This is a genomic window from Actinoplanes sp. CA-015351, from assembly GCF_050955685.1.
In the GTDB taxonomy this organism is placed as follows: domain Bacteria; phylum Actinomycetota; class Actinomycetes; order Mycobacteriales; family Micromonosporaceae; genus Actinoplanes.
On sequence record NZ_CP192102.1, the window covers coordinates 115,344 to 162,500 of the forward strand.

45 protein-coding genes, 3 tRNA genes and 1 pseudogene (1 of these 49 cut by a window edge) are annotated in these 47,157 nt (G+C 68.2%); 29 read left to right on the forward strand and 20 right to left on the reverse strand.

The annotated features are described in order from the left end of the window. Nucleotides 1–83: 83 nt before the first annotated feature. Complete coding sequence (locus tag ACQP2E_RS00515) at nucleotides 84–608, forward strand: hypothetical protein (RefSeq protein ID WP_433827932.1); 525 nt, start codon at nucleotides 84–86, stop codon at nucleotides 606–608. An 8-nt stretch (nucleotides 609–616) separates the two neighbouring features. On the opposite strand, the gene ACQP2E_RS00520 is transcribed toward ACQP2E_RS00515, so the two are convergent. Both ACQP2E_RS00520 and ACQP2E_RS00525 read right to left on the reverse strand, forming a co-directional pair. Continuing rightward, entirely contained in the window at nucleotides 617–919 is a 303-nt protein-coding gene (locus tag ACQP2E_RS00520) for a hypothetical protein (RefSeq protein ID WP_433827933.1), read from the reverse strand. Between the two features lie 28 nt (nucleotides 920–947). Beyond that, on the reverse strand, nucleotides 948–2,135 hold the full coding sequence (locus ACQP2E_RS00525; RefSeq protein WP_433827934.1) for a hypothetical protein: 1,188 nt from the start codon (nucleotides 2,133–2,135) through the stop codon (nucleotides 948–950). Nucleotides 2,136–2,211: 76 nt separating this feature from the next. On the opposite strand from ACQP2E_RS00525, the gene ACQP2E_RS00530 reads away from it, so the two are divergent. Both ACQP2E_RS00530 and ACQP2E_RS00535 read left to right on the forward strand, forming a co-directional pair. Continuing rightward, a complete protein-coding gene (locus ACQP2E_RS00530; RefSeq protein WP_433827935.1) occupies nucleotides 2,212–3,204 on the forward strand; it encodes an ADP-ribosylglycohydrolase family protein in 993 nt (330 codons plus the stop codon). 47 nt (nucleotides 3,205–3,251) lie between these two features. Then, nucleotides 3,252–3,674 carry a DUF3151 domain-containing protein gene (locus tag ACQP2E_RS00535; protein WP_433827936.1) on the forward strand — a complete coding sequence of 141 codons (423 nt, stop codon included), beginning with the start codon at nucleotides 3,252–3,254 and terminating at the stop codon, nucleotides 3,672–3,674. A gap of 739 nt (nucleotides 3,675–4,413) precedes the next feature. Here ACQP2E_RS00535 and ACQP2E_RS00540 read toward each other — a convergent pair. The 3 genes and pseudogenes from ACQP2E_RS00540 to ACQP2E_RS00550 all read right to left on the reverse strand — a co-directional run. Continuing rightward, nucleotides 4,414–5,598: pseudogene (locus tag ACQP2E_RS00540) on the reverse strand (MinD/ParA family ATP-binding protein); the annotation flags it as partial. 125 nt (nucleotides 5,599–5,723) lie between these two features. After that, a complete protein-coding gene (locus ACQP2E_RS00545) occupies nucleotides 5,724–6,689 on the reverse strand; it encodes a hypothetical protein (protein ID WP_433827937.1) in 966 nt (321 codons plus the stop codon). A 1-nt stretch (nucleotide 6,690) separates the two neighbouring features. Then, on the reverse strand, nucleotides 6,691–7,980 hold the full coding sequence (locus ACQP2E_RS00550) for an adenylosuccinate synthase (RefSeq protein ID WP_433827938.1): 1,290 nt from the start codon (nucleotides 7,978–7,980) through the stop codon (nucleotides 6,691–6,693). 104 nt (nucleotides 7,981–8,084) lie between these two features. Between ACQP2E_RS00550 and purD the strand changes: the two genes are divergently transcribed. Then, nucleotides 8,085–9,320 carry a phosphoribosylamine--glycine ligase gene (purD, locus tag ACQP2E_RS00555; protein ID WP_433827939.1) on the forward strand — a complete coding sequence of 412 codons (1,236 nt, stop codon included), beginning with the start codon at nucleotides 8,085–8,087 and terminating at the stop codon, nucleotides 9,318–9,320. A 64-nt stretch (nucleotides 9,321–9,384) separates the two neighbouring features. Here purD and ACQP2E_RS00560 read toward each other — a convergent pair whose 3' ends face one another. Continuing rightward, nucleotides 9,385–9,837 (reverse strand): SCP2 sterol-binding domain-containing protein, encoded by a 453-nt coding sequence (locus tag ACQP2E_RS00560; RefSeq protein WP_433827940.1) that lies wholly within the window; start codon nucleotides 9,835–9,837, stop codon nucleotides 9,385–9,387. Between the two features lie 167 nt (nucleotides 9,838–10,004). Between ACQP2E_RS00560 and purB the strand changes: the two genes are divergently transcribed. Further along, on the forward strand, nucleotides 10,005–11,426 hold the full coding sequence (gene purB / locus ACQP2E_RS00565) for an adenylosuccinate lyase (protein WP_433827941.1): 1,422 nt from the start codon (nucleotides 10,005–10,007) through the stop codon (nucleotides 11,424–11,426). Between the two features lie 59 nt (nucleotides 11,427–11,485). Here the strand turns inward: purB and ACQP2E_RS00570 are convergent, their stop codons facing one another. Next, entirely contained in the window at nucleotides 11,486–12,160 is a 675-nt protein-coding gene (locus ACQP2E_RS00570) for a S1 family peptidase (RefSeq protein ID WP_433827942.1), read from the reverse strand. A 257-nt stretch (nucleotides 12,161–12,417) separates the two neighbouring features. Between ACQP2E_RS00570 and purS the strand changes: the two genes are divergently transcribed. The 3 genes from purS to purL are packed head-to-tail and all read left to right on the forward strand — an operon-like array spanning nucleotide 12,418 to nucleotide 15,874. After that, on the forward strand, nucleotides 12,418–12,675 hold the full coding sequence (gene purS / locus ACQP2E_RS00575; RefSeq protein WP_111650855.1) for a phosphoribosylformylglycinamidine synthase subunit PurS: 258 nt from the start codon (nucleotides 12,418–12,420) through the stop codon (nucleotides 12,673–12,675). Next, entirely contained in the window at nucleotides 12,672–13,385 is a 714-nt protein-coding gene (purQ, locus tag ACQP2E_RS00580) for a phosphoribosylformylglycinamidine synthase subunit PurQ (RefSeq protein WP_433834278.1), read from the forward strand. Before purS ends, purQ begins: the two co-directional genes overlap by 4 nt. Continuing rightward, nucleotides 13,382–15,874, forward strand: coding sequence for a phosphoribosylformylglycinamidine synthase subunit PurL (gene purL, locus ACQP2E_RS00585; protein WP_433827943.1), 2,493 nt, complete (start codon nucleotides 13,382–13,384; stop codon nucleotides 15,872–15,874). Before purQ ends, purL begins: the two co-directional genes overlap by 4 nt. Nucleotides 15,875–15,970: 96 nt before the next feature. Here the strand turns inward: purL and ACQP2E_RS00590 are convergent, their stop codons facing one another. Next, nucleotides 15,971–17,785: a carboxypeptidase regulatory-like domain-containing protein gene (locus ACQP2E_RS00590; protein ID WP_433827944.1), complete on the reverse strand. Its 1,815-nt coding sequence runs from the start codon at nucleotides 17,783–17,785 to the stop codon at nucleotides 15,971–15,973. A 152-nt stretch (nucleotides 17,786–17,937) separates the two neighbouring features. Between ACQP2E_RS00590 and ACQP2E_RS00595 the strand changes: the two genes are divergently transcribed. From ACQP2E_RS00595 to amcA, 5 genes are all read left to right on the forward strand, one after another. Further along, the gene (locus ACQP2E_RS00595; protein ID WP_433827945.1) at nucleotides 17,938–18,300 is read left to right on the forward strand and encodes a sterol carrier family protein; all 363 of its coding nucleotides are present in this window, start codon (nucleotides 17,938–17,940) and stop codon (nucleotides 18,298–18,300) included. 115 nt (nucleotides 18,301–18,415) lie between these two features. Continuing rightward, nucleotides 18,416–20,026, forward strand: a complete 1,611-nt coding sequence (gene purF, locus ACQP2E_RS00600) for an amidophosphoribosyltransferase (protein ID WP_433827946.1) — start codon at nucleotides 18,416–18,418, stop codon at nucleotides 20,024–20,026. Between the two features lie 37 nt (nucleotides 20,027–20,063). Beyond that, entirely contained in the window at nucleotides 20,064–21,215 is a 1,152-nt protein-coding gene (gene purM, locus ACQP2E_RS00605) for a phosphoribosylformylglycinamidine cyclo-ligase (RefSeq protein ID WP_433827947.1), read from the forward strand. A 140-nt stretch (nucleotides 21,216–21,355) separates the two neighbouring features. Further along, nucleotides 21,356–22,459 carry a cyclophane-forming radical SAM peptide maturase AmcB gene (amcB, locus tag ACQP2E_RS00610; RefSeq protein WP_433834280.1) on the forward strand — a complete coding sequence of 368 codons (1,104 nt, stop codon included), beginning with the start codon at nucleotides 21,356–21,358 and terminating at the stop codon, nucleotides 22,457–22,459. Beyond that, nucleotides 22,428–22,652 carry a multiple cyclophane-containing RiPP AmcA gene (amcA, locus tag ACQP2E_RS00615; RefSeq protein ID WP_433827948.1) on the forward strand — a complete coding sequence of 75 codons (225 nt, stop codon included), beginning with the start codon at nucleotides 22,428–22,430 and terminating at the stop codon, nucleotides 22,650–22,652. The genes amcB and amcA overlap by 32 nt, the downstream gene beginning before the upstream one ends. A 121-nt stretch (nucleotides 22,653–22,773) precedes the next feature. Here amcA and ACQP2E_RS00620 read toward each other — a convergent pair whose 3' ends face one another. Continuing rightward, nucleotides 22,774–22,995: a DUF3073 domain-containing protein gene (locus tag ACQP2E_RS00620; protein ID WP_111650849.1), complete on the reverse strand. Its 222-nt coding sequence runs from the start codon at nucleotides 22,993–22,995 to the stop codon at nucleotides 22,774–22,776. A 181-nt stretch (nucleotides 22,996–23,176) separates the two neighbouring features. Then, the gene (locus ACQP2E_RS00625; protein ID WP_433827949.1) at nucleotides 23,177–24,241 is read right to left on the reverse strand and encodes a Glu/Leu/Phe/Val family dehydrogenase; all 1,065 of its coding nucleotides are present in this window, start codon (nucleotides 24,239–24,241) and stop codon (nucleotides 23,177–23,179) included. Nucleotides 24,242–24,390: 149 nt separating this feature from the next. Here ACQP2E_RS00625 and ACQP2E_RS00630 point away from each other — a divergent pair, with 149 nt between their 5' ends. Together ACQP2E_RS00630 and ACQP2E_RS00635 are read left to right on the forward strand one after the other, a co-directional pair. Beyond that, nucleotides 24,391–25,230 (forward strand): hypothetical protein, encoded by an 840-nt coding sequence (locus tag ACQP2E_RS00630; RefSeq protein ID WP_111650847.1) that lies wholly within the window; start codon nucleotides 24,391–24,393, stop codon nucleotides 25,228–25,230. 282 nt (nucleotides 25,231–25,512) lie between these two features. Further along, entirely contained in the window at nucleotides 25,513–25,722 is a 210-nt protein-coding gene (locus tag ACQP2E_RS00635; protein WP_014687221.1) for a BldC family transcriptional regulator, read from the forward strand. A gap of 178 nt (nucleotides 25,723–25,900) precedes the next feature. Here the strand turns inward: ACQP2E_RS00635 and ACQP2E_RS00640 are convergent, their stop codons facing one another. After that, nucleotides 25,901–26,272 (reverse strand): PPOX class F420-dependent oxidoreductase, encoded by a 372-nt coding sequence (locus ACQP2E_RS00640; RefSeq protein ID WP_433827950.1) that lies wholly within the window; start codon nucleotides 26,270–26,272, stop codon nucleotides 25,901–25,903. Between the two features lie 19 nt (nucleotides 26,273–26,291). On the opposite strand from ACQP2E_RS00640, the gene ACQP2E_RS00645 reads away from it, so the two are divergent. The 4 genes from ACQP2E_RS00645 (at nucleotide 26,292) to ACQP2E_RS00660 (ending at nucleotide 29,554) form a co-directional block, all read left to right on the forward strand. After that, nucleotides 26,292–27,077: a class I SAM-dependent methyltransferase gene (locus ACQP2E_RS00645; protein ID WP_433827951.1), complete on the forward strand. Its 786-nt coding sequence runs from the start codon at nucleotides 26,292–26,294 to the stop codon at nucleotides 27,075–27,077. After that, the gene (locus ACQP2E_RS00650) at nucleotides 27,074–27,640 is read left to right on the forward strand and encodes an RNA 2'-phosphotransferase (RefSeq protein ID WP_433827952.1); all 567 of its coding nucleotides are present in this window, start codon (nucleotides 27,074–27,076) and stop codon (nucleotides 27,638–27,640) included. Before ACQP2E_RS00645 ends, ACQP2E_RS00650 begins: the two co-directional genes overlap by 4 nt. A gap of 82 nt (nucleotides 27,641–27,722) precedes the next feature. Then, nucleotides 27,723–28,298 carry a hypothetical protein gene (locus tag ACQP2E_RS00655; protein ID WP_433827953.1) on the forward strand — a complete coding sequence of 192 codons (576 nt, stop codon included), beginning with the start codon at nucleotides 27,723–27,725 and terminating at the stop codon, nucleotides 28,296–28,298. Next, the gene (locus ACQP2E_RS00660) at nucleotides 28,298–29,554 is read left to right on the forward strand and encodes a PrsW family intramembrane metalloprotease (protein ID WP_433827954.1); all 1,257 of its coding nucleotides are present in this window, start codon (nucleotides 28,298–28,300) and stop codon (nucleotides 29,552–29,554) included. The genes ACQP2E_RS00655 and ACQP2E_RS00660 overlap by 1 nt, the downstream gene beginning before the upstream one ends. Nucleotides 29,555–29,558: 4 nt before the next feature. Here the strand turns inward: ACQP2E_RS00660 and ACQP2E_RS00665 are convergent, their stop codons facing one another. Next, nucleotides 29,559–29,807, reverse strand: coding sequence for a hypothetical protein (locus tag ACQP2E_RS00665; protein WP_111650841.1), 249 nt, complete (start codon nucleotides 29,805–29,807; stop codon nucleotides 29,559–29,561). Nucleotides 29,808–29,986: 179 nt separating this feature from the next. Between ACQP2E_RS00665 and ACQP2E_RS00670 the strand changes: the two genes are divergently transcribed. The 3 genes from ACQP2E_RS00670 to ACQP2E_RS00680 all read left to right on the forward strand — a co-directional run bounded on the left by ACQP2E_RS00670 (nucleotide 29,987) and on the right by ACQP2E_RS00680 (nucleotide 31,501). Continuing rightward, nucleotides 29,987–30,337 (forward strand): hotdog fold thioesterase, encoded by a 351-nt coding sequence (locus ACQP2E_RS00670; protein ID WP_111651061.1) that lies wholly within the window; start codon nucleotides 29,987–29,989, stop codon nucleotides 30,335–30,337. Between the two features lie 79 nt (nucleotides 30,338–30,416). Further along, nucleotides 30,417–30,809, forward strand: a complete 393-nt coding sequence (locus tag ACQP2E_RS00675; protein WP_111650840.1) for a hypothetical protein — start codon at nucleotides 30,417–30,419, stop codon at nucleotides 30,807–30,809. Between the two features lie 17 nt (nucleotides 30,810–30,826). Then, nucleotides 30,827–31,501: a DUF2786 domain-containing protein gene (locus tag ACQP2E_RS00680; protein WP_433827955.1), complete on the forward strand. Its 675-nt coding sequence runs from the start codon at nucleotides 30,827–30,829 to the stop codon at nucleotides 31,499–31,501. Here the strand turns inward: ACQP2E_RS00680 and ACQP2E_RS00685 are convergent. Continuing rightward, nucleotides 31,488–31,796, reverse strand: a complete 309-nt coding sequence (locus ACQP2E_RS00685) for a hypothetical protein (RefSeq protein ID WP_433827956.1) — start codon at nucleotides 31,794–31,796, stop codon at nucleotides 31,488–31,490. The two genes, ACQP2E_RS00680 and ACQP2E_RS00685, sit on opposite strands and share 14 nt — an antisense overlap. A gap of 160 nt (nucleotides 31,797–31,956) precedes the next feature. Here ACQP2E_RS00685 and ACQP2E_RS00690 point away from each other — a divergent pair, with 160 nt between their 5' ends. From ACQP2E_RS00690 to ACQP2E_RS00710, 5 genes are all read left to right on the forward strand, one after another. After that, complete coding sequence (locus ACQP2E_RS00690) at nucleotides 31,957–34,077, forward strand: hypothetical protein (RefSeq protein WP_433827957.1); 2,121 nt, start codon at nucleotides 31,957–31,959, stop codon at nucleotides 34,075–34,077. Between the two features lie 144 nt (nucleotides 34,078–34,221). Beyond that, the gene (locus tag ACQP2E_RS00695; protein ID WP_433827958.1) at nucleotides 34,222–35,463 is read left to right on the forward strand and encodes a calcium-binding protein; all 1,242 of its coding nucleotides are present in this window, start codon (nucleotides 34,222–34,224) and stop codon (nucleotides 35,461–35,463) included. Between the two features lie 198 nt (nucleotides 35,464–35,661). After that, complete coding sequence (locus tag ACQP2E_RS00700; RefSeq protein ID WP_433827959.1) at nucleotides 35,662–37,032, forward strand: calcium-binding protein; 1,371 nt, start codon at nucleotides 35,662–35,664, stop codon at nucleotides 37,030–37,032. A gap of 170 nt (nucleotides 37,033–37,202) precedes the next feature. Further along, nucleotides 37,203–39,221 (forward strand): calcium-binding protein, encoded by a 2,019-nt coding sequence (locus ACQP2E_RS00705; protein ID WP_433827960.1) that lies wholly within the window; start codon nucleotides 37,203–37,205, stop codon nucleotides 39,219–39,221. Between the two features lie 64 nt (nucleotides 39,222–39,285). Then, nucleotides 39,286–39,438: a hypothetical protein gene (locus ACQP2E_RS00710; protein WP_433827961.1), complete on the forward strand. Its 153-nt coding sequence runs from the start codon at nucleotides 39,286–39,288 to the stop codon at nucleotides 39,436–39,438. Between the two features lie 1,540 nt (nucleotides 39,439–40,978). Here the strand turns inward: ACQP2E_RS00710 and ACQP2E_RS00715 are convergent. The 7 genes from ACQP2E_RS00715 to ACQP2E_RS00745 form a co-directional block, all read right to left on the reverse strand. After that, nucleotides 40,979–41,055, reverse strand: a tRNA-Phe gene (locus ACQP2E_RS00715). Between the two features lie 13 nt (nucleotides 41,056–41,068). After that, a tRNA-Asp gene (locus ACQP2E_RS00720) sits at nucleotides 41,069–41,142 on the reverse strand. 52 nt (nucleotides 41,143–41,194) lie between these two features. Then, a tRNA-Glu gene (locus ACQP2E_RS00725) sits at nucleotides 41,195–41,267 on the reverse strand. Between the two features lie 173 nt (nucleotides 41,268–41,440). Further along, nucleotides 41,441–42,355 carry a MerR family transcriptional regulator gene (locus ACQP2E_RS00730; protein WP_433827962.1) on the reverse strand — a complete coding sequence of 305 codons (915 nt, stop codon included), beginning with the start codon at nucleotides 42,353–42,355 and terminating at the stop codon, nucleotides 41,441–41,443. Beyond that, nucleotides 42,345–42,956, reverse strand: a complete 612-nt coding sequence (gene idi / locus ACQP2E_RS00735; protein ID WP_433827963.1) for an isopentenyl-diphosphate Delta-isomerase — start codon at nucleotides 42,954–42,956, stop codon at nucleotides 42,345–42,347. Before idi ends, ACQP2E_RS00730 begins: the two co-directional genes overlap by 11 nt. Then, nucleotides 42,953–44,434: a phytoene desaturase family protein gene (gene crtI / locus ACQP2E_RS00740; RefSeq protein WP_433827964.1), complete on the reverse strand. Its 1,482-nt coding sequence runs from the start codon at nucleotides 44,432–44,434 to the stop codon at nucleotides 42,953–42,955. Before crtI ends, idi begins: the two co-directional genes overlap by 4 nt. Nucleotides 44,435–44,465: 31 nt before the next feature. Next, on the reverse strand, nucleotides 44,466–45,533 hold the full coding sequence (locus ACQP2E_RS00745; protein WP_433827965.1) for a polyprenyl synthetase family protein: 1,068 nt from the start codon (nucleotides 45,531–45,533) through the stop codon (nucleotides 44,466–44,468). A gap of 67 nt (nucleotides 45,534–45,600) precedes the next feature. Here ACQP2E_RS00745 and ACQP2E_RS00750 point away from each other — a divergent pair, with 67 nt between their 5' ends. Together ACQP2E_RS00750 and ACQP2E_RS00755 are read left to right on the forward strand one after the other, a co-directional pair. Further along, on the forward strand, nucleotides 45,601–46,488 hold the full coding sequence (locus ACQP2E_RS00750) for a phytoene/squalene synthase family protein (protein ID WP_433827966.1): 888 nt from the start codon (nucleotides 45,601–45,603) through the stop codon (nucleotides 46,486–46,488). Next, nucleotides 46,488–47,157, forward strand: partial view of a cryptochrome/photolyase family protein gene (locus ACQP2E_RS00755; RefSeq protein ID WP_433827967.1) — the 5' portion only. 656 nt of this gene lie beyond the right edge of the window; 670 of the gene's 1,326 nt are visible here — the first part of the coding sequence; its start codon is at nucleotides 46,488–46,490; its stop codon lies off the right edge, out of view. Before ACQP2E_RS00750 ends, ACQP2E_RS00755 begins: the two co-directional genes overlap by 1 nt.

Sequence of the window (47,157 nt, forward strand, 5' to 3'; positions counted from 1 at the left end):
CCCGTACGCGGGTACCGGCCGTTGTTGTCTTGCGGGGTTACGGAGAGGCAGGGGTACGATCGAACGTCAAGATCGGCGAGGCGGTGATCGTGCTCGGTATCGAAGGCTGGAAACCCGAGTGGCATCACGATGCCGAGGCACTCGCAGCGACACATAGACATATGTTTGTGCGGCTCATCGGCCGGAAATTGCGATCAAGCTGGCTGATGTGGGATGTCGCGCAGCGGGGCTGGTTCGCCGACGGCCCGGTCATTCTCGACTTTGGTTTGAGTCATGTCGAGATTACTCATCGTAAGTTCGACGAGTGCGCGATCACCTGGGACCAGATCGACATGGCCCGGCCGATCGACTGGTACGAGCACTTCGACTGGCGTGCCGACCCGAACGCCGCTCTGCGCAGGGCACGGGGCCGCCAGTTGAGGGCCGTCAACATCATCGAGCACACCACATCGGCGGACTGGCGGCCGCGCGTGCTGCACGCCGTCGAATTCCTCTTCGACGGCGCGCGCCTCGCGATCTACAACGCGATGGACGAGAACGGGATCACCGACGTGCCGGAGACCGACCTGCCTCCAACGATCCACTGGCGACGCGTCCACATCGCCTGACCATCGCGTCAGTCGCCGCCACCGCCACCGCCACCGCCACCGCCGCTGTCGCCGCCGCCGCCGGAATCTGACGAACCCCAGCCGCCGCCGGAGTCCGAGGAACTCCAGCCGGCGTCGGACGAACTGCTGGAGTCCGACGACCCGCTGTGTGCCCACGACGACGATTTGCGCCCACCCCGGGATCGCGCGTGCCGTGCCGGCACCTCGCCACCCTTGCGGGCGGCCTTGAACACGAGCACCGCCGCAGTGGCCGAGACCACGAAGAACACCAACACCACCAAAGCGATGAAGACAACCACGAAGCTCGTCATGAATGCAGTGTGCGACATGCCCGCCACGTCACGTGAGCAGCGCCGCTGTCGCCTCGTCCAGCGAGTCGGTGACCACGATCAGATCGGACTGGTCGCCGTGCGGTGAGCGGGCCAGTAATGGCCGCAACAGCTCGGCCACCGGCAGCGCGGTCCAGTGCTCGACCCCGAGGAACACATACGCCCCGGACGGCCCGTCGGTCGCGTAGAACGTCTTCGTCGCGGCCTGGAAGATCTCCTGGACCGTTCCGGCCCAGCCGGGCGCGAAGACGATGCCACCACGGGCCAGACGAAGGATCGAGTCCTCGCGTACCGCGTTCGAGAAGTACTTGCCGATCTGCCCGGCGAACAGGTTCGCCGGCTCGTGCCCGTAGAGCCAGGTCGGCAGGGCCAGCCCGCCGTGTTGTAGCCGGCCGGCAAGGTCCAGCTCGGGCAAGGGGAACGTTGCGCGTACCGAAAGGGCCGCCGCGGTGTAGGGCTCGTGGTCGAGGAAGTGCGGCGCCTCCGCAAGCGCGTCGATCGCCGAGGAAAGATCTTCTTCGGTACGCGACGCGAAGTACGCACCGAGGTTCGCCGCTTCCATCACACCGGGACCGCCACCGGTGACGATGAGCCGCCCCTGAGCGGCCAGACGCTGAGCCAGCAAAGCGGCCATCCGGTACGCCGACGATCCACGCGGGGCCGCATGCCCGCCCATGATCCCGACCGCGCCCTGCTGCCCGTGCGTCTTCGCCCACGCGGCGAGCGCCTTGCCGAGCGCGTTGTCGATGCCGGCGTCGTGCAGCCGCTGCGCGAGGGCCTCCCGGATGTCCGGCACCGCGCCGCCGTGCGCCACGAAGTGGTCGTAGACGGCGGTGTCGTACATCCCAGCGAACCCAGCCTCGCCGAACCCCGCAGCGAGGTCCTCAGGGGCGTAGAGGACGGCCGGGTGGGTGGCGTACGGCAGACCGTCCAGCGGCGGAACCACGTGCGCACCGCGCCGGATCAGGTCGGTCTCGACGTCCGGACCACTGAACTCGCAACCGACGAAGAGCGTGTCGTGCACGTCCACACCGGACAAATCCGGCGGGTCACGGTCCAGGCGAAGGCCGAGAACGACCAGGCCGGCGAGGGTGTGCTTGGCGAGGAGCGCGTCCAGCTCGGCGCGGGACTCGACCTCGAACTCGGTCGCGTCGAACGGCTCGTCGCCACCGAGGACAGGCTGTAACGGATCGGGCATGTGGTCCATCTTGCGCGTGGCGCGCGAGACACGTTCGGGAACCCCACCTTGTTGACGGGCTACCTAGAGTTGTCACATGCGTGCTGCGTCAGGATCGCTCTTCGGGTTGGCCTACGGGGACTCACTGGGCAAACCCACCGAATTCCAGGAGTACGCGCAGATCGTCGCCCATTACGGCCCGGACGGCCCACGCCGGCTGGAAGGCGAACCGGCCCTGGTCACCGACGACACCCAGATGGCACTGGCGGTCGGCGAAGCCCTGCTCGAACTGCGCGGCACGATCACACCGGAGACGTTCGAGCCGGTGCTGCGACGCCGGTTCCTGGAGTGGGCGGCCAGCCCGGAGAACGACCGCGCACCCGGCATGACCTGCCTGCGAGCTTGCGCCGCGCTCGCCGACGGCCGGCCGTGGACCCAGGCCACCCAGGCCGGCTCGAAAGGCTGCGGGGCGAACATGCGGGTCACCCCGCTCGGACTGATCCCCGGCCTCGCCGACGATCAGCGTTCCGGTGCGGCTCAGCTTCAGGCGGCACTCACACACGGTCATCCAACTGGGTTGGCGGCTAGTGAGCTCACGGCGTACGCATGCTTGTGGCTGAAAGACGGCCTCGCGCCGAACCTCCTGCTTGAGGCGCTCAGGGAGCGCTGCCTTGGGCAGCGCGAGGTCTATCACGGCGAGTGGCTTGGCGATCTGTGGCAGCAACCCACCGTGACCTCACCGGAAGAGTTCATCGCACGCGGATGGGACGAGTGCGCGGCCGCGCTGGACCGGGTCAGCGAAGCGCTCGCGGCCGGCAAGCACGACGGCGACCCGTGCCTCGCGACCGGCGCCGGATGGATCGCCGAAGAGGCGCTCGCGACCGCGCTCTACGTTTATCTGATCTCGCCCGAAGACCCGGTCGCGGTCGTCGGCCGCGGCGCGGCCTCCTCCGGCGACTCCGACTCCATCGCCTGCCTTGCAGGCGCATTCGCAGGCGCATCGCTCGGCCTGAGTGCATGGCCGACCGAGTGGCAGACCCAGATCGAGTACGCCGACCGGCTCTTCCGCCTCGGAAAAGCCTGGGACTGATCTGCGCGTTGCGGAATTAACCCCACGGGTACGGGTTGAATGAGGTCATGCAGAACCTCCTTCCCGAGCCTCCGGCCACCCGCCTGCCCGCCGATGCGGAGGCCGACCAGGCACTCGCCGACGCCGCTGCGACCGGCAACGTCGAGGCCTTCAAGGCGGTCGCCGCCAAGTTCCCCGCTTACAGCGCCGCCTGGGCGCCACTCGCGTCCGGCGCGCTGGCCGAGGGCGAGACGGTCACCGCTTACGCCTATGCGCGTACCGGATATCACCGCGGTTTGGACTCGCTCCGCCGCAACGGCTGGAAGGGCCACGGCCCGGTGCCGTGGTCGCACGAGGCCAACCAGGGCTTTTTGCGGTGCTTGTACGCGTTGTCGCTGGCCGCGGCAGCGATCGGCGAGGCGGACGAGGCGGCTCGGTGCGCCCAGTTCCTCAGGGACAGCGACCCGGCAGCAGCCGACGCTTTGAGCTGAGCCGCCGCTTTGAGCTGAGCCGACGCTTTGAGCTGAGCCGACGCTTTGAGCTGAGCGGACGCTTTGAGCTGAGCGGACGCTTTGAGCTGAGCCGCCGGGGAGCTGAGCCGACGCTTTGAGCTGAGCCGCCGGGGAGCTGAGCCGCCGGGGAGGCCGCCCGCCCACAGCCGCGATCTTGGCGAGTTCGGTCTGCCATGGGGCAACTTGCCTGGATCGCGGCTTTCGTCGGTCGCAGGGTGGCGGCTGTAGCGGACGACGAGGCCAGCCGTGAGCACCAGGTGGCCGCCGGCTGTACATGGCGGTTGCTGGCTGTACGGGGTGGTCGCCGTGGTGTGCAGCTGGCGGCCGTGGGTGACAGCTGGCGGCTGGCTGTACATGGCGGTTGCTGGCTGTACGGGGTGGTCGCCGTGGTGTGCAGCTGGCGGCCGTGGGTGACAGCTGGCGGCTGGCTGTACATGGCGGTTGCTGGCTGTACGGGGTGGTCGCCGTGGTGTGCAGCTGGCGGCCGTGGGTGACAGCTGGCGGCTGGCTGTACATGGCGGTTGCTGGCTGTACGGGGTGGTCGCCGTGGTGTGCAGCTGGCAGCCGTGGGTGACAGCTGATGCGGAGTCGGTCAGCGGTCATGGGCGCGCGCGGCCCGGAAACGCGACCGCACGCGCGCGCTCGCCCCGCGCCGGCCCTGCCCTCGCCCCGCGCCGGCCATGCCCTCGCCCCGCGCTGGGCTTGTGAGGTGGTGTGGTTACAGGCCTTGGGCTACTGCTGCGGCGATCTTGAGCCAGGCGTCTCGGGTGTTTGTTGATAGGGCGCTGTAGCGCAGTGGCTCGCCTGAGTCGATCAGCTTTTCGTAGGGCGCCAGCAGCACCGACCTCGTTCGGGCGGCGAAGTGGTGCTGGATTGCGGGTAGGTCGATGTCTTTGCGGGTCGGGGGCATCGTCACCACTGTGACCGCTTCGCGGACCAGGCGTTTGCGGCCGCTCTGTTCCAGGTGGTCCAGCATCCGGGCGGCCGTCTCTGCCGAGTCGTTGCGGGCTGACATGGTGATCACCAGCTGGTCGGTGGCGTCCATCGCGGCCTGCCAGTTCTCGGCGCGGACGTTGTTGCCGGTGTCTACGAAGATCAGTTTGTAGAAGCGGCTCACCACGTCACGGATCTCGGCGAACGCCCCGGCGGTCAGCATTTCGCCGGCCGTCGCGGACTCGTCGGAGGCGAGCACGTCGAACATGCCCTCGCCCTGTGAGCGGACGTACTGCGACAGGTCGCCGACCCGGCCCTGCGCGCCCTGGAACAGGTGCAGGTCGCGCATCATGTCCCGGACCGTGCGGGAGTGGAAGTCCTGCTGGGCGCGCATCCCGAGGGTGCCCTGGGTTTCGTTGTTGTCCCAGGCAAGGACGTAACCGCCGCGCTTTTGTCCGAAAGTCATCGCCAGCAGCAGTACCGCGACAGTCTTCCCGGCGCCGCCTTTCGGGTTCACGATCGTGACCTGCCGCAGGCCGCCGAAGTTGCGCCGGACCGTTTCGACGTCCTGTTTGTACTCGACTTCGCGCTTGCCCGGGGCGATCTTCACGAGGCCCAGCGTGCTTCGCTGCAGCAGCGCCCGGGCTCCCATTGTCGCGGTCTGCTGCGCGGGTTTTGCCAATCTGCGGCGGGCGAACTCCTCGGCGGTCGGAGAATCGCCCTCACCCAGCTCCGGGAAAGGATCTTCCTCCGAAGGGGACACCGAGGACGGATCCACCTCGGGCGCGGGCCGCTGCAAAGGCTGTGACCAGGGCGATGCCGCCGAGGGCGGCCGCTGAGCCGGAACACCCGGCGCGGAAACTCCCGGCCGGTACACCCCAGGTTGAACCTGCACGGCAGAAGAAACCGAAGAACCCGGCGGAACCGAAGAAACCGGCGGAACCGAAGAACCCGGAGAAGCCGGGGGATCCGGCTCCCCGGACCAGAACGGTTCGACGTCCCGGGGAGCAGGATCGAGCTTGTCCGCCACGGATGCGACCTCCCGTACGACAGTTCGGATTGCGGCCGAATAGTCCGTTCAGAGTCGCACAGCGATCAGCCCGCGTACACCGCCCAGGCACCCGGCTCGGTCCACCAGGATCGCTTGCGACTCGTCGATCCCGCCACCCCGTCGTCGAGGAACTGCAGGTCACCCTCGCGTGGCAGCACCGAGACCGCACGACCGCGGGCTCGACGAACCTCGATGCGTACCTTCGTGCCTCTGAATCTTTGTTTCACCATGACCGGAACCGCCACCGCGACCTCGACCCGGCCGTCGGTCGGGTCGCCGTCGGCCAGCAGCCGGAAGCCGTCGAACTCGGCATAACCGCCGGCGTTGCCGACCGCGCACGCCAGCACCGGCTCCTCACCATCGGTGAGTAGGGCGTCGTCGACCTCGACGCGGCCGCGCCACGGCACCGCGCGACCGTTGTCGTCGGAGCCGCCGAGCAGCGCGCCGTCGAGAGTGACCGAGCCACCGTCGTTGCGCAGCAGGTCGAGCCGGCGCACCGAACCGCTCAGCACGGCTTCGGCCACCTCTTCCGGCGTCCGGGGCAGGCCGAGCTGCGCCGCCAGGTCCTCCGTGTTGCCCGGGTCGAGCGGGAGGATGGCGAGCGGCGGCAGGTCCGGCACGGTCCGAGTGGCGTGCAGATCATCCGGGCGCTTGCTGGGCGGTGGGGCGTACCGACGGACGAGCCTGCGCACGACGGCGCGCAACTGGCTGTCGGTTGCGCTCGCCACCACTAGGCGCAGCTTGCTGTCCGAATCTGGCCAGGTCAGGCCGTCCGGCCTGGCCGGACCGTCGAAGCGCGCGAGAACCGCGTCGATCTCCTGATCAGAAGCGGCCATGACGGTCTCAACCTGAGCGCCTGCCTTGCGCAGGGCGTCGGCACAGGCCAACACCGGGGTACGCGGGGCGCAGACGGCTGCCGCGGCCGCACCGCAGCCGCCGCATCCGCCGCCCGAGCCGCAGGCGTCGCCGGACGACCCCTCGGCCAGGCTGAGGAGCACCACGTCGTACACGTCAGGACCCGAGGACCGAGTGGCGCTCGATGACGGCTTCGCGGCCGGGGCCGACGCCGACGATCGAGATGCGCGCGCCGATCCGCTGCTCGACGAACTCGACGAAGCCTTGCGCTTCCTTGGGCAGCTCGTCGAAGGTGCGGCAGCCGGAGATGTCCTGCTTCCAGCCGGGCAGCGTTTCAAGGATCGGCTTCGCGTGATGGAAATCGGTCTGGTTGACGGGCATCTCGTCGTGCCGGACACCGTTGACCTCGTAGGCCACGCAGACCGGGATCTCGTCGATCCCGTCGTAGTTGTCCAGCTTGGTCAGTGCGAAGTCGGTGACACCGTTGATCCGCTGTGCGTAACGGCCGATCACCAGGTCGAGCCAGCCGATCCGGCGGGGGCGGCCGGTGGTCGTGCCGTACTCATGGCCGACCTTGCGCAGGTAGTCGCCGATCTCGTTGTGCAGCTCGGTCGGGAACGGGCCCTCGCCGACGCGGGTGGTGAACGCTTTCATCACGGCGACCACCCGGTCGATCCGGGTCGGCGGGATGCCGGAGCCGGTGCAGGCGCCGCCGGCGGTGGCGTTCGAGCTGGTGACGAACGGGTACGTGCCGTGGTCGACGTCGAGCAGGGTGGCCTGGCCGGCCTCGCAGAGCACGACCTTGCCGACGTCGATGCCCTGGGACAGCTCGAGGGCGGTGTCGGCGACGTACGGCCGGAGGCGGTCAACGTACGACAGCAGCTCCTGGACGACCTCTTCGGCCTTGACCGCGCTGCGGTTGTAGATCTTGGAGAGGACCTGGTTCTTGAAGAGCAGCGCCGCGGACACTTTCTGCCGCAGGATCGACTCGTCGAAGAGGTCCTGGACCCGGATGCCGACCCGGTTCATCTTGTCGGCGTAGGTCGGGCCGATGCCGCGACCGGTCGTGCCGATCCGCCGCGCGCCGAGGAACCGCTCGCTGACCTTGTCGAGCGACCGGTTGTACGACGCGATGACGTGCGCGTTCGCGCTGATCCGCAGGCGGGAGGTGTCGATGCCACGGGCCTCGAGGCCGTCGATCTCCTGGAACAGCACGTTGAGGTCGACGACGACGCCGTTGCCGATCACCGGGACGACGCCGGGGGAGAGGATTCCGCTCGGCAGGAGGTGGAGTGCGTACTTCTCGCCGTCGATGACGACGGTGTGGCCAGCGTTGTTGCCACCGTTGAACTTGACCACGTAGTCCAGCCGGTCTCCCAGCAGGTCCGTGGCTTTGCCCTTGCCCTCGTCGCCCCACTGGGCGCCGACCAACACGATCACCGGCACTGGAGTGTTGCCCTTCAGAACGGTACTGCCTCAAGGTCGTACCTCGGAGGAGCCCGGGTACTGCCGAAGTTTACGCGACGAGCGCGCAGGTAGGATGGGCCGTCGTGCGCGTACTTCTGATCGGCTCCGGTGGGCGCGAGCACGCGCTTGCCGTCGGACTAGCCGCCGACCCGTCCGTCGACTTCCTGGCCGCCGCGCCCGGCAACCCGGGCATTGCCCAGGTCGCCGAGCTGCACGACGTCAAAGTCACCGATTCCGCAGCGGTCGCCGCGCTCGCTGTCGAGCTGAGCGCCGACCTGGTGGTGATCGGCCCGGAAGCGCCGCTTGTCGGCGGGGTCGCCGATGCTGTGCGGGCCAAGGGCATCGCCTGCTTCGGCCCGAGTGGCGCTGCCGCGGCGCTGGAGGGCTCGAAGGCGTTCGCCAACGAGGTCATGGCCGCCGCCGGGGTGCCGACCGCCCGCTCGTTCGCCTGCACCGACATGGTCGCGGTGCGCGCCGCGCTCACCGAGCTGGGCGCGCCCTACGTGGTGAAGAACGACGGCCTGGCCGCCGGCAAGGGCGTGGTCGTCACCGACGATCTCGACGAAGCCCTGATCCACGCCGAGGCGTGCGGCAAAGTCGTCATCGAGGAGTTCCTGCCCGGCCCCGAGGTCTCCCTCTTCGTGGTGACCGACGGCACCGCTGTCGCGCCGCTGATGCCGGCACAGGACTTCAAACGGCTCGCCGACGGCGACGAGGGGCCGAACACCGGCGGCATGGGCGCGTACGCGCCGCTGGACTGGGCCCCGGCCGACCTGGTCGAGCGGGTGCTCCGGGAGACCGTCGAGCCGACGCTGGCCGAGATGCGCCGCCGTGGCACGCCGTTCGCCGGCCTGCTCTACGTCGGTCTCGCGCTCACCCCGGATGGCCCGAAGGTGATCGAGTTCAACGCCCGCTTCGGCGACCCGGAGACCCAGGTCGTGCTGGCGCTGCTCGACTCGCCGCTGGCCGGCCTGCTGAACGCCGCTGCCACCGGCACACTCGCCGCCCACCCGCCGCTGGCGTGGAAAGACGGCTCGGCGGTCACGATCGTGGTGGCCAGCCACAACTACCCGGGCGTTCCGCGTACCGGAGATGTGATCGAAGGCGCGGAGGCGCCGGGCGTGATCCATGCGGGGACCGCGAGGCGCTCCGATGGAGCGCTCATCTCGGCCGGAGGCCGAGTACTGAGCGTGACGGCCGTGGGCAAAGACCTGCGGGACGCACGCCAGGCGGCCTACGCACTCATCGATGGGGTACGCCTGGACGGCGCCCAGTACCGGACCGACATCGCCCTGAAAGCGGTCGAAGGCAGAATCTGATCATTCGAAAGCCGCATACGCGAGAGGCCGGCACGGTGAACGTGCCGGCCTCTCGCGTGTCACGTCAGCTCTTGGGGATGTCGAAGAGCTTGGCGATGCTGGCGGCCAGGGAGAGGTCGCCCTTGGCCTTGATCTTGCCGGTCATGAACAGCATCATCGGGTTGCCGTCGCCGGCGACGACCTTGAGGAACGTGAGCGCGTCCATGGTCATGGCCAGCTTGGGCTCGCGCACCGGCTGGTTGGTGACCGTGCAGGCGCCGTTCTCGATCACGGTCTCGTAGGAGTCGCTCGAGCCGCCCGCGCCGCCGGTGATGATCCAGTGGATGACTGCCGAGGTGTTGCCGGCCTTGTCGGCGCGGAACAGCGTGGGCATCCGGTTGAAGACCTCGTCGAGGATCTTCGGGCGCACGTCCGACGTCATTACTTCGGCGATCTTGGAGTCCGGAGTGGACTTGACGAGCTGAGTGAACTCCTTCGGGCCGATCGACGAGAGCGACTCGGGGCTGAAATCAGTCATCAGTGGACCTTTCGGGATCTGCGTCGAACCTACTCGCCAGTAACCTTAGCGAGCATGCCGCATGTCCGTGCAGTCTGCCACTGTCCGGAACGAGTTCGTTCGAGGTCCGTACCCTCACGTTTGCGCCTGCCGGAGGCGCTGCGGGCTCCCGTGGGAGAATCGGCGGCGTGACCATCCCGAACGTGCTTGCCGCTCGCTATGCCTCCGCCGACCTCGTCGCGCTCTGGTCCCCGGAAGAGAAGATCCGGATGGAACGGCGGCTCTGGCTCGCCGTCCTGAAGGCCCAGCGCGACCTCGGTGTGGCTGTGCCCGATGGTGCCGTCGAGGCGTACGAGGCGGTTCTCGACCGGGTCGACCTGGAGTCGATCGCGGCCCGGGAGCGTGTCACCCGGCACGACGTGAAGGCGCGCATCGAGGAGTTCAGCGAGCTGGCCGGGTTCGAGCAGATCCACAAGGGGATGACCTCCCGGGACCTGACCGAGAACGTCGAGCAGCTGCAGATCCGGGCCTCACTCGAACTGGTCCGGGACCGGGTGGTCGCGACGCTCGCCCGCCTTGCCGCACTCGCGGTCGAGCACTCCGACCTGGTGCTTACCGGCCGGTCGCACAACGTGGCGGCCCAGGCCACCACGCTCGGGAAGCGGTTCGCCTCGGCGGCCGAAGAGCTTCTGATCGCGTACGAGCGACTGGACGACCTGCTCGCCCGGTACCCGCTCCGCGGCATCAAGGGGCCGGTCGGCACCGCCGCTGACCAGCTCGACCTGCTCGACGGCGACTTCTCCGCGCTGGAGGGCCTGGAGCAGCGCGTCGCCGACCATCTCGGCTTCCGCCGGGTGCTGTCCAGTGTCGGCCAGGTCTACCCGCGCTCGCTCGACTTCGACGTGGTCTCCGCACTGGCCCAGATCGTCGCCGGGCCGTCGTCGCTTGCCACCACGATCCGCCTGATGGTGGGTCAGGAGCTGGTGACCGAGGGCTTCAAGCCCGGCCAGGTCGGATCCTCGGCAATGCCGCACAAGATGAACACCCGGTCGTCGGAACGGGTGAACGGCCTCGCCGTGATCGTCCGCGGTTACCTCTCGATGGTCGGCGAGCTGGCCGGCGACCAGTGGAACGAGGGTGACGTCTCCTGCTCGGTGGTGCGCCGGGTCGCGCTGCCGGACGCCTTCTTCGCCACCGACGGGCTGTTCCAGACGTTCCTCACGGTGCTTGACGAGTTCGGGGCGTACCCCGCGGTGATCGCCCGTGAGCTGGACCGCTTCCTGCCGTTCCTGGCCACCACGAAGATTCTGGTGGCTTCGGTACGCAAGGGCGTCGGCCGTGAGGTCGCGCATGAAGTGATCAAGGAGCACGCGGTCGGGGTGGCCCTGGCCATGCGGGAGAAGGGCGTAGCGGTCAACGACCTCTTCGACCGGCTCGCGACCGACGGCCGGCTCCAGCTGTCCCGTGCCGAGATCGACACCCTGGTGGCCGACCGGGCGGCCTTCGTCGGGGCGGCTCCGTCGCAGGTCCAGGCGGTCGCGGACCGGATCGCCGAGATCGTCGCGAAGAACCCGTCGGCGGCCGGTTACGCGCCCGCGCCCATCCTCTAGAAAGACGAACGCGGTTGTGGCGCCCGACCACCGGCCGGGCGCCACACCTGTAGCGAGGATCAGACGCCGGCGACTGACGTGATCCACGCGCGGTTGTAAGCCACGCTGCCGTAGTACTGACGGCTCGTTCCGTCGGCAGTCGACGCCACGCCGACCTGTGCGCCGTTGTAGACCTGCGGCCCACCGGAGTCACCACGCCACGCGTTGCCGTTGATGCGGGTGCTGCCGATCGCGCGACCACCGTACGCATCGGTCTGGTTTGTCGAAGTGACCTGGACCGTCGCGGTCTTCAGTGCGGTCGACGCGGCGCAGCCCGAGTAACAGGTCTGTCCCCACCCGTAGATCGAGTTGGTCGATCCGACCGGCGGGTACGCGCTGGACAGCGGCATGTAGGTGGTGGTCACCGCACTGCTCAGGCGCATCAGCGCCAGGTCGTAGCGGGTCGAGGTGCTGGCGACGGTCCGGGTGACACCGCCACTGGTCCGGTTGACGCTGCCAACCCGCACCGACATCGTGCCGCTGATGCAGTGCCGCGCGGTGAGCACGTAGTTCGCCGAGATGATGGTGCCGGAGCAGGTGAAGCTGCCGTTGCTGAACACGGCGGCGGCCCACGGCGCGGAGGAGACGGTGCCGCCTCCGATGATGTACGGGGTGACGTCGTCCGCCTGAGCGGCAGCGGGGGTGACCAGTGCGGCGGCGAGGCCGGCAAGGGCGGCCGCGAGTCGAATGCGCACGTCGAGATTCCTTCCTGGGGATCGGGCGACGGAAGAACACGTGACGGTGAATCGAATGCGATGGATGCAACCTAGGGCATCGACGGCCGCCGCAGTACCAATCAATCGACACCTATCACGATGTGATGGTCGCGCGATCAATGGGAGATGCCCTGCTCAATGACGCTTGCGTCGGCTGGTCGACACCGGCCCGTGGGTCGTGGATCAGCTTCACCAGGTAGGCTTCGCGTGCTTACACCTATCAGTCAGGAGTGCCCGTGGCTCGCGTCGTGGTCGACGTCATGCTCAAGCCGGAGATCCTGGACCCGCAGGGTCAAGCGGTGGCGAACGCGCTGCCCCGGCTCGGCGTCACCGATGTCTCCTCCGTCCGAATCGGCCGGCGAATCGAGATCGATTTCGCCGGCGAACCCGACCTTGATCGGGCTCGCGAAATCGCCGACAAGCTGCTTGCCAACCCGGTGATCGAGGACTTCGAGATCCGCGTTGTCGAGGGCACGACGGCCGAGGTCGCCTGACCATGCGGATCGGTGTGGTCACCTTCCCGGGTTCGCTGGACGATGGGGACGCGGCACGCGCCGCCCGCATCGCCGGCGCCGAAGCCGTGCGACTCTGGCACGGCGACCCGGACCTGCACGGAGTCGACGCCGTGGTCCTTCCCGGCGGCTTCTCGTACGGCGACTATCTGCGCTGTGGCGCGATCGCGCGATTCGCTCCGGTCATGGAGTCGATCATCGACGCGGCCCGCGGTGGTCTGCCCGTTCTGGGCATCTGCAACGGTTTCCAGGTTCTCTGCGAGGCGCATCTCCTACCCGGCGCGCTGACCCGGAACCAGCACCTGCACTTCCGCAACCGGGACCAGTGGCTGAAGGTCGAGGCGACGAACACCGCCTGGACCAACCAGTTCACCCCGGGCCAGGAGATCCTCATCCCGGTGAAGAACGGCGAGGGCTGTTTCGTCGCCGATCAGCGGACGCTGGACTCGCTCGAGGCCGAGGGCCGGGTGATCGCGCGTTACGTCCGCGGCAACCCGAACGGCTCGCAGCGCGACATCGCCGGGATCACCAACGAGGCCGGCAACGTAGTCGGCATCATGCCGCACCCGGAACACGCCGTGGAGGCGCTGACCGGCCCGTCGCTCGACGGCCTCGGCTTCTTCACTTCCGTCCTGCGGGCCCTGGCGGGGTCGTCCGCGGACGGTCAGCTCGCAGGGGGACAACAGCGATGACCACGCAGCCGGAGACGGCCACCAGCGAGGCGGGATCCTCGCGAGGCGTGCCGAACCAGCCGCCGGCGGCAGCCGCGCCGACGAACAAGCCGAGTGGCTTCGCCGCCACGGACGTGCTGGTCAACGAGTTCTCGGACGGGCCAGACACGGTCGACAAGGCGGTCGCCTCGCCGGACGAGTTGCAGCCGCACGCGGAACTCGGCCTCAAGGACGACGAGTACGACCGGATCCGTCAGATCCTCGATCGGCGACCCACAGCTTCCGAGCTCGCGATGTACTCGATCATGTGGAGCGAGCACTGCTCCTACAAGTCGAGCAAGGTGCACCTCCGCCAGTTCGGGGAGAAGACGCCGCCCAACACCCGGATGCTCGCCGGTATCGGTGAGAACGCCGGTGTGGTGCAGATCTCCGACAAGATCGCGGTGACCTTCAAGGTCGAATCGCACAACCACCCCAGCTACGTCGAGCCGTACCAGGGCGCCGCGACCGGTGTCGGCGGCATCGTCCGGGACATCCTGGCGATGGGCGCCCGGCCGATCGCGGTCATGGACCCGCTGCGGTTCGGCGCCCACGATCACCCGGACACCGCGCGGGTTCTGCCCGGCGTGGTGGCCGGCATCGGCGGTTACGGCAACTGTCTCGGCCTGCCGAACATCGGTGGCGAGATCGTTTTCGACCCGACCTACCAGGGCAACCCGCTGGTCAACGCGCTCAGCATCGGTGTCCTGCCGGTCGAGCGGCTGCAGAAGAAGGAAGCCACCGGCACCGGCAACATCGTGGTGCTGCTCGGTGCGCGTACCGGGCGGGACGGCATCGGCGGTGTCTCCGTGCTGGCCTCGGCGACCTTCGACGAGGAAGCCGAGCAGCGGCGTCCGTCGGTGCAGGTCGGCGACCCGTTCATGGAGAAGCTCCTGATCGAGAGCTGCCTCGAGCTGTACGACGCCGGCCTGGTCAGCGGCATTCAGGACCTCGGCGGCGCCGGGCTCACCTGCGCGCTCACCGAGACCGCCGCGGCGGCCGGCACCGGCATGCGGGTCTGGCTGGAGCGGGTTCCGCTCCGCGAGGCCTCGATGTCGCCGACCGAGATCCTGGCCAGCGAGTCGCAGGAGCGGATGCTCCTGATCGTCACGCCGGAAAACCTGGACGCGGTGCTCAAGGTCGCCGAGAAGTGGGGCGTCTGGGCCACCGCGATCGGCGAGGTCACCCCGGCCGGCGCCGACGGCACCCCGGGTCGCCTGGTGATCAGCTGGAACGGCCACGTCGTCGTCGACGTGCCGCCCGGCTCGCTTGCCGACGACGGTCCGGTCTACGCCCGCCCGCTGCGCGAGCCGGCTGACCTGATCCTGCTCCAGGCCGACCGCGCGGAAACGCTGCCGCGTCCGTCGACAGGTGACGAGCTGCGCGAGACCGTGCTGCGGATGATCGCGTCACCCAACCTGTGTGACAAGAGCTGGGTCACCGAGCAGTACGACCGATACGTCCTCGGCAACACGGTGCTGGCGCAGCCGGAGGACTCCGGCGTGCTCCGCATCGACGAGGAAACCGGCCTCGGCGTGGCCCTCTCGGTGGACGGCAACGGCCGGTACGCCCGGCTCGACCCGTACGAGGGCGCGCGGCTTGCGCTTGCTGAGGCGTACCGAAATGTGGCTGTGACCGGCGCCGAGCCGATCGCGGTGACCGACTGCCTGAACTTCGGCTCGCCGGAGGACCCGGCCGTGATGTGGCAGTTCGCCGAGGCCGTTCGTGGTCTCGCTGACGGCTGCCTCCAGCTCGGCACCCCGGTCACCGGTGGCAACGTCAGCTTCTACAACCAGACCGGTGCCGCGGCGATCCACCCCACCCCGGTGGTCGGCGTGCTGGGCATCTTCGACGACGTGGCACGCCGCATCCCGATGGGCTTCCCGGCACCCGCGAAAGCCGGTGGCGACCTGCTCTTCCTGCTCGGCGAGACCCGCAACGAGCTCTCCGGCTCGGAGTGGGCCTGGGTGACCCACGGTCACCTCGGTGGCAAGCCGCCGAAGGTGGACCTCGCGGCCGAGCAGGCGCTGGGCGCTCTGATGGGCCGGGCCTCGAAGGCCGGTCTGGTCAGCGCGGCGCACGACCTCTCCGACGGTGGCCTGGCTCAGGCGCTGGTGGAGAGCTGCCTGCGTCGCGACGTCGGCGCGAAGGTGACCTTGCCGGAGGACGGCTCGACGGCGTTCGTCCACCTCTTCAGCGAGTCGGCCGGCCGGGCCGTCGTCGCTGTGCCGCGTGGGCACGACAAGGCGTTCCTGGCTCTGGCCGCCGAGTTCGGCGTGCCGGTGACCCCGATCGGCGTCACCGCCGAGGAGCAGACGCTCCAGGTCCAGGACCAGTTCACCATCGGGCTGGACGAGCTCCGCACCGCATGGTCGGCGACGCTGAAGAACCTCTTCGGTGGCCCGGCTGAGACGGCTTCGGCCGAGGGCGAGGGTCGTTCGGTCACGCTGGAGCTGACCGAGCGCAACTGATCATTTGGTGAAAGGGGGCGGGTGATCCCGCCCCCTTTCACAACGCAAGAGGCCCTGTGCGATCAGATCGCACAGGGCCTCTTTCAGTTCTGCGGGTCAGCCGTTGTTCCAGTTCTGTGGCGGACGCTGCTGCGGCGGGTAGTTGCCGTATGCGTCCGGCTCGCCGTAGCCCTCCTGGGGCTGCTCGTAACCGGGCTGCTGCTGCGGGGCGCCGTAACCGCCCTGAGGCTGCTGCTGGTTGCCGTAACCGCCCTGGTCGTACCCGGGGTAGGCGCCGCCCTGCGGCTGCGCTCCGTAGGCGCCCTGGTCGTAACCAGCCTGCGTGCCGTAACCGCCGGCCTGGTCGTAACCGTCGGGTGCGCCGTAGCCGCCCTGAGGCTGCTGCTGGTCGTAACCGGGCTGTGCGCCGTAGCCGCTGGCCTGGTCGTAACCGCCGCCCTGTGCGCCGTAACCACCGTCGTAACCGCCGCCCTGCTCGGGCTGGTAGAGGCTGGTGTGCTCGTCGTAGCGCTGCGGCTGCTGCGGCTGCTCGGGCTGGTACAGGTTGGTGTGCTCGTCGTAACGCTGCTGCGGAGCCGCCTGGCCCTGCTGGCCGTACCCGCCGGCCTGCTGCCCGTACTGCGGCTGAGCGCCGTACTGCGGCTGGCCGCCGTAGCCGTTTCCGGCCTGCTCGGCAGCGCCCCACTGGCTGTTGGTGCCGACGTAACCGCCCTGCGGCGGGACGGGAGCGCCGTACGGGTCGGGGAACTCGTCCTCGACCACCGGGCGGTGGATCATCGTCGGGGCGTCGCCGATGCCGCCACCCATGGGCGCGACCATCGTGGCGTCGCCACCACGGCCCGCGCCGACCGGAGCGGCCACCCGGGTCGCGTCGAAGCCACCCATGGCAGGCGCGGGGCCGCCGGGACCGCCGGGACCGGCAGGAACGCCGTCGAGGCCGTCGCCGGCGGCGTTCTTACGCCGCATGAGCACCAGCACGATGGCGCCGATGCCGGCGGCCACGAGCAGAACGCCCATGATGATCAGGAGCCAGTTGGTGCCGCCCTCGGCGTCGCCGGAGACCGGGTTCTGTGCCACCGCGGGAGCGGACTCCTCGGCGGTTTCTTCGTCATCCGGCTCGACGACCTCTTCGGTCGGAACGGCGCTCGCGGAGACGCTGGCTGACGGAGTCGCCGAGGGGCTCGCCGCTGCGAGCTTCTTCAGCGTGATCGGCACGTTCACCGACTTGCCGGAGGTGCCCTGCACGGTGACCGTGGTCCCCGTGTAGCCCTCTTTCAGCGCGCCGACCGTGATGTTGCCGGCCTCGATCGGCTTGGAGTCCGAAGCGATGAACGAGTAACTGCCGTCGCTGTTCGTCGTGGTCTCGTACGCGTTGCCGGCACCGTCCTGCATGGCCACCGAAACGCCGGCGACCTTGGCGCCGTCGCCGTCCTTGATCTTGCCGGAGACCCGGGTGACGTTCGTCGGCTTGTCGGCGCCCTTGACGGTGACCGTCTGGCTCGCCTCGCCGGTCTCGCCGTTGATCGTCGCGGTGACCGTGACGGTGATGTCCTTGGTCTCGCCCGCGGCGACGCTCGGTGCGGTCAGTGTCGCGGTGAAGCTTGAGGAACTCTCGATCTGCCGGACCGAGCTGCAGTCACCGCTGCAGTCCATGCCGCTGACCTTGATGTTGGCGCTGCCGGCCTGCTGCTGGCCGCCGCCTTCTTCCTCGCCACCACCGGACCCGGGGTTACTGATGGTGTACTGCATGGTTACAGTACTTCCCGTGGACACCTCGGTCGACGAGAGGTTTGTGATCTGCACGCCTGGTGGCTCTGCCAGTGCAGGGGTCTGCACACCGGCCACGAGGCCGGCGACCAGCGCCAGGAACGCACCGGCCTGGGTCGTCCTGGCACGTAGGTGCGTTGTCACATCCACCACCTTCCGGGTCGCGCGGTCCCCGGTTTCGGTGACCGGTAGATCCCGCGACTTGAACACCGTCGGCCACTATGCCTTGTCGCACGTCACTTTCGCGACCCAGGGCGGTGTGCCGTTGTCTACAAACCGAGTCGTATCGTCCCGACGTGTCCCCTGCGCACAGTAAATCCGAGTCCGTCGGGCAAGCCCTCGACGCACTGGACCGGGGTGAGGAACCCGAGCGTCCGGTGCTGCGGGATGCCGTCCGAGCACTGCTGACCGAGTTGTCACAACGTGCCCCTGGCCGTTCGGTGGAGGTGCGGATTCCACCTTTCGGTGCGATTCAGTGCGTCCCTGGTCCGCGGCACACACGCGGCACACCGCCCAATGTGGTCGAAACGGATCCGATGACATGGCTGCTCCTGGCTACTGGACGCCTGGAGTGGGCGGAAGCCACGCGTGACGGCCGCCTCCGGGCGAGCGGTGTCCGTACTGATCTCTCCGAGTACCTGCCGCTGACCGGAACATGAGCGACGGGCCGCTGCCCGTGGCCTCGCGTACACTGGGCGATCGGAGCGGACCAGCTAGTTCGAGCAGATCAGCGCTTCGAGCGTTTCAAGCAGATCCGAACGAGGGAGCGAGCAGGTGCCCCGAGGCGACGGCCTACTGACCGACGATCTCGACCCCCAGGAGCGCGGCCCGCAGGATGCCTGCGGCGTCTTCGGCGTCTGGGCCCCCGATGAAGAGGTCGCCAAACTCACGTACTTCGGGCTCTACGCCTTGCAGCACCGAGGCCAGGAAGCAGCCGGCATCGCGGTGAGCGATGGGTCCGGCGTCGTGGTCTACAAGGACATCGGCCTGGTCTCCCAGGTCTTCGACGAGCCCACCCTGGCAAGTCTGCGCGGCCATCTCGCGATCGGTCACGCGCGGTACTCGACGACGGGTGGCTCCAACTGGGAGAACGCGCAGCCCACGATTCGGGCCACCCCGGCCGGGACGACTATCGCGCTGGCCCACAACGGCAACCTGGTCAACACGGCCGAGCTTGCCAAGGAGGTCGCTGACCGCGGTCTCGAGGTGGGTGACTCCACCTCCGACACCGCGCTCGTCACCACGCTGCTCGCCGGCCGTCCCGACCTCTCGGTCGAGGCCGCGGCCATGGAGCTGCTGCCGACTCTGCGCGGCGCCTTCAGCTTCGTCTTCATGGACGAGCACACGCTGTACGCCGCTCGCGACGCTCAGGGTGTCCGGCCGCTGGTGCTGGGCCGGATGGAGCGTGGCTGGGTGGTCGCCAGTGAGACCGCTGCTCTGGACATCACCGGTGCCAGCTTCGTCCGCGAGGTCGAGCCCGGCGAGATCATCGCGATCGACGAGCACGGCCTGCGTTCCACCCGGTTCGCCGCGCCGGAGCCCAAGGGCTGCCTTTTCGAATATGTTTATCTGGCACGTCCGGACACCACAATCGCCGGCCGCAACATCTACTCGGCCCGGGTCGAGGTCGGCCGCAAGCTGGCCAAGGAGCACCCGGTCGAGGCAGACCTGGTGATCGGCGTCCCGGAGTCGGGCATCCCGGCCGCGATCGGTTACGCGGAGGCCTCCGGCATCCCGTACAGCGCCGGTTTCATGAAGAACGCGTACGTCGGCCGGACCTTCATCCAGCCGTCGCAGACGATCCGTCAGCTGGGCATCCGGCTCAAGCTGAACCCGCTGCGCGAGGTCGTGCGCGGCAAGCGGATCGTGGTGATCGACGACTCGATCGTTCGTGGCAACACGCAGCGGGCCCAGATCCGGATGCTGCGTGAGGCCGGAGCGCTCGAGATCCACGTTCGCATCTCGTCGCCGCCGGTGAAATGGCCGTGTTTCTACGGCATCGACTTCGCCACCCGCGCCGAGTTGATCGCGAATGGGCTGGAGATCGACGGCATCCGCCGCTCGATCGGTGCGGACAGCCTCGGCTACGTCTCGCTGGACGGACTTGTCCAAGCGACCGAGCAGCCGAAGACAAGGCTCTGCATGGCCTGTTTCGATGGGCAGTACCCGATCGAGCTCCCGGCCGGAGATCTCATCGGCAAGCACGTGCTGGAGGGCGTCAGCAGGCGCGCCTCCATGCCGGGCGCGTCCTCGGAGGCCACCGACGCTGCGGTCGCCGAGCTCGAGTCCGACTACGAGGCCCGTGAGTACGGCGACGAGGACCCGTCCGGTCCGGTCGCGCTGCTGACGAGCCCTGGCGGCGCCGGCGCGTTGCATCATCCGTGACTTTCAACTTTTTAAAGAACCGCTAAAGGGGAGAACCGTGACGCACGTGTCCGAGCGCAGCAGTGCCGGATCGAACGGCGCCGAAGGCGCGGACCGCCAGCTGTGGACGGCCGGTGGCGGCCGCGGACCGCGCAAGCGCTCGGCGACGTACGCGGACGCGGGTGTCTCGATCCACGCGGGTGACCGTGCGGTCGAGCTGCTCAAGTCGAAGGTTAAGAAGACCACCCGGCCCGAGGTGATGGGTGACCTCGGCGGCTTCTCCGGCCTGTTCAAGCTGAACGCCGCGAAGTACAAGAGCCCGGTCCTGGCCTCCTCGACCGACGGCGTCGGCACCAAGCTGGTCATCGCGCAGCAGCTCGACATCCACGACACGATCGGCATCGACCTCGTCGCCATGGTGGTCGACGACCTGGTGGCCTGTGGCGCCGAGCCGCTGTTCCTGCTCGACTACATCGCCTGTGGCGAGGTCGTCCCGGACAAGGTCGCGGAGATCGGCGCGGGCATCGCGGACGGCTGCCGTTACGCGGGCTGCGCCCTGCTCGGTGGCGAGACCGCCGAGCACCCCGGCGTGCTGCGCCCGGACGAGTACGACGTCTCGGCGACCGGTGTCGGCGTGGTCGAGGAGAGCGAGATCCTCGGCAAGGAGCGGGTCGAGCTCGGCGACGCGATCATCGCGATGCGCTCCTCCGGTCTGCACTCCAACGGTTACTCCCTGGTCCGGCACGTGCTGCTCGGCGCCGGCCGGATGCGCCTGGACACCGTGGTCGACGACTTCGGCACCCAGCGCACCCTGGGCGAGGAGCTGCTCACCCCCACCAAGATCTACGCCAAGGACTGCCTTGGCCTGATCGAGGAGACCGAGGTCCGGGCGTTCTCGCACGTCACCGGCGGCGGCATCCCGGGCAACCTGAACCGCGTTCTCCCCGGCACCATGGACGCCGTGGTGGACCGCTCCACCTGGCGTCCGCAGCCGATCTTCGACCTGATCCAGGCGAAAGGCCGGATCGAGGACTCGGAGATGGAAGCCACGTTCAACATGGGCGTCGGCATGTTCGCGGTCGTCTCGTCGGACGACGCGGACCGTGCCATGGCGTACCTGACCGGCCGTGGTGTCGAGGCCTGGCAGGTCGGCGAGGTCATCGAGGGCTCCGGCGAGGTTCAGATGATGGGCTCCTACACCCGCGGCTGACCCAACGGGACAAAACGTGAAATGATCCGCGTGTGTCGATGTCCGGCACATGCGGATCTTTCGTATGGGTGGTGGATCGCAGGGCCTAGAGTCGCGAGTGCCGGACGGGAGTGCGTGACATGACCGATGCGTGGAGCGGGATGCGGGGCATCTCCGCGGTGCCCAGCTACGTCGTCATGCAGCCCACTACTCTCTGCAACCTCGCATGCGGCTACTGCTACCTGCCGTTCCGGCGGGACAACTTGAAGATGCCGGTCGCGGTTGCCGAGAAGGTCGCGGAATCAGTGGCGAGCTTCGCGCGTACCCAGAGGTTCTCGGTCGTGTGGCACGGCGGTGAGCCGCTGGCGGCGGGTTTGGAGCACATGGCCGCGCTCTTCGCGCCGTTCGGCGCGTCGGTGGAGCATCACGTGCAGACGAACGCGACGCTCATCGACGACGCCTGGTGCGAGTTCTTCAAGAAGCACGACGTGCGGGTGAGCGTGAGCGTGGACGGCCCGCGGGAACGCAACGGTGACCGGGTGGACCGCCGGGAGCGCCCGGCTTACGACATGATCCTCAAGGGGATCGACGCGCTGCGCCGGCACGACATCCCGTTCTCGGCGCTCTGCGTGGTCAGCGACCCGCAGCCCGGCATGGCGACCGAGCTGTACGAGTACTTCCTCGACCTGGGCTGTGAGGTGCTCGGGATCAACGTGGAGGAGCTGGAGGGCGTCAACACCCGGCTCAACCGGCGTGACCCGGCGGCGGTGAGTGCCTTCTGGGCGGAGCTGGTCGGCGCCTGGCGGCAAGCGCCACGAATCCATCTGCGCGAGGTGGAGTGGTCGCTGAGGTACGCCGGAGCGGTCCTCGACGGCACTGCGGACGAGTTGCTGCCCCGGCAGCTGGACCCGATACCGACGGTGGCGCACGACGGCACGGTCGTGCTGCTCTCGCCCGAGCTGGCCGGCTTCTCCGATCCGAGGTACGGCGACTTCTCCAGCGGTAACGTGCTGCGGACGCCGTTGGCCGAGATCCTGGCCGGGGCGGCGGCCACACCGTGGATAGGCGAGTTCCTGCGCGGCATCGAGGCGTGCCGGACCAGCTGCCCCTATTTCGGTTTCTGCGGTGGCGCGCATGCGGCCAACCGCTATTTCGAGCACGGCAGGTTCGACGTCACGGAGACGGACCACTGCCGGAACAGCAAGATTCGCCTACTGGAGGGAGTGCTGGACCATGCCCGAGATCATGAGGCCACGGCTGTCTGACGGTGTGGAGGATCCGGTGACGGCACGGTTGCACGAGACCCGGGCCGGCCTGACCGCTCTCATCGCGGAGGCGGACATGGCCCGGCAGCAAAGGGCCGAGCAGACAGCGTCAGATAGCGGCTCGGCTGTGTGCGCCTGGAACCACTTCGAGAACATTCCTACGTTTTACAACTGGAACAACCGGCCACGCTGAGGCCTGCCCGGTCGAAGCCCACGCGAGGTTCGCCCGCGTGGGCTTCGGTTCAACCGTAGAAATGTTCGACCACGACTCACCGGAGCACGCGGCTATGCCGCGTGCTCTGTGCTACTGCGGGTCAGCGCCTTGTCGGCGACCAGGTATCCCGGTCGTCATCCGCGTCATCATCGTCGTCCTCATCATCATCGACGAGCTCGTCGTTGTCGTCGTCGAAATGATGATTCGACTTACCGGCACTCGCCAGTTCGCGCTGCAAGGCGGTGAGGTCGGTGTTCGGGGAGTGGTACTTCAACTCCCGCGCCACCTTCGTCTGCTTGGCCTTAGCACGGCCGCGCCCCATGGCTCGACCCCCTCGCACAGAATTCGGGGCAGCCCGAAGGCGGGCCCCGATGACGTCAGGCATCTCTCGTGGGTCTTACGGTACATGGACGACGGCGCGTTCGGCACCTCGGGTTGCGTGTGACACTGCCGCGCGTCGCGGTTTGGCCTCTCCACGGGCGCGCGGCAGGTGTCCGAGCGTCCTAGTTGAGGTAGATCGAGCGCAGACGCCCGACCTCGGCCATGCGTCGTTCGGCGAGTCGGTCGGCGGCGACGGCGGGCGGAACACCCTCGTCGCCGGCGAGTTGAAGGATCCGGCGGGTGGTCTCGAAGATCCCGGTCGCCCGGAGTTTCGCCCGCTCGAAGTTGAAGCCCTCGATCTCGTCGGCCACCTGGATCACGCCGCCGGCGTTCACCACGTAATCCGGCGTGTAAAGGATCCCGTGCTCCTCCAGCAGCTTGCCGATGCCGGGGTGTGCCAGCTGGTTGTTCGCCGCCCCGGTGACCACCTTGGCCCGCAGGACGGGCACCGTGTCGTCGTCCAGGGCGCCGCCGAGGGCGCAGGGCGCGTAGACGTCGATGTCGGAGGTGATCAGCGCTGCCGTGTCCGGCACCAGCTGGACCGAGGGGTGGGTGGTCCGGGCCCATGCCAGGGCGGCTTCGTTCGGGTCGGTGGCGATCACGGACGCGCCGTCCTCCACCAGATGCCCGGTGAGGAACTTGCCGACCTTGCCGAGGCCCGCGACGCCCACGGTGCGGCCGCGCAGCGACGGAGTGCCCCAGGTGTGCTCGGCGGCGGCGCGCATGCCCTGGAAGACGCCCCAGGCGGTCAGCACCGAGGAATCGCCGGCGCCGCCGTGTTCCACGCTGCGGCCGGTCACGAACTTGGTTTCCCGGGCGACCACGTCCATGTCCTGCACGTACGTGCCGACGTCACAGGCCGTGTAGTAGCGGCCGCGCAGTGACTCGACGAAGCGGCCGTAGGCGCGCAGCAGGCCCTCGGACTTCGCGCGGGACGGGTCGCCCCAGATCACCGCTTTGCCGCCGCCCAGGTCGAGGCCGGCCATCGCGTTCTTGTACGCCATGCCGCGGGACAGCTTCAGAACGTCGGCGAGAGCGGCCGCCTCGTTCTCGTACGGGTAGAAACGCGTACCGCCGAGCGCCGGGCCGAGCGCCGTCGAGTAGATACCGATGATCGCCTTCAGACCGGTCGCCCGGTCCTGGCAGAAGACGACCTGTTCGTGCCCGTCGGTGTCGAACACGTCCATCGTTGTTCTCCTGATCTATTGATCGGCCTTCGTGGGGCCACGCGCCGGCGGGGGTGTGCCGGCAGTCCCGAGCCTAGTAGTGCGGATGGCACGTCGATTACGTCCGCGCGGGAAGTTCCACCCGGCTGGATTCGTGAAAGGATCGCGCCGTGCCGTCACTGTTCGCGTCGTACCTACGGGTATACGAGCCACTGACCGCCTTTGATCGCGAACGGCAGTCTTTTTGGCGCCGTTACGCCAAGGAGGGCCGAGATCTCGGGCCGGTCGAAGGCCCGGTCCGTCAGCGCACCGCCGTCCTGGAGGCGCTCGGCGCCGGATGGACCCGGTTGCCCGACCTGCCCGACGAGGCGTACGTGCTGGAGTGGGAGAACTCCATCCTGGTCTGCCCCTGGAACCTGCGGTTGCGGGTTGCCGAGGCGGCGCTGAGCGCCCGGGACGGCGTTCCCGCCGTGCTGGCCGACGCTTTCGTGCCGCCGATCCTGGCCGGGCAGGCCCGAGCCGTGGTGGAGGACTGGCGCAGCGGCGCCAAGGTGCTGGAACAGGGTGTGCCCCGAGTGCACGAGCAGGTCTCCACGTGGGGCGTGCCGCTGCGCTGGTTCGCGTTCGTGGACCTGGAGGAGCGGGAGATCGCGCTCAAGGCACGCAGGCGGACGCTGCGGTACCGAACAGAGATCTCGAAGGCCCGCCGCCGGGCGCACCGGGCGGTCTCGGTGCTGCGCAAGTCGCTGGGCGACGCCCCGATCACCGAGGCGGTCGAGGAGGGTACCCGCTGGCTGGAGGAGTTCCACCCACGTTCCGTGGTGGAGCTGGATTACGGCGGCCTCGTCAACCTCCTTCCGGAGGACAAGCTCACCGAGGACGATTCACCCGGACTGGTGGCAGCCGGACTTTCCGCACTTTCTCGCGGTGACGCTGAGTCAGCTAGTGAGGCTTACGAGAAGTTGGTGGCGCGTTGGCGTTCTGTCCAACTTCTTGAGCGATGCAACTGACCTGCGGAAATGGGACAGAGCCGTACGTATGTCAACGGTTGGAAGCGCTCCCGAAGCGAACACTCTTCGTAATCGGGGCCTACCGAACCGTGATAATCGGACTAAACGCGACACTATCTGGCGTATAAAACACGCAAAAATCGGGCATGCTTCATCCATCTATCTGGGGACGTTCGTCCGTTCGGCCCATGTCGGACATCGGGGACTAGCCGGACCATGAGAGACGCACCGGCCGGCGGGACCCCGGCCGATGTTTTTTAGGCACCTGTGGAGGAGTGACCGATGGCATCGCGTACGCACGATCCTGAGCCGCTACTAACGCCGGCCGAGGTGGCGTCGATGTTCCGCGTCGACCCGAAGACCGTTACTCGGTGGGCGAAAGCTGGCAAGCTCAGCGCAATTCGCACGTTGGGCGGCCACCGTCGCTACCGGGAGTCGGAAGTTCGCGCCCTGCTCCAGGGGCAGATTCCGACGCAGCGTCAGGGCGACTGACACCGCACCGACCGATCATCGTTGCAAGGGGCGAGCGCTGGGGAAGGCGATCGCCCCTTCTTCGTAACTATGAAGTTCTCAGTTCTGTCTCGCCGATCTGATCAACGAGACGGTGATCCAGAAGTCGCGCGGCCGCTTGATCTTTTTTCGACCGCCATCTGAAGCGTCACCTGAAGCCTCAGCTGACCAGCACGACAACCGTTCCGTCGGCGCCCCGCCGGATCCGGCTGCCGAGCACGGTCAGCCGGCCCATCAGGCCGTACTTCTTCTTGAGCGTCCCGGCCACCCGCTGGAAATCGGCGGTGTCGCCGATCCGGGCGCTCGCCTCGATCGGCTCGCCGCTCGGGTTACCGCGCATGTCGCATGCGGTCACGGTGACGCGGCCGCTGTTGCGGATCCGCTTGATCTTGCCGCTCCCGGCGACAGTCCAGAACCCGAGGCCTGCGCCGTCGGGCACCACCCATAAGGGTGTAGCCACTGCTCGACCATCCTTGCGGAACGTCGTGAGCAGGACGTACTTCTCCGACCCGAGTTGCTCCAATCCGGTCATTCCTCAAGAGTAGATGACCATGGAGCAGCCGACTATCGGCGACGCCTTCGGTGAAATGATCCGGGACGCGTACGCGGTGCGAACAGGGATCGGCCCGAGGCCACTGGCCGGCGGCAAATACCCGCGACCGGTCATCGAAGTGATCGAGCGAGACGACGGCCTGATCAACGGGGCGCCGGCCGACCACTACCTCGACGAGCCGGGCGACTGGCAGGCCTACGACCGCCGGGCCCTCAAACTCTGCCGTGGCCAGGTGCTCGACATCGGCGCCGGCGCCGGCCGCGTCGCTCTGGAGCTCCAGCGTCGTGGCATCGCCGTGACCGGCTTGGACACCTCGGCCGGCGCGATCGAGGTGGCCCGCAAACGGGGTGTGCTCGACACCGTTCTCACCACCGTGGACGAGTTCGCCCGGGCCGCCGTCCGGTACGACACGTTCGTGCTGCTCGGCAACAACCTCGGACTGCTGGAGAGCGCCGAGCGGGCACCGGTCTTCCTGGCCGCCCTGACCCGGCTGGCCTCGCCCGGCGCCCGGATCGTGGCGCAGGGCAGTGACCCGTACGGGACCCGCGATCCGGTGCACGTGGCGTACCACGAGCGGAACCGGCAGCGTGGCCGTCTCGGTGGGCAGCTGCGCCTGCGGTTGCGGTATCGGGAGGTCGCCACCGAGTGGTTCGACTATCTGAACTGCTCCGCGGCGGAGCTGGAGGTGCTGCTCGACGGGACCGGGTGGCGGCTCAAATCGATCGACGATCTGGATCGGCCGTATTACCTTGCCGTCATGGAATCGAAAGACGACCACGCATGACCGAACTCACCCGCGACCAGGTCCGCCTCAGCCGGCGGATGTCGCTGGTGCTGCGACACCGGCCGGAGACCGCCGGCCTCACCCTCGACGCGAACGGCTGGGTGCCCGTCCCGGTTTTCCTGGCCGCCCTCGGCATCAGCCGCGAGGACCTGGACCTGGTGGTGGCCGGCAACGACAAGAAGCGGTTCGCCATCACCGCCGGCCCGGACGGCGTGGACCGGATCCGGGCCAGCCAGGGTCACTCCCGGCGGGTCGGCATCGATCTGGAGCTGCCGCCGGCGGCACCGCCCGCGGAACTCTTCCACGGCACACCCCGGGTGAACCTCGACGCCATCTGGAAGCAGGGGCTGCGACCGGGCAGCCGGCACCACGTGCACCTCTCGGCGGACGTGCCGACCGCGCTGGTCGTGGGCCGCCGCCGCTCGCCGGATGTGGTGATCTTCAGCGTTGCGGCGGGGGTGATGGCCGAGGAGGGCCACGTCTTCCACCGCAGTGACAACGGAGTATGGCTGACCGCTTTCGTACCGTCACCGCACCTTTCGATAAAACGGACAAATCCGTAATCTGCCAGGTTGATTGTCCATCCACTGTGGGCGGCCAGAGGTTCTCCGGACAACTGCCGGTGAGCGCCGTTAGCTTTGACGGATGGGGAGGGTTACGCGCAGTCAGCACACCGACCTTCCCAGCACCCTCGGACTGCCCCTCGCGCTCGTTCTCGTTCTCGTTCTGGCCGGCCTCGCGTTCGGCCTGCCGCTGGTGGACGAGGCCGTTCCTGCCCAGCGGGCCATCCCGGACGGGGCGGCGTACGAGGTCGGTGCCGGCGTCACACTCGTGCCGCCGCCGGGCGCCACGCTCGACGTCACCGGCACCCGGCCCGGCGACGACCGGGGCACGGCGCTGTTCCGGATCGGCCCGGTGCGGTACGCCGTCGCGGTGCAACCGTTCGACGGAGACCTGACCGCAGCGGCGGTCCGCCTTCGCCAGCGCATCACCGGCACCAGTGGTTACCAGGTCACCGGCACACAGCTCGCGGTCTCCACGGCCGGTGGGCTCGCCGGTCTGCAGGGCGGGTACACCGCAGGCAACCGAGGCGGCCGATACGCCGTCTTCGTGGCGCACGGCCTCACCATCGAGGTCACCGTCAGCGGCGGTGACCTCGACCTGGACCGCACGCTGCCGGCGATCGACGCGAGCACCCGCACGCTGCGGTACGAGCGCTGATGGGCGAGCCGGTCCGCCCCGGTGGCGTCCGGGCGGCGGTACTCGTCCGGAACCCCGCTTTCTGGGTCGTTGTCGCGTTGCTGGTTGCCGGCGCGGTCCGGATCGCACAGATCGCCGGGCGCTTCTTCGAGGCGTACCCGCTCGCCACGCTCACCGCGATCGGACTGTTCGCGCTGCTCGCCGTACCCTTCTGGCTCTTCGTCTCGGAGCTGGATTTCCTGGAGCGGGAACCGCCGAGCCTGCGCGTGGTGGCGTTCGCCTGGGGTGGCCTGGTCGCCACCACGGTCTCGATCCCGGCGAGCACCGCACTGGACAATCTGATCGCGAAACTGGGTTCACCGGGTTTCGCGGCCGACTGGGGTGCCGCGCTTGCCGGTCCGACCGTCGAGGAGATCGCCAAGACGCTCGGCGTGATCGCCATCGTGCTGATCGCCCGCGCCCAGGTGAACAGCGTTCTCGACGGCGTGGTCTACGGCGCCCTTGTCGGGCTCGGGTTCCAGATCGTCGAGGACGTGGTCTTCGCGATCGGAGCGGTCGCGCTGGCCGGGCAGGGTGATCAGATCCAGCCGGTGATCACCACGTTCCTGGTTCGCGGCTTCCTGGCCGGGGTGTGGAGCCACACGCTCTTCGGCGCGCTCGCCGGCGCCGGCATCGGATACCTCGTGGTCAACCCGGACCGCACCCGCCGGCATCGGATCGGGATGGCCGGGCTCGCCCTCTTCGGCGCCTGGGCCTCGCACGTGCTGTGGAACTCGCCGCTCTTCCGCGACGGCCTGGGTAACGGCGCGATCGCGCTGCTCGCGGTGCTGGTCTTCAAGGGCCTGCCGCCGCTGCTGCTCATCCTCTATCTGGTCCGCCGCGCCCACGACCGCGAAGCGGCCTACTACGTCGCGAAACTCGCCACGCTGCGTGACCCCACCCTGATCACCGAGAACGAGTTGAAAGTGCTCGGATCCGGGTCACGGCGCGCGGCGGCGCGGCGGCATGCTGCCGCACAAGCCGGTCGCCGAGCCAGAGCGACGGTACGCCGATTGCAGCGCGCCCAGGCCCGTCTCGCTGTCGATCTGAGCCGGTCGGACGGCATGGCAACCTCCGCGACACAGGTGCGCGAACACCGGGCCCGCCTCGAAGAGCTGGGCCATCCCGAGGCGGTCGAGGGCACACCCTCCGTCTGGCACACGGTCTCGGCAGTCGGCACGACAGCCGTCGCGATAGCCGTGGTCTGGGTGGCCCTCTCCGCGCTCGGTGGCGGCTGAGCCCTCAGGCCACCGGAGGCAGCCCGCCGTCCCCGTCCACGATCTTGTCCGGATTGCCGTCCTCGTCGAGGTCCACCATCGTGATGTCGACCAGGCCGTCCCCATCGGTGTCGAACTGGTAGAGGTCGGGCTTGCCGTCCCCATCGGTGTCCGAGACCCAGACGTCGGTCTGGCCGTCGCCGTTCGCGTCCTGCTTGATCAGGTCGACACGGAACTCGCCCCGCGTCTCGATGATCTCTTGCGGCTCACTCATGGTGCTCCTCTCGTCGTGCCCCACACGTACCCTGAGCAACTTCGGATCACTCACGTCCCTGTGACGACTGTCGCTGGTTCGCACAAGGTGCGGCGGTAACGTCTGCCGACGTGGATATCGCTGAGGACGGCAAGCAGCACCTGTTCACCAGCAGCGGCGGTGGTGCGCTGGCCGAGCGGATGGGCATCGAGATCACCGAGGCCAGTGCCGAGCGGGTCGTCGGGACGATGCCGGTCGAGGGCAACACCCAGCCGTACGGGCTGTTGCACGGCGGTGCCTCCTGCGTGCTCGCCGAGACGCTCGGTTCGGTCGGCGCGGTGATGCACGGGCAGACCGTGGACCGGCCGTTCGCGGTGGGTGTCGACATCAACGCCACCCACCACAAGGCGGCCCGGTCCGGTCTGGTCACCGGCGTGGCGCTGCCGGTGCACCGGGGCCGTGCGGTGGCTACGTACGAGGTCGTTCTCACCGACGAGTCGGGTGAGCGGGTCTGCACCGCGCGGATCACCTGTCTGCTCCGCGGCGCCTGAGAGCGTTTGCTTCGCACTGTGGTGCAGGAAATACCTCGTCGACGAGCGTTCCTTGACCGTTGGACGTACCTTTTCTTCCGTGACCGAAGTACCACAGCATGCGTTCGACGACGCCGCGCAGATCCTTGAGAGTGCGATCAGCGGCGACAGTGCTGCTGTGGCCGACACCTTCGACGCGGTCGTCGACCGCGATGGTGTGGTCGGCGCGTGGGACGTGGCGTGGTGCCTGGCAGCGACCATGGTCGGGCAGATGCCCGGCGGCGGCGGGGCCTGGACACTCGAGTTCCCAGGCATCGACGAGGCTCAGTACGACAAGCGCTGGGTGGCTCGTTTCGTCAGCGCGTATGTGAACGGCGACTTTCCCACCAGCGAGGCTCTGTTCGGCGCCGCGATCGCCGACGGCCAGCTGCCGGACTGCCTGCTCGCGCTCGCCGGTTCCACGGTTGCCACGCTCCGTCGCCGGGCGGCGTGAGGGCTTTACGCGTACCCATGAATGCTGGCCTGCTGGCCCGCGTGCGCAAGTTGCTCGCCATGGCCGAGGACCCTGCCTGTACGCCCGGCGAAGCCGAGGCGTTCACTGAGAAAGCCGCCGAGCTGATCGCGAAGTACGGCGTCGACCAGGCGATGCTTGCGGTCGGCAATCCGGCGGCGGACCCGATCGGGGATCGCGTCGTCACGATCGACCCGCCCTATGCGCGCGACAAAGCCGGCCTGCTCGCGGCCGTCGCGTCACCGCTGCGCTGCCGGGTCGTCCACCTGGAGCGGCGTGGGCTGGCACGCAGCCACCTGTTCGGGCACGCGGCCGATCTGGAACGCGTCGAGCTGCTCTTCACCTCGCTGCTCGTTCAGGCGGCTCATGGGCTGTCGGCGAGTCCGGTGCCGTTCGGCGAGAGCGCGGCGGCTTACCGGCGGTCCTGGCTGGTCGGGTACAGCCAGGCGGTCAGCGCGCGGCTGTGGTCGGCCGAGAAGAACGCCGCCGCCGAGACGCCCGGCGCCGAACTCGTCCTGGTCGATCGCACTGATCTGGTCGAGCTCAAGCGCGACGAGACGTACCCCAGGCTGGCGAAACTGCCGCCGCGCCGGTTGCAGGGCAGTGGGCGGATCCGTGGTTACCGAGCCGGGCAGGAAGCCCACCTCGGCAGTGCTGAGGTCAGCGACTCTTGAGATACAGCGCTTTGGCGTATTGAGCCGCCGCCGCGTTGTTGTACATCGAGGCCTGTGACATGAAGAAGCCGTTGTCGGCGATCGCGCGCGCCGCCTGCGAGCTGCCTGACCAGCGTATGTCCGCCTCGGCTTCGGACAGGCCGCGCGCCTTGAACTGCCGGCGTATCGCGATCCTGCCGGAGCGGAATGCCTCGCCGGCATCCTCGGCATGCTTCATGCAGGACATCGCCTTGTCGCTCAATGCCTCCGCCAGGGTGTAGGCCGATTGCTCCGCTTCGTTCGTGAAGGTCTGCATGACATCGCCCTCCTTGTATCCAACCGTCTCACTCTGGTGGAACGGTCGCTGACCATCAAGGGGCTCACCAGTAAGAGGACTGATTTACGGAACGGTTCCGGTCTATGATCTCTGGCACCGTGCGGTCGATCTTGCCGCCGGATCCTTGGGGAGGATCCACTTGTCTCGACGCTTCATAGCGTTCGCAACTACTTCTCTGCTTGCTTCGGGTGCGGTGGTGGGGCTCGGCGCCGCACCGGCGTCCGCGGCTGTTCTTCAGGCCGGGGCGATGGCAACCGCGGTGGGTGCACCGGCGGTCAGCTCGGCTCGGTACCCGGACGCGTTGACGCCGCACGGCGGCATCGCCCTGGGCGGCGACTTCACGATGGAGAGCGCGGCCGGCGACGCGGTGCAGTACGTGTACCACTTCACCGGTCCCGAACTCGGCGACAGCCAGCCGTGGTTCACGCGCTCCCCGCAGACTCCTGGTGGCCCGCTCACCATCGAGTGGACGCCGTTCTTCTCCGGTGTCCACGAGCTCACCGTGCACTCCATCGACGCTGATGGGAACCAGTCGGAGACGGCGACCTTCAAGTTCTGGGTACTCGACACCCGGCCCACGGTCACCTCGACCGACTATCCCGGGATCTTCTTCCACGACCTGAAGTTCAACGTCGGCGTGCCGGGTGTGTTCCACATCGACGGGCCCGCCGGTGCCGAGCGGCTGGAGTGGCGGTTTGACGATGACGGTGGTCTGCCCGGCTCCGTGAAACCGGGTGCCAACGGGGACGCCGATGTGAAGATCACACCGACCGCGGGCGGCATCCACCTCCTGTGGGTACGCGCGGTCGACACGATCGACGAGAACGAGCACAAGTTCCCGGAGCACGGATATCGGTTCCTGGTCGACAACGGCCCGCTGGTCACCGGTGACTTCAACCATGAGAAGTTTCTCGGCGACAAGATCAGCGTCCATGCCACGCCCCGGGTGCCCGGTGTCAAGGCGTACCAGTACTGGACCAGCGTCAACAGTGGTGACACCACCGCCACGATCACCGTGCCGGCCAAGAGCGACGGCAGCGCCGATCTCGTTTTCCCGGTGACCGACCTGAACCTGAACGACATCTACGTGCGGACCGTCGGCGCCGACGGCGACCTCTCGGTGGCGCGCCGGACCTCAGCGTTCGTCTCGGACCGGCCGAAAGTCGTCTCCAGCGAGTTCCCGGAGATCGGCACCGTGCGGCTGACCCCGGGCACCTTCACCTTCACCGCCCGCCGGCCCGGGGTGACCTCGTTCCAGTACACGCTCAACGGTGGGCCGGCCGTCACGGTGAAACCCAGAACGGACGGCACCGCAGCGATCACCGTGACGCCGTCCGCGGCGGGCACCCACCAACTCGTGGTTCGCAGCTTCACCGGCGAGGTCGGCTCGGTGGACACCTGGTACTTCTTCAAGGTCGCGCCAGCCGTGGTGAAGGTCGGCTCGGCCGGGCCTGCGTCGGTCACCACCGGTGGGGTTCGGACGATCACGGTGAAGGGCTCGAACCTGCACCGCAAGGACGTTCTTCAGGTGACGCCGGCCGGCGGCAAGGCGATCACCGCGACGATCAAGTCGGTGTCGGCGGACGGGACCACTGCTGTCGCCGATGTGAACCTCGCCGGTTCGCCGGTCGGGGTCGCCTCGGTCACGCTCCGGCCGTACGGCGCGGGGCAGGCGGCGGTCGTTCTGGCCAAGGCGTTCACGATCGTGCTCCAGGCGAAGCCGGTGGCCACGAAGCGCCCGGCGATCTCCGGGACGGTCATGGTCGGCAAGGTCGTCAAGGCCGCGTCAGGCACCTGGTCGCCGGCCGCGACCGGATATCGGTACCAGTGGGCCGCGAACGGCGTCGCGATCAAGGGCGCGACCGGCTCCTCCTTGACGATCCCGGCGTCGGTTGCGGGCAAGCGGCTGACCGTCACCGTGACGGCTACCCGCGCCGGTCACCAGCCGGGCGCGGCGGCCTCCGCCGCCACCGCCGCGGTCGCCAGAGCGAAGGCGCCGAAGGCCACCAAGAAACCCAAGATCACGGGTACGCCGAAAGTCGGCAAGAAGCTGACCGCGAACGTCGGTACCTGGTCGCCGAAGGTTGACTCGTATCGATACCAGTGGCGGGTGAACGGCAAGGTGATCAAGGGGGCGGCTGGGCGTACCCTGAAGTTGAAGTCCGCCTGGCGCAACAAGAAGATCACCGTGACGGTGATCGCCAGGAAGGCGGGTCACGTTGATGGCAGCGCCATCAGCGCATCGGTGAAGATCCGCTGACGCAGAGGCCGGGTGCTGATCAAGTACCCGGCCTTTACTTTGGATGAACAACGCGTCGGTACGGTCCCGTTCTCTTGATTGCGCCATTCGCATACGTTGAGATCGACGTCGACCAGTTCATGCCTGACACGGGGGTAATTCCGCATGTTCCTGTTCAACCGAGCTGCCTTGGCCGCCATCGGCGCCGCAGTGGCTTCGACCGCTTTTCTCGCGTCGCCGGCTCAAGCCGCCTCGGCCGGTCTGGCGAAGGTGACGGGCTCGACGACCGTCCAGTTCCAGGCGCTGACCGGCAAGGCCAACTCGCTCGTCATCACGATCTCGGGCCGGACCGTGACGCTTGACGACACCGTGGCGCTCAAGCCGGGCAAGGGCTGCAAGAAGGTCGACAAGACCAAGGTCAAGTGCACGACGCCGAAGGCGACCAAGCTGATCAAGGTGGCGCTGGGCGACAAGAACGACGCCGTGAAGAACAAGACCAAGGTCGCTCTGCTGGCCAACGGCGGCACGGGCAACGACAAGCTGACCGGCGGCGCCGGTGTGGACGAGCTCCAGGGCGGTCCGGGCAACGACAAGATCTGGGGCGTCGGCGGCAACGACAAGCTGTTCGGCGGCGTGGGCAACGACGCCATCTACGCGGGCGCTGGCGACGACAAGGTCGACGCGGCTGCCGGTAACGACGTCGTCAACGGCGAGGCCGGCAAAGACCTCGTTTACGGCGGGATCGGCAACGATGTCGTCTACGCCGCGGCCGGCAACGACGTCGTGCGGGCCGGAGCGGGCAACGACAAGATCTTCAGCGGCGCCGGGATCGATGAGATCTACGCTGAAGCCGGCAACGACTACGCGTACGGCGAGGCCGGGGACGACGAACTGTTCGGCGGGGCCGGCAACGACGTGCTGAGCGGCGGCGACGGCTACGACTTCGTGAACGCCGAGGCGGGCGACGACAAGCTGCTCGGCGGAAACCAGGACGACCTCCTCGACGGCGGCGCCGGCAACGACCGGATCTCGGCCGGCGCGGGCGACGACCTCGCACTCGGCTACACCGGCAACGACGCCATCTTCGGTGAGGCCGGTTTCGACGGCCTCGTCGGTGAGGCCGGCAACGACGTCCTCTCCGGCTCCACCGAGGACGACCTGCTGGTCGGCGAGTCGATCGACGAGAACTTCAAGCCGGTCGGCAACGCGACCGCCACCGACCGGGTCGACGGCGGTGCTCAGGTGGACGCCGACATCTGCCTCGTTCTTGCCGGTGCCACCAAGTCCGGCTGCGAGCTGTACGAGCTGCCGGTCGAGTCGCTCTCGGCATCGGCGTCTTCTGCTCGGGGCGTCAACCCGGCTCTCGAGGGTGTCAAGGCGCGGCTGCTCGCGGAGATCACCAAGTAACACCATCCAGGACAAACGGGGGCCCGGCTGATGCCGGGCCCCTTCTCGTGGTCCACAGAGTGGTCAATGCGTCGGTACGGTCCCGTTCCATGGGATAGCGCTTGGTTTCCCGGTGCACGGCGGCTGAGATGTATCGATGCGGGGGAGGACTGTGCACCCTGCGCTTCGATCTTTTGAAATCGGACACGGGGGTTCCGCATGTTCCTGTTCAACCGTTTCAGCCGCACGGCGCTGGCCGCCATCGGCGTCGCGGCCGTCTCGACGACCATTCTTGCCTCGCCCGCTCAAGCAGCCTCAACCGGCGCCGCCAAGGTCGTCGGCTCGACCGTCCAGTTCGTGGCCGCCAAGAACAAGGTGAACTCGCTCGTGGTCACGATCTCCGGCCGGACCGTGACGCTTGACGACAAGGTCGCGCTCAAGCCGGGCAAGGGCTGCAAGAAGGTCGACAAGACCAAGGTCAAGTGCACCACCAAGAAGAAGACCACCAAGATCATTGCTGTTCTCGGCAACAAGAACGACTCGTTCAAGAACAAGACCAAGGTGGCCTCGCTGGTCTTCGGCGACGCCGGTAACGACAAGCTGACCGGCGGCTCGGGCGCCGACGAGCTGCAGGGCTACACCGGCAACGACAAGCTCTGGGGCGGTGGCGGCAACGACAACCTCTTCGGTGAGTCGGGTGCCGACAAGCTCTACGCCGGCGCTGGCAACGACTACGCCGACGCGGGCACCGGCGACGACGCTGTTTACGGCGACGCCGGCAACGACAAGCTGTGGGGCTACTACGGCAACGACAAGATCTACGGCGGCGCGGGCAACGACCAGCTGGACGGCGAGGTCGGCCACGACACCGTGTACGGCGACGCCGGCGACGACAAGCTGTGGGGCGGCCTCGGCAACGACAAGCTCGGCGGCGGCGTCGGCAAGGACATCCTGTGGGGCTACACCGGCAACGACACCCTCTACGGTGACGCCGGTGACGACGAGGTGTACGGCTACGACGGCAACGACGCCCTGTCCGGCGGCGACGGCGTCGACCACATCCAGGCCGGCATCGGCGACGACAAGGTCTGGGGCAACAACGGCGACGACGAGGTCTGGGCCGAGGCCGGCGTGGACCGCGTCTGGGGCGGGGCCGGCATCGACTTCGTGGCGGCCGGTGACGGCAACGACTTCGTCTGGGGCGAGGCCGGGTTCGACTACATCGGTGGCCAGAACGGCGACGACAACATCAGCGGCGGCAACGACGCTGACGTCATCTACGGCCTGGCCGGCAACGACCGGCTCTGGGGCGACGCGGGCGACGACGAGCTGATCGCCGACGACTACGACGTCGACGGCACCCCGATCGGCAGCCCGACCGCGACCGACAAGCTGGACGGCGGCACGAACGGCACCGTCGGTGACATCTGCGTGGTGCTCGCCGCGGGTACGGCGATCAACTGCGAGGCGTCCGCGGTCCCGGACTCGGTGAGCGGCGGCCTCTCGGCCAAGTCCGCGGGCAGCGCCGGCTCCGGTTTCGAGGCTCCGAAGGCCCGGGCGGGCGCCGGGGCTGAGGGCGCGCGCAAGTAAGTAGTACTTCCTGAACGGTCCGGTCGCTCACCGAGCGGCCGGACCGTTCTGCGTTTCCAGATGTTGGTCAATGCGTCGGTACGGTCCCGTTCTATGGGACCGGAGTTGGCAGATGGATCTTCAGGCGCTGCAATGATGCCGATCACTCCAGCTCCAACGGGGGTTTCTTGATGTTCCTGTCCCGACGTACAGCCATGGCGGCCATCGGCGCCGCGGCCGTCGCAGTCGCTTCGACCGCAATCCTCGCCTCGCCGGCGCAGGCGGCTTCGGCCGGTCTCGCCAAGGTGGTCGGGACGAACACCGTCCAGTTCCAGGCACTCACCGGCGCGACCAACGCCCTGACGATCACGATCTCGGGCCGGACCGTGACCCTCGACGACCGGGTCGCGCTCAAGGCGGGCAAGGGCTGCAAGAAGGTCGACGCCACGAAGGTCAAGTGCACGACCTCGAAAACGACTGCCAAGATCAGCGTGGCGCTGGGCGACAAGAACGACTCGGCCAAGAACAACACCAAGGTGTTCCTGCTGGCGGACGGCAGCACCGGCAACGACACCCTGACCGGTGGCTCGGGCGCTGACGAGCTGCAGGGCGGCTCCGGCGCTGACAAGCTCGTCGGTGGCGCCGGTAATGACAACCTCTACGGCGGCTCGGGCGACGACACCGTTTACGGCGGCACCGGCAACGACGGGATCGACGCCGGAACTGGCAACGACAAGGCGTACGGCGACTACGGCCATGACCGGCTGGTCGGCAACACGGGCAACGACCGCCTCTCCGGCGGCGTCGGCAACGACGTGATCGACGGTGGCGCCGGCAACGACACCGTGTACGGCGAAGCCGGCACCGACAAGCTGTACGGCGGCGCCGGCAACGACGCGATCGGCGGCGGCGACAACGACGACCAGATCGACGGCGGCGCGAACAACGACTCCATCTACGGTGACGCGGGCAACGACCGCCTCGTCGGCAACACCGGCGACGACGCGATCAGCGGTGGCGCCGGCAACGACGTGGTCGACGGCGGCGCGAACAACGACACGATCTACGGGTACGCGGGCAACGACCAGGTCGCCGGCGGCGCCGGGATCGACAAGGTACGCGGCGGCGACGGCAACGACGTGATCGACGGTGGCACCGAGAACGACGTCGTCTGGGGCGAGGCAGGCAACGACCGTCTGGGCGGCAGCAACGGCGACGACGCGATCAGCGGCGGAGCGGGCGACGACATCCTCAACGGTGGCGCCGGCGGCGACGAGCTCCGGGGCGAAGCCGGCAACGACCAGCTCATCGGTGTGGCCGGTGCCGACCGTCTCTACGGCGGTGACGGCAACGACGCGATCGACGGCGGCACCGAGGACGACGGTCTCTCCGGCGACGCGGGCAACGACAAGATCTGGGGCGGCGCCGGTCGCGACAGCATCGGCGGCGGTGCCGGCGACGACGCTGTCGACGGCGGCGCGGACGACGACTTCGTCAACGGCCTGGCGGGCAATGACAAGATCTGGGGCGGCGCCGGCATGGACACGCTGAGCGGCGGCGACGGCGACGACTCGATCGACGGCGGCGCTGACTCGGACAACATCCGGGGCGAGGCCGGCGCCGATATCCTGGTCGGTGGCGACGATGACGACACCATCTGGGCTGGTGCCGGAGACGACCAGATCGGCGGTTCGGCCGGCGGCGATCACCTTTACGGCGACGACGGTGCGGACTACCTGCTCGGTGGCGCCGGCGACGACAGCCTCACCGGCGGTGCCGGTGACGACACGATCATCGGCGAGACCGGCGCTGATCTGATCAAGGGTGACGCCGGTGCCGACGCGATCGCCGGTGGCGACGGCAACGACCAGATCTGGGGCGGCGCGGACGACGACTTCGCGGTCGGCATGGCGGGCAACGACTGGATCCTCGGCGAGGCCGGCGATGACTTCCTGATCGGCGAGGACGTCGACGACAACGGCGTGCAGGTCGGCAGCGACACCGCGTACGACCTGCTTGAAGGCGGCGACAACGCCGTCACCGGTGACATCTGCCTGGTGATGGCCGGCGGTATCGCCCCGGACTGCGAGTTCATCAACCCGGACCTGTCCGGCGTCTCCGCCTCTCGTGCGTACGCGGCCGGCCCCCCGGCTGCCGCCGGCACGGTGCTCGCGGAGGCCAAGGCTCGGATCGCGGCCGCGACCAAGTAGGTCCTACTTTGTAGACAGTTGGCCCGGTTGTTCGTTAGGACAGCCGGGCCGCTTTCTGCTCTCCGTGCGTGCTGGCCCGCGGGTGCTGGCCGACTTCCTGCTTCCTGTCGACAGCTTTCCTGGCAGCTCCGGCCCAGGTTGCGCCGATGGGCACGGCGGAGTTTTCGGCACCAGCGCCGTCCATTTCAAGGGGCTGGCCGGCAAGGCGAAACCGTGACGCTTGGCGACAAGGTCAAGCTGCTTCCAGGTTCTCGGCGTTCTCCGCGTTTGCCTCATTCTCCGCGTTCTCGTCGCCTGGCAGCGCCGCGCTTGTGTACACGAAGTCCCGGCCGGTGGCGACACTCTCCAAGTAGGACCGGCAGCCCGGTTGCCGGGCCGTTTTCTGTACGGCTTCCTGTGCTTTTGCTATGGATCTTCCACAGCCCCTCGTTCAACCCGAAGATCGTCGCTATGGTTGCGTTCGGGCCCGCGCCGTCTCCCCCGTGACAGCGCGGGCCCTTTCACGTCCCGCCTCCCGGTGACAGCACAGGCTCTTTCACATCCCGTCTCGTTATGAGAGTCCGGTGGCCTGCCTGGAGCTAGGGCTCGCCCTGGCGGCCGGCCCCGGTCAGCCGGGCGGTTCCGGTGGGTGCGGGGTGCCTGGCGGGTCCGCAGGCTGGCGGGCCGCGAGCAACCCCGCCAGCGCGTGTTGAATTAAGGCACGTATCGAGCCCGGATTCGGCACACCCGTCTGACTCACCGCGATCTTGGTCCGCCGGTTCCTCGCGGGACCACGGCCGACACTGTCGCAGGGTGGGTCAGGTCGCACATAACGCCACCGTGTGCCCTGGGCCACGCCCTGGCCGTGATGAAGTCACACAGACCGCTACCGTGCGACCCCACCCACGCCAAACGGAGCGACCGTGCGACCCCACCCACGCTGAACCGTGCCCCCGTGCCCCCGTGCCCCCCCCGTGCCCCCCGTGCACGCGTGCCCCCGTGCACGCGCCACGTGGCTCCGAGCCCACGGTGGGCCCTCACTCCGCTTCTTCACCGCACCGCATCGGCATGCTGAAGAAGGCGAAACCTGACGGCGCAACATCGATCACGTTCCGATGGCCATCACGGCATCCGCGAACACCGTCTGCGGCAGCCCACCCAAATCGTCGGCCGGTTGCGTGCTTCCGGAGTGGATTTGCGTTCTGCCTGCTCCGGCGACGCTGCACATGTTGGCGATCCGCTGGCTGGCGGCTTGGTGTGACGACGGGCGGAGGCAGCTGTGCCGTTGTGGCGGATCGCGGCGGTCAGAACGGATCGCGGCGGTCAGAACGGATCGCGGCGGTCAGAACGGATCGTGGCGGTCAGCACGGACGGGGTTCGAGCTTTCCTCGATCTTGTTGAGATTCCCGAGCACGCCGCCGCTCAAGTCAACAAGATCGACGCGGATTACGCCGATCTTATGGAAACCCCCGCAAACGGTTCGGGGAAGTTCACAAGATCGGAGCGGGCGCGTGTGAAGACGTGCGGCTGGCGATGCCGACTGGACCTCGAACGAACTGGTGAACCCGCCGCCGAAGCCCTGGACAGGCCGAGATCTTCACGCCCGATTACGACGCCCGCATCCGCGACAACCCTGAGCAATGTCGGCAGTCCATCAGCGGCGGAGTGAGCCCACGAAAACCACGCATACCGCAAAGGTCAACTGGAAACACCCGGGAAAGCGAAACGTCCACCAAGCGTTTCCGCAGGTGGACGATGCTCAGTGCCCGGCGAGGGCCTGGTGGCCAGGGGCGGGGTCGAACCGCCGACCTTCCGATTTTCAGTCGGACGCTCGTACCAACTGAGCTACCTGGCCGTGCAATTTGTTGCGGTCCTGACGGGACTTGAACCCGCGACCTCCGCCTTGACAGGGCGGCGAGCACTCCAACTGCTCCACAGGACCTTGCTCTTCACTTGCTCCGGTTCATCAGCAACTCGCGTCGCTAACTTACCAGTACCCCCAACGGGATTCGAACCCGTGCTACCGCCTTGAAAGGGCGGCGTCCTAGGCCACTAGACGATGAGGGCAACTCCTCCATCATTACACATCTCGCTGGCCGCGAGATCAGCAACGCTTGGTGGCCTTCGCCTTCAACCGCGCCCCGTTGAGTGCCTGCAAAGCATATGTGATCCCCCGAGCGGTCTCCAAATCGGTACCCCCCTTTCTTTCTGCAAGTCGCTGACCTGCGGAAACGTGAGGGTCATGCGGCGGCCACGGCACGGACAGCGCCTGCGAGGTCACGGAAGGTGGTTACTGCGGGGGGCAAGGCGTCGGGCGGCCAGCCGGGTCCGGCTGCGGCAAGGATCAAAGGCGGATTGGGTACGCCCAAGAGCTGCTCCAACTGCTCCACACGCCCCGTGGCCGGCAGCTGCGACCACACCACCACAGCCGCCGGGCCGGTACGCACCACCGCGTCCACAAGCGCCTGAGACGGCATCCGGGCACCCATCAACCGGGTAGGCACCCCCATCTCGGCCAGCGCGGCAGCCAGCGCCTCCAAGGGCAGCGTGTGCTGTTCCTCGTCCGCCGCGGCCAGCAGTGCACGGGGTTCCCGATCACGAGGTGGCCGTGGCACCCCGGCGAGCACCTCGGTGACCGTGCGGGAGAGCAGGTGCTCCACCTCGATGAATCGTTTTGTCGCCTCGTAGCGCTCACCGATGCTGATCAGCACCGGCATGACCACGTGCTGCCAGGTGGGTATGACGCCGCGGCCGGTGACGGCGCCCTCGATGATGAAGCGCATCGACGGGCCGTCGAGCCGCATCGCCGCCCGGGCTAGCCCGCGAGCGGCCGGGTTCGCATGGGGGCCGAGAGCGATGGTCTGCCCGCCGCCGGCCGGAGCCTCGGAAAACTGATCCCCTGAAACATCAGGGGGTGAGGCGGCGGCGGGATCTCTCTGCGCCCAGGCGGCAGCCTCGGCCGGCGCCACGCCCTGTGCCGTGAGCCGCTGCATGACCTGCAGCCGGACCATGTCCTCGACGGTGTACCGCCGATGATGACCCGGTTCGTGATGGCTTGGTCCGAGCCCATACCTCTGATGCCAGGTGCGAAGAGTGGTGACCGCGACGCCGAGCCGCCGGGCTGCGGCGCCCGCACTCAGGCCGTCATTTCCCACCCAACCGCTCCGAAACCGACACAGGCGGAGAAGCCGACACAGGCCGAGAATCCGACGAAACCGAGGTCAAATACGCCTCCAGCCGCGCGGTCACACCACTCAGCCACGGCGCGTAAGACCCGGGATCGCTCTCCAGCCGCTCCCGCAGATCGGGTACGGAAACCCACAGCAACCTCGCGACCTCAGCCGGATCCGGCCGGAACTGGGTGCCGACCGGCAGCCGCCCGACCAGCACGTGGTCGTACTCCCGCTCGACCCGCCCGGTCACCGGATCCTCGGCGAAATACGTGTAGACACCGGCGTCGACCAGGGAAACCCCGCCGACGCCGATCTCCTCGCCAAGTCTTTCGAGCGCTGACGTGGCCACCGGCGTACCCGGTGCGGGATGCCCGCAGCAGGTGTTTCCCCAGCGCAACGGAAAGCGGGTCTTGACCGTGGCCCGCTGCTGGAGAAGCACCCGATCCTGATCATCGAGCAGGAACACCGAGAACGCCCGGTGCAGCTGGCCGGGAGCGACATGCGCCTCCTCCACGGTCGCCGACCCGAGCGGCACCCCGGAGTTGTCAACGAGTTCGACGAGATGCGCCTCACGGGAGGTCACCGCTTATCACCGGTGATCCTCGACGCCGCCAGCTTCCCGGAGATCAGCACCATCGGCACCCCGACGCCGGGCTGGGTGCCGGAACCGGTGAAGACGACGTTGGGCAGGGTGGGGTGCAGGTTCGACGGGCGGAACGGTCCGGTCTGCGTGAGACTGTGCGCGGCCGCGAACGGTGTCCCGGCGGCCATTCCCTCATCGGCCCAGTCGGCGGGCGTGATGATCCGCTGCACTTCGACGCCGTCCCGGAACCCGACGTAACCACGGTTCTCCAGCACCTGCAGGAGCTCGTCGGCGTACCGCTTGCCCAGGCCGCCGCGCCAGTTCATCGGGCCGGCTTCCAGGTTCGGCGCGGGCGCCAGCACGTAGTACGTCTGTTTGCCGTCGGGTGCCGCGGTCGGGTCGGTCCGGGTCGGGTTGGTGACCAGCAGTGACGGGTCACTCATCAGCAGACCCTTGTTGATCACCTCGTCGAACGTACCCTTCCAGGCCTTTCCGAAGTGGATGTTGTGGTGCGCGATCTTCGAGTAGGTCCGGTCGGAGCCGAGGTGAAGAACCACACAGGACGGTGAGTAACGCAGCGAGCGCTGCCGCCGGCTTGGGAGCAGGTCACGGTATGCGACCGGAAGATCCGGATTGAGCACCACGACGTCGGCCGGAATGTGCTCGCCGCCGGCCGTGACGACACCGGTGGCCCGCCCGTTCGTGGTGAGCACCCGCTCGACGGTGGTGTCGTAACGGAACGTCACGCCGTGTTTCTCGGCTGCGCCGGCCAGGGCCTTCGGAACCGCGTGCATGCCACCGACCGGGAAGTAGACCCCGGCAACCGAGTCGAGGTACGCGATCACGGCGTAGATCGCCAGCGCGTCGTGCGGTGCGAGTCCCGCGTACATGGCCTGGAACGAGAAGATCCGCTGGGTACGGGGGTCACGGAAGAACTGTTCGATCTTGGGCTGCAGGCGACGGAACGCGCCCATCCCGAGAAGACGCAAAAGGTTCAAGCCGAGCAGGTCGGTGGGTGCGTCGAGATTGCGATCGATGAAGTCGTTGCGCTCCAGCTGCCAGAGCCGGCGGGTGTAGTCCACGAACCGCAGGTATCCGTCGGCCTCGCGGGCTCCGCAGACGCGGGCGATCTCGGCAGCCATCCGGGTGGTGTCGGTACGGACGTCAAGCGTGGACCCGTCCGGGTAATACGCCCGATATGCCGGGTCGAGAGGGGTCAGTTCGAGCCAGTCGGAGAGCTTCTCGCCGACGGCAGCGAGGGGTTCCTCGATCAGCTCCGGCATGGTCAGCACCGTCGGCCCGGTGTCGAACTCGTAACCACCTATCGAGAGGCGGCCGGCCCGGCCGCCGGGTATCGGCTCACGTTCCACGACGGTGACCTGGCGTCCGGCCGCGGCCAGATGAAGAGCGCAGGCCAAGCCGCCGAGGCCGGCTCCGACCACGACGACCCGGTCGGTGGGTCCGGTCACAACACGCACGAGGGATGCTCCAAACGAGGGGGGAAAGACATCATGCCGGGCGGTGCGTGGCGGCTGTGGCCAGCTCGACCAGGGCAGCACGCGCGTCCGGGTGAATAGGAGCTTCCGAGAGGGCGGCGACGCCTTCGTCCACGCGTACCCTGATCATCTCCTCGACCTGGTCGGGAGCGCCGGTTTCCGCGATGATCGTCGCGCGCTGCGCGACGTCGCCGGCAGCGAAGGCAGCGAGCTGGGCCTCGGAGGACATCCGCCGGGCCAGCATGAGCAGGGTGGTGGGTTTTCCGGTCCGCAGATCGTCCGCGGTCGGCTTGCCGGTGATCGCCGGGTCGCCATAAACGCCGAGCAGGTCGTCACGCAGCTGGAAGGCCTCACCGACGGTGGTGCCATAGACCCGGTACGCCTCGTCGACGCGCCGGTCGCCGCCGGCCAGCGCGGCGCCGAACGAGAGCGGCCACTGCACCGTGTAACTGGCCGTCTTGTGCCGGGCGACGGTCAGCGCCCGCTCCACCGACCAGGAACCGGGGTCGCTTTCGCCGAGGACGTCGAGGTACTGACCGGCTATCGCTTCGACGCGCATCTTGTCGTACCGATCGCGGACCTCCAGCAGCGCCGGCGCCGGGAGCCGGGTGTGGCTCAGCAGCTGATCGGCCCAAACCAGGCAGAGGTCGCCGACCAGGATCGCGGCCGAGCCACCGAAGTGCTCGCCGTGCTGGGAGGCGAAGATTCGGTGCGCGGTCGGCCGGCCGCGCCGGGTGTCCGACTCGTCCATCAGATCGTCGTGGACCAGCGCGAACGTGTGCATGAGTTCAAGAGCGCCGAGTGCGGGCAGCACCGGATCGACAGGCTCGGCCGGGCCGACAACGCCGCGCCAGCCCCAGTAGGCGAACGTCGGCCGCAGCCGTTTGCCGCTAGCCAGCACCAGGTCACGAGCGGTTCGGGCGAAGTTGCCGAGAGCCGGGTCGACGGCGTCCAGGGCGGCGGTCTGCGAGGCGAGGAAGTCGGCGAGAGTCCCCTCGACAGCGCCGATCAGCGCCCGATGCGAGACCGGCTGGCGTGGGATCGCTTCAAGGCGATGTCCCTCGAGGGTGTGATTAGCCACGAGCAGTACCGTACCCTAACTTCTTGAAGTTGCGTCGATTCGTGCGTCGATTTACCGGGAGGCCCGGATGGATACCGATCTGACGGCGGCGTATGCGCGCTGCCGCGAACTGCACCGCGAGCACGGACGGACGTACTACCTGGCGACCCGCTTGCTACCGGGGTGGAAGCGCCGGCATGTGCACGCTCTCTATGGATTCACCCGATATGCGGACGAAATCGTCGATCGGACCGAGTCCCGGCCCTCCGCCGAGCGTGCCGCGCTGCTCACCGCGTGGTCCGAGCAGTTCCTGGCCGGCCTGCGCGGCGAGCCGACCGACGACGAGCTGCTGCCCGCAGTGCTGCACACGATCGCGGTTTTCGACCTGGACCTCGAGGACTTCGAGAAGTTCCTGCGCAGCATGGCGATGGACATCACCGTCACCAGGTACGCCACCTACGACGACCTACTCGATTACATGGAGGGCTCGGCCGCGGTCATCGGCACGATGATGCTGCCGATACTCGGCTCCTCCGACCGGGCAGCAGCCCGGGAACCGGCCCGGCAGCTCGGCTTTGCGTTCCAGCTCACCAACTTCATCCGGGACGTCGCCGAGGACCTCGACCGAGGCCGGATCTACCTGCCCGAGGAGCACCTCGCTGAGTTCGGCGTGACCCAGGAGATCCTGGAGCGCCGCGTTGCCACCCCGGCGGTCAAGGAGCTGATCAAGGCGGAGATTGCCCGGGCTCGTGAGCACTACGTGGCCGCCGCGCCTGGCATCCCGCTGCTCGAACCCGCCTCCCAGGCCTGCATGCGGACCGCGTTCCAGCTTTACGGCGGGATCCTGGCCGAGATTGAAGCGGCCGACTACGACGTCTTCGCCCGTCGTGCCACGGTGCCGAACCGCCGTCGCGCCGCCGTCGCCGTCCGCAGCCTGCTGACCAGGCCAGGAACGCCGATTGAGGTCGCGGCCTGATGAGCACCGCCGTCGTGCTGTTCACCCGGGACCTCCGGGTGAGCGACAACCCCGCGCTCGCCGAGGCATGCGCGGACGCGGATCGGGTGATCCCGCTCTACGTCCTCGACCCGAAACTGGCCGGCCTGTCCGGAAACCGGTCACGCTTCCTCCACCAGTGCCTGGCTGACCTGCGTGAAAAGCTTCGTCAGCGTGGTGGGGATCTGGTTGTGCGTACCGGCGACCCGGTTGCCGAGACGATCCGGCTGGCTCGCGAGCACGACGCCGGGACCATCCATCTCGCCGCCGACGTCAGCGGATATGCCGGCCGCCGGGAGAGCCGACTTCTTCAGGAGTGCGAACGGCATCGGCTCAACCTGCGCCTGCACCCCGGCGTCACGGTCGTCGAGCCGGGGACGCTGCGCCCCGGCGGTGGCGGCGCCAGCTACAAGGTCTTCACGCCGTACTTCCGTACCTGGTCAAAGGCCCTCTGGCGGAGACAGTTCAACACGCCGCTCTGGGTCAAGCTCCCCGACGGCGTCACTGCCGGCCAACTCCCGGCGATCCCCGGCGGCGATTCACCACACGCCGCCGAGGGCGGCGAAACCCTCGGTCAGCGCCAGCTCACCGCATGGTTGCGCACGATTGATGGGTACGCGGACGCGCACGACGACATGGCTGGTGACAAGA

What these genes read in the sequence shown, in the direction of transcription:
- ACQP2E_RS00520 (WP_433827933.1), bottom strand. Translation starts at nt 919, where the DNA reads ATGACGAGCTTCGTGGTTGTCTTCATCGCTTTGGTGGTGTTGGTGTTC.
- ACQP2E_RS00525 (WP_433827934.1), bottom strand. Translation starts at nt 2,135, where the DNA reads ATGCCCGATCCGTTACAGCCTGTCCTCGGTGGCGACGAGCCGTTCGAC.
- ACQP2E_RS00530 (WP_433827935.1), top strand. Translation starts at nt 2,212, where the DNA reads ATGCGTGCTGCGTCAGGATCGCTCTTCGGGTTGGCCTACGGGGACTCA.
- ACQP2E_RS00535 (WP_433827936.1), top strand. Translation starts at nt 3,252, where the DNA reads ATGCAGAACCTCCTTCCCGAGCCTCCGGCCACCCGCCTGCCCGCCGAT.
- ACQP2E_RS00560 (WP_433827940.1), bottom strand. Translation starts at nt 9,837, where the DNA reads ATGACTGATTTCAGCCCCGAGTCGCTCTCGTCGATCGGCCCGAAGGAG.
- purL (WP_433827943.1), top strand. Translation starts at nt 13,382, where the DNA reads ATGACCACGCAGCCGGAGACGGCCACCAGCGAGGCGGGATCCTCGCGA.
- amcB (WP_433834280.1), top strand. Translation starts at nt 21,356, where the DNA reads ATGCGGGGCATCTCCGCGGTGCCCAGCTACGTCGTCATGCAGCCCACT.
- amcA (WP_433827948.1), top strand. Translation starts at nt 22,428, where the DNA reads ATGCCCGAGATCATGAGGCCACGGCTGTCTGACGGTGTGGAGGATCCG.
- ACQP2E_RS00620 (WP_111650849.1), bottom strand. Translation starts at nt 22,995, where the DNA reads ATGGGGCGCGGCCGTGCTAAGGCCAAGCAGACGAAGGTGGCGCGGGAG.
- ACQP2E_RS00625 (WP_433827949.1), bottom strand. Translation starts at nt 24,241, where the DNA reads ATGGACGTGTTCGACACCGACGGGCACGAACAGGTCGTCTTCTGCCAG.
- ACQP2E_RS00635 (WP_014687221.1), top strand. Translation starts at nt 25,513, where the DNA reads ATGGCATCGCGTACGCACGATCCTGAGCCGCTACTAACGCCGGCCGAG.
- ACQP2E_RS00640 (WP_433827950.1), bottom strand. Translation starts at nt 26,272, where the DNA reads ATGACCGGATTGGAGCAACTCGGGTCGGAGAAGTACGTCCTGCTCACG.
- ACQP2E_RS00645 (WP_433827951.1), top strand. Translation starts at nt 26,292, where the DNA reads ATGGAGCAGCCGACTATCGGCGACGCCTTCGGTGAAATGATCCGGGAC.
- ACQP2E_RS00650 (WP_433827952.1), top strand. Translation starts at nt 27,074, where the DNA reads ATGACCGAACTCACCCGCGACCAGGTCCGCCTCAGCCGGCGGATGTCG.
- ACQP2E_RS00655 (WP_433827953.1), top strand. Translation starts at nt 27,723, where the DNA reads ATGGGGAGGGTTACGCGCAGTCAGCACACCGACCTTCCCAGCACCCTC.
- ACQP2E_RS00660 (WP_433827954.1), top strand. Translation starts at nt 28,298, where the DNA reads ATGGGCGAGCCGGTCCGCCCCGGTGGCGTCCGGGCGGCGGTACTCGTC.
- ACQP2E_RS00665 (WP_111650841.1), bottom strand. Translation starts at nt 29,807, where the DNA reads ATGAGTGAGCCGCAAGAGATCATCGAGACGCGGGGCGAGTTCCGTGTC.
- ACQP2E_RS00670 (WP_111651061.1), top strand. Translation starts at nt 29,987, where the DNA reads ATGGGCATCGAGATCACCGAGGCCAGTGCCGAGCGGGTCGTCGGGACG.
- ACQP2E_RS00680 (WP_433827955.1), top strand. Translation starts at nt 30,827, where the DNA reads ATGAATGCTGGCCTGCTGGCCCGCGTGCGCAAGTTGCTCGCCATGGCC.
- ACQP2E_RS00685 (WP_433827956.1), bottom strand. Translation starts at nt 31,796, where the DNA reads ATGCAGACCTTCACGAACGAAGCGGAGCAATCGGCCTACACCCTGGCG.
- ACQP2E_RS00695 (WP_433827958.1), top strand. Translation starts at nt 34,222, where the DNA reads ATGTTCCTGTTCAACCGAGCTGCCTTGGCCGCCATCGGCGCCGCAGTG.
- ACQP2E_RS00700 (WP_433827959.1), top strand. Translation starts at nt 35,662, where the DNA reads ATGTTCCTGTTCAACCGTTTCAGCCGCACGGCGCTGGCCGCCATCGGC.
- ACQP2E_RS00705 (WP_433827960.1), top strand. Translation starts at nt 37,203, where the DNA reads ATGTTCCTGTCCCGACGTACAGCCATGGCGGCCATCGGCGCCGCGGCC.
- ACQP2E_RS00750 (WP_433827966.1), top strand. Translation starts at nt 45,601, where the DNA reads ATGGATACCGATCTGACGGCGGCGTATGCGCGCTGCCGCGAACTGCAC.